Genomic DNA, 50,645 nt, shown 5'->3' with positions numbered 1-50,645 from the left:
ATACCATATATATAATAATAACTTTCCATAAGAATTAAATGAAAAGGGGATTTCTCCCCCTTAATTGAATTTTTAGTTTAATGCGCTTGCTCCTAATTTGGTGAACTCTGTACATAAATCAAATGCAGTTTGTGTCCTCGATAATGCCGTTCCAGTCATAATGGATTTAAATTTGCTTTCCTCATCCCTAAAGTTACGGACGTTTTGAAAGTAGCCCGTTACTGCATTGTAAGCTCCAAAAACAGTCCCTTTGGTGGTTTCAATCTGTTGGCTTGATGCAACTTGTGCATATTCATAGACTTGGTCGATTATGTTGTTATAATTGGTTGATAAAGCTTCGTTTTGACCTGAACGCAATTTTTCTAATACTTCCTTATTTGGTGCCATTGCCATTTGAATAAGTCGTTTTACATCTTTATCGCTAATGCGCACCCTTGACCATCTATTATAAATTGCTTCCATTTCAACCGATAGCATATTGGTAATGCCCAACATTTTGTGTGCTTGTTTCAACTTATCGTTTGCGCTTGCGGTGTGGCGTATCTTAATAAAATTAGTATGGTTTTTTAAAGCTGCGTTCAAAGTATTTTGGCAAACAACACGGATAGGCGTGAAAGATAGGCAGATACTGCCTAAACCATCATGTGAAGACGTTAGCATTAAATATTGCTCTATTAAATCTTCACGGCCTACACGGATATAATCGGGTAGTTTAGCGGTAATGAAAATTACTGAACCATTGCCGAGTGCGCCAGCGGTTTCATATTTGATACCATTCTGATCGCCAACGATACTATCAAAAAAACTAAATGCTTCTGTATTCTGTACTACTTCATAATCCTTGCCGACCTTATCGCCTAAAACTGTTTCATTATCTGTTCGGTAGGTAAAAAATGAATTATCAGAAATGATTTCTATACCACTGGGCAATACGTGTGTATTGGGACTTTTTGTAACTTCAAAATTAAGCCCTGCATATTCGATTGCTTCGGCACTTGTCGGATAATGTTCTATTAGTTGCCCTAGATTGTGCCATGCGGGTTGTTTTACAGACATAAAACTATATTTTCCTGTCTGCTCATTATAATTAAGATTGTGTGCCATGATTGATTTTTTTAAGGTTTCTAACTCTTGATACTAAGATTTCGGTTTCCAGTATATTAACATTCGCGGTATCGGTTAAACTAAGCTTTGATTGTGTTTCTATTTCATTAACAATCTCAGTAATACTGGTATGGTCGGCATGGACTGCCACGCGAACCATGATAAATAGTGTTTCGTATTTCATATTGATAAACTGTAATTGGCTTTAAACTCTCTAAACTGATTATAAAAGACGGTCGGGTTGCTATTCTCAAACTCTTCTGCATAACCTTCCCAATACATGCCGTCTAGAAATTCCATAAATGCTGCTAACATAATTGTAGTTTTAAATGTGAAAGAAGCGCCCCCGATAATTAGGGGCGCAAATGATTTAAAGATTTAAAGAAATTTGTCCCTCAACTTCTGCCAATTTATCGGTGCAAAGTGATTTAATACTATTGGACACTTGATTAATGATAAATGGATTTTTGGTGCTGAACGTGTTGCCGTTATCATCGGTAATTTTCAACTCGCAACGCTGAAAGTGGTTTAAACTGGTTTCTTCGGCTTCATCTTCTTGTTTAATCTCGAATGCTTCCAGTTCATCGATTGTACCGATTAATTTCTCCCTTTGATTTGACAGACGGTTTAGGTCTTTGATTTTTTTAAGGGTTTGCTCTAAATTCAATGCTGGTCTTTCCTGCGCAAACTGGAATTTTATTTCCTTTTTGGTCAGCTCTGCCTTTGGTGCTTCCTGTTCCTTAACGGTTGCAGGTATTTCCGTTTTTACTTGCTCTTGCGATTTAACCGTTTCGGGTTTTGGTTGTTCCTTTTCCTGCTCTGATTTGTTAGATACTGCATTTACAGGATTTCCTGCTACAAATCTTTGGTTTTTGTCTGTTTTAACGGTGTTTTGGTTTACCTGTCCGTTTTCTTTTACTTTAGTTTCCATTTTGAAAAAATTAAATTGTTTTACCCTGCTTACTACCTTTCGGCAGGAGCCATTTCTGGCTTTTTGTTAAGCAACCTCATCTGATTGAGCAGGGATGGCAGACAAGACTTTGCCGAAAAAAAAACCTCGTGAGCGCAGCGAGCAGGGAAGATTTTTTTCGAGCAAACCCGTAGGGCTTGGTCTTTTCTGACGATACTGCGAATCAGAACTTTCTGCGCAAACAGCCCAAACCAATCAAATCCAAGGGTGACAAAAGTTACCTGGTGTTAAGCAAGGGCAAGCAAGTGTGGCTGTAGGAACGGAGGTCACTCTTGCAAAATTCTGGAAAGCGGCTGAGTGGAAGAATGGAACAAAGCGGTTTGATCAGAGCACTTATCCGAAATCCGTTTGGTAGGTTAGTGCTACGTATACAATTTCAAAATCGTTGAAAATAATTGCAAAACAATTTGATTCTTATACAAAAAAAGCCTGCCGAAATTTTTTCGGCAGGCTTAGAAATTATATTACTGAATAACAGTTTAAATGGATATCTCGTTTTCTTGCTCCTTGCTTTTACTTTTTGACTTATCCTTACCATTATCTTTGCCCAAATCCTGATCCTTACGGTAATCCTCACGCTTAACAGGTTTACCGCTCAACTCAAAGAAATTTAGATTGGTGTATCTTGGCACTGCTTCAATCCTCAATTTCTTTTCTTCACCATCAAGTCCGATAACGCTGACCAAGGGTTTATTGCCGTTCTGAATGTCGGTAACGAGTTTTTCAGCTGTTTCCTTTTTATCAATTTCCTTGATCCCGTAGGTGGAAAGTTCTTTTTTCAAGTCAAAGCCATAACCTTCACCAAACTGTTTAATTGTATAGTTACCATATTTGTCCTTTGCCTGATCGAACTGGTAAACGCTCCATGCCTTGTACTGTACACCTGCACGACTAACCATATCATCTCGGTAAGCGGAACGCCCCTGTAGCATATTGGTGGCTTGTTCTACAGTATAACCTTTGCCGCGGTCAATGTAATGGGAGTTTTTCAGCACGGGGCTATAAAAAATTTGTTGAAACTCTTTTTTGACAAAATCTACCTTTCCATCTTTCATGGTGGCTAGGGTATCCCTGTATTGCAAGTCTTTATCGGTTACCTTGCCAGTTGCAAGCTCTGATGATTTGGCCTGTTCTCTGAAAAAGTCCATTGCCTGTGCAGCACTATCAAACTTTCGGATCAGGTTTTTACCCTTATCATCAGGTGTGATAACCATGTATTGGTGTTCCTTTTCCAAAGGCTTAGCCTTGCTATGTGCGATATCAAATTTGTTGAAGTAGTAATAATCTGATTGGCCAGACTTTTTCAGGTGTATGGTCAAATCCATCATGCCCTTATCAGCGGGAATTTGTCCACGAATGGCAAATTTTTCAATGCCCTGTTCCATCATGGACTCTGCGGCAGCAATCATTTTTTCAGGAACTTTTAGTCCCACTGCTTCTATTTTAAAATTTTCTAATGAGTTTCTGTTCATGTTCTTCTGATTGTTTAAATAATAATAATGTCCCGTTTCCACTATATCTGGTAGGTGGTTCGTTTTGGTCACTTCCAACATACTTTTTAGTAGTGGTTGCAACAGCTCCACGCACCAATCATCGTTGAGCTGGGCATGTAACTCAGCATCTTTGTGATGGATAAAGCAATAGATTTCATTGCCTCAGTAGACGTCCCTAACCCTTTCATAGCTCACAAATTCAAATCCATCGATATAAAGTTCCGACAAGAAATCCTAAGTGGAAACTAGATCATCTTTCCTAAATTATATTTGCTTATTGTTGCTTTGAGCGCTTGGTATTGTCACGAAGAAGTAGGGGGTAGCCTGCCTTTAAGTTCTGTTTGACCTTATTGACCTTTTTGGTGAATAAGCTCTTTGCAGCATCAATGCCAGCACCTGCAATTTGAGTGGTCAAATCAAAACCTGTTATTCCGATACTTCCAACGGCATCAGTGACACCACCTTTTAGCGCATCATTTAACATTGCTTCTGGCGCATTGATACCCTCCATTCCGTCCCTTTGATCGAATACGGTAATATTTACAGGAATGATGGAAGTACCTAAACGGATGTTTTTGACCTCTAAATTCAATCTTTGGTTGCTGAAACTGGCAAGTCCATAAATTAAGTGACCTTTTGGGATAATTTGTCCGTTAATAATCAGGGTGTCTTGCAAGCGAAGTTCTACAACCGAACCCTGCTTAGCTTTTTGGCTAATTGCGATAATAGCAGGTATAGCAGCAAATGTGCTGTCTGGCTTATCATTGTCTGATTTTTTGAACAATGTTTTTGCAAGCTCAGGATTTTGCAGGGCAAGCAATTTATCCATCATAGAACCGAGCTGTGCCATCTCAGGATCATCATTTCCATTTTGATGCATGTTTTTCATCAATGCTTCCAATCTGTCAACATCTTTGGTGATTGGCGTAGGGTTATTCCCTATTAGATTATTAGGTGAATAACGCTGTTGAATAACATCTGGAGTAGCCAAAACTTGGTTAATGGCGTTCAATTTCTCAGTAATTTTTTGGGTCTGTGCATTTTCCCTACGGTTAAAACCAAGATTTTCTGCGGCAGAACTTAGACCTGCTGTATCATTGTGTACTGAATCCTGTCTGGCCATATCATAGTAGGCCATTTTATCTGCAGGTTGCTCCTTAGCCAGTTGCGCCTGGGGAAGCTGGGTGTTGATGCCTGCAGATTTTACGCTTTCCATTTGCTCTGGTTGACCTCCGCCCAACACGTAGAATAGGATGGCAGACAGTATTACTGCGACAGGAAATAAGACCAGCATCATGGTTTGCTGATCAACTCTTTGTTTTTTCTGTTGTGTCATTTGTAATTTTTTATGATTAATAATTAATAGAATGCTTGAATCAGCAGGAACATAGAACAGCTTCCAAAAGCAGCACAGAATACGATCAATAATATCAGCCATGTTTTTGGTGACAATAGTGCCGTTTTTTTGTTCAGGTAATCGGCTGTATGACGTTGTGCATTTAATATTTTATTCGCAATCCTGCCTGCATAGTGTTCCTGCCGACTAGTTAAACTCTTGCTTTTTTTACTGAATAATCTCATGGTGAATTTTTAGGGTTTGTATCGTTGTTTACTAATGTCTCCCACCTAAGTATTAAAAAGCCATGTGGGTTGTTGTCGGTCTGGGTATTAAGTACCCTAATATTCCCTCGAGTAACCAGCTTTCGAAGTACAGTTGAACTAGAGCGGATCAGTTTTTGAGTAGCGTAGCATGTAAATGTATAGGGTGCTTCAGTTCCCAACTGAATGCTATCGATCTCAATCTCCTGAGAAATATTGGCCGAAATCAAATTGTTGTAATAGCCAGCTTCCCGAAGATTATCATAAGCCTGCTTTGCTGAATTATCTGCCAAATACAAAGCTTTGGTAACACCCGCAGTTATCGATTTTTCATCAGGATCAAGGGTAAAAAAATATTTGTGAAAAGTCCTGATATGGTCACGAAGCTCTACTGGCAAGTTCTGTTTTCTTTCAGAAGCGAAGGCTTCCAGTACTTTACCATTGTATAGAATCAGCATTCGGTTATCTGCCTTTCGCATCTCACTAAAGCACAAGAAAGTGATGGTGACAGTAAGCAAAAGGCAAGAGATTAGAAAGGCAATGCTGAATTTTTTGATGTGCTGAAAAGCAGTATCAATATTTTTTAGTTGTGTAAACATAAGCTAGCTTTTAATTTTGTCTTTGAAATAATCATTACTTGATGCTTCTGCCATTCCTTGTGATAGATTAGAACGGCTGTTGTCGAAACGATCTGCAACCATCCCAGTAGCTGATTTGCCAGCGGACATAGTCGAACTTGCACCACCCACAACCAGTGAATTGACTTTTTGAAGCATGGCATTTCCACCTCCTGCATGGACGATATAATTAGCAACATTCGGAACGGTAAAATAACCGACGATGCCTATCACCATAAAGACCAGATAAGCACTATCACTCGGACTGAAGAAGGTATCGCCAGCTTCACCGATTTGTGAAATATCTATTTTTAGCATATTTTCCTGAATTTTTCCGAGTATAGCTCCGAATATGTTCGCTACTGGCAACCACATAAATACGTTGATGTAGCGTGCAAGCCAAACAGTGAGGGTATGCTGAAAACCATCAAACACTGCAAAACCAAATACCAATGGCCCAAGTATGGCCATAACGATCAAATAAAAAGTACGGATAGTATTGATACAGAGGGCAGCAGCGGCAAACAAAACCTGTAAAACTTCACTCATCCATTGTTTGATGTTGTTGCGAAAATTGTACGACATGCGATCCATCTGAAATTTGATGTCGTTGCCTAAACCCTCGAACATGCCTTCTTCGGTACGTTCAGGGTCTTTAGGGTGAGTATAGCGATACCAGCGATCATCATCACCGTTACCGCTTTCACCCACATACATCTGCCATTGTTTGCTCTGTTTAACTGCGACTTCTTTCTGTTTCAGTAAGGCCGCTATCGCTTTTTCGCTGTTTTTTACCATATTGCCTGTTGCCGAAACCACTGGCTGCAATACACCGTTGAGAACGCCAATTACCATCGGGAAAAGCACGATTGCGAGTCCGAGCGCAAATGGGCGCAATAGCGGATAGAAATCAACTGGTTCGGCATTGGCAATATGTCGCCATACTCGGCTGGCGATATACCATAGCGCCCCAAAGCCAGCTAGGCCACGTGCTACACCGATGAGCTGACTGCAAAGTGGCAGCATCTCACGGTAAACATTATCCAGTACAGGTTGTAGCCCCTTGATATTTTGCGTGATGCCCTGCGCCAGCAGAATATTAGGCAAAAGCATAGCTAAGACTGTTACAAATACAGTCATTAAAAATGTTGTTTTCATAAATTTAATTGGGTTTAAAATAATTACCTAAACCATTGATTTCTGCTTTTTCATGCTGCCGCTGGACGTGCAGGATACTGTTCTTTTGATTGAAATCCCGCAGAAAAATGAGCTTGTCTTCTGTATCGGCAAAGATTTTATCAATGGCTCGCATCCGTTCATCATCACTCATCCGCAATTTATTTGCAGTGATTACCATTGCTAATTGGTCCAGATTATCTAAGCTTTCATCAAAGAGTTTACTGTAAACTTTGGACAGGTAATTAAGTTCGGAAACATTGAAGGTGCCGCCAGCTGCAACGCGTTTGAAGGCGGATTTATACTCCAATACTAGATCCTTTTGATAGCGGATAATTTCGGCGATCTTATAATACTTTCTCACTTCAGGACTAACTAACCAAAGACCGTTCAAGAACAAATCATGCAGTGAAAAATTGCCTTTGGCGATATTTCTTACGGAATTATAGCCAGTAGAAACGATGGTGTATCCCTTTTTCATATCTCTTAGGATGTTCTTCAGCTGTGATAGCTTTTCCACGTTCAAGGTCAACTGCTGTACTTCAGTACTTTGTCCAAAGGAATGCTGAAAACCCAAAATAAATAGCAAACAGGTCAACAACATCATTTTAATTGATTTCATAATACCTCCTTAAATTATCTATGGCATGTTGCTCCATTTCTTTTTGTCGGATCATAATTGCTGCATCACCACAGAACGATTGGGTAAAACTTGATTTGTCTAACATTCTTTCATGGATAGCGTTCAGTCGCTTTAGCCGCTCATCATCTTTCATTTCCAATTTGCCCGAAGTAATGACCAATAGCAGTTCCTCCAGATCGGTATAACATTCACTTATTACTCCATCTGCTAACCTGGAAATATAGGATAGCTCGTCTTCGCTAAAACCCTTATGGTTTTTGATTGTGCCAAAGGCTTTGATGATACTGACTTGTACCTTGATAATTTCAACCACCCTGACATCATTTCGTATGGTTGGACTGACCTTTTTAAGCCCTGTGATAAACGCATTATGTAAATCAAATTCACCACTTGTTATATCCCTGACCGTTTGTAGTCCAGAGCCCACAACCTCATAACCTTTCTTGGCATATCCTATGTAAACCTGTAATGCCGCAATTTGTTGAAGTAGGTATTTCTTCTGTGTTTTTTTCTGCGAAAACCATTCTGCAAAAGTCTGGGCATTAGCAGGGGCAATACATGTAAACATGGATACTGGAACCATTAATACGAATAGTGCATTTTTAATTAATTTCATATACCTCCTTTAGCTGTTTGGTTTCTAAAATGGACTTTGAACGTTGAATTGAAAGCACAATGTTCTGATCGTTAAATGCGCTCAGGTCAGAAAAATTCTGCTCGATCTTCATTGCTGCTTCGTTAATGAGTTCCAGCCGTTTGGCATCGCTCATTTGTGTTTTAAACGAGCTGATAACTACAAACACCTGGTCTAAATTCTTCACACTTTCCTTCAGGATGCCTTCGTAAATTTCTTCCATGCGCAGCAATTCGCTTGCGCTAAAATGCTTATCCTTTTTAAACAGTCCCGATGCCCATTTATATTCCTGAACAATAGCGGCCTGAGTACTCACCAGATCGCGAATACGTTTGTAGGTGCTAATCACTGATTTTACCCGCGTCAGGTCATCATAATAGCTGGAGTACAATTTTCTTTGGCGATCAGTCCATTCGGATATTTCGCCAAGCTTTAGTTTGTTAAGCTGGTTCTCGATTACTTTCTGTGCATTTTGCAACCAGATGGTTTGATTTTGGAGCCGCTGAACTTTAAGATCAATGGCTTTAACCACTTTTTTTATGCCTGCCTTAATTACTTCGGCAATGGCCAACTGCGCATTTGCCCCTGTGGGCAATGCGGTCAGCAGCACGGTTGCACTCAATGGAAGTACCACCATATAGGTCTTTATTATTTTACTCATATACTTTAATAAGTTCATATTCCTGTTATTTAATCCGTTTATACTTGCGCTTGCTTACGGTCATGATGTCTTTTTCAATGTCAAAAGTGATCAGCTTACCATTACGGCGCTCGGTCATTATCGTTGTCTGGGGATCATAAACAGCAGTCCACTCTTCAGTCTCATACTGTGGTGTTCCAGTATTGCCTTTATCATCAATCAGGCTAAATCGAGTTTTACGATGGATGTTGTAGTTTTCACCATTCACCTGCTCCACGATCAGTGTATCAATAGCAACACTAGCCTCGCTTCCCGCACTGTTCACATAAATTCCTGAAAAGCTTGGCGCTAAGCGGCTGCAACCATTGAATGCGATAAAGAGCACTACAATAAGCGCAAATAATAAATTGTTTTTCGATTGATTTTTGATTATTGTTTCCATAATTGATATTGTTTTAATAGTTAAAAAATCTTTTTTCCATTGAGAAGCTCCGCCGCAAGTACTGCGATGCCACGGGCAACGGAGCCGTACTTTGTGGCATATTCCTGGACCTTTTGCTTTTCAAGTTCTTCGGTGGTGTAGGCCAAATACTCAATCAAGCTAACTTCTGTTCGATAGACTTTTGAATGTCCCCCCAGAGAGATAAAAACCTCTTTATATTTGAGCTTGGGATCATTCGCCTTATTCATCGAAAGGATAAGTGACTTATCATGATCGGTCAGTCCCAGCAGTTCCTGCAGGGTATCAAACTTATTCTGGTACTTGCTTTGGTCTAAAAGGATCTTACAGTCTGAATTATTGATGATGGCCTGTTTCACAATTGGCGAAGAAATAATATCCTCTATCTCTTGGGTAACTACAATCGGCTCCCCAAAGAATTTTCTAAAGGTTTTATAGGCATACTGAATGTATTCAGCCATACCACCCTTGGAAATACTTTTCCATACCTCTTCTAGTAACAAAACCTTGCGAACCCCTTTAAGCTTGCGTAGCTTGGCAATGAACATTTCCATAATAATCAGTGTGACAACTGGAAATAAAATCGGATGTGACTTAATCGTATCAATTTCAAATACGATAAAGCGTTCATTTAACAGATCAATGTTTGTAGTGGCGTTCAGCAGGAAGTCAAACTCACCACCCTTGTAGTAGGGGTTAAGTACATACAAAAAGTTGTCTATATTGAAATCCTTAGGATTCACTTTCCCATTTTCCAAAACCTCTAAATATTCCTGCATCAGAAAATCATAAAAGGAATTGAAGCAGGGAAAAATTAACGGATGAACTGACAGGTGCTCATAATATAAGGTCAACGCATTACTTATCGCCACATATTCCGCTCTGGTATAGCTTTCGTTCTCATTCTTCCAAAGTGCTAAAAGCAAAGTCTTAATGCTCTCTTTCTTTTCGATATCCATTACATCACCCTCGCCAATACAAAAGGGATTAAAACAGATTGGATTTTCCTCGCTATAGGTAAAATAATAACCACCTAACAACTCGCAAAGACCTTTATAACTGTGCCCAATATCCACGATCACCACGTGTGCATCCTGTTCATAGTAAGAACGTACCAGATGATTAGTGAAAAAGCTTTTACCGCTGCCACTTGGGCCAATAATGAACTTATTTCGATTTGTTGTCCAGCCCAATCTACGTGGTTCGTCTGAAATATCCACATGAATTGGAACCCCTGTTTGGCGGTCACCGAGCCTGATCCCAAATGGCGACAGAGAACTGCGGTAGCTGGTTTCCATATTCAGAAAACAGCAAGCCTGCTCAGCAAAAGTGTCAAAGGTATCGTTCATCGGAAAATCACCTTCGTTACCCGGCATACAGGCAAACCACACCTGTGGTGCTCCGTCAGTTTCCTGTTTGCAGCCAGCGTCCATTTTAGCCATTGCCGAACCGACCCTGTTTTTCAGCTCACCAAGTTCGGCAGGGTTATCTGTCCAACAGAGTACGTTGAAATGCGCTTTCACTGGCAGCTTCTGTGTGGCAACTGCTTCGTTAAGAAAATCATTGCAGGCATCACGTGACACCGCATTTTCCCTTGAATAGGCAGATAAAGATTGCAGACGCAGTTTCTTAGCTTCCAGTTTCTTGATTGTCTTTTGTGGGTCGCCTGTAAAAATCAACTGGTTATAGATGTGGTTACAGTCCAAAAATAAGCCTAAGGGGGAAGCAAAGCCAATACTGTACTTGGTTCTGTCGGTGGAATAGGAATCGTAATCAATGCGGGTACCACAAAATGGGGGCAAATCTTCCGCATCCGAAAGTGTATACAGCTGGCAATGTTTATCACCAATACGGATTTCATCTTTTAAATGCACATCCCGAATAATTGGTTGTTGACCTTTACCGAGCAGAAACAAGTATTTTTCTATAATACCCGGATGGTTTGCAGTGCCTGCCAGTTCATCATCGCTTAACCTCATTAAACAAAATAGACCACTATCTGACAGAATACGCTGGAAAGAACCACAGGCCGACTGGAAGTTTTTGATGGCCAATTCATCTTTTCGTTTCACAGGCGCAATAGATTTTCGAAGAATATTGCTATAGGCTGATGAAGATAGTTTTCGGTTTAGTGGCAATAAGGTCAGAAAGAGATAACACTCATGGTCTAAATAGGGGCGCTCGTTAAAATGTTTCTCGGAGGCAAAGGCCAGTAGACTATCCGATGCCTTTTCAAAATCAGGCTTTACAGTTGCTTTAAAAAAATAATCTGCCTTATGGAACACTACACCAGCTGGCAATACCTTGATTGCTTTTACAAATGCCTGTTGTGCGGCATCAAATTGGGTGCTTGCCATTGTACCTGTTTCTGGTAGATCCAGCCTAAAACAAATGGTAAGGTCGCCTGACATGGATATAAGGCAATCGTTTTCAACTTTCCATATAGGTAGTATTTTTCCGATATCGATCATGAGCGAACCTGCCTTCCCAAATTGGTATGCACTATTCGCAAACCTGTAAATACTTTTCTGGATTTGAATTTTAGATATTTCGGCAATCCGCGTTTTGCAATAAACTTACCGAGACCATATACGCCGTATTTTTTGGATAAGTGGCTAACAGAGATAAAGAGTCCTAAACCCAATGCCAATACGAGCGGCAGAAGCACAAAAAGTGTTAGCCCTGAAATGTAGCAGATGGTAAAGCCAATTAACAATGCAACAAGCCCGATGGCTAGCCAGGCAATGTATTGCCCCTGTAACCCCTTAAAAATGATGGGTTTGCCGATACCTTTATTGATTTGATAGATTAAACTCATAGTAATGATTTTTTGTTTAAAAAACAGGTTGACGAAACAGTGGTGCCATTCTTGTGCAGGCTTTACCTTTCGCCAGCCTGTTTTCTTAATTCACGTTATATTCCAAAGAAGGACTGTAATACGGTAGTTACCACTACCAAAAAGATGCAGGAACCAAACCATGCAGCTGCCACTTTGCTCGTATCAGGTTCACCTGCATTCCACTTTTGAAAAACCTTAACAGCGCCGATTATGCCCAGAACTGCACCGATGGCATACATGAGGTTACAGCCAGCATCAAAGTAGCTCTTAACTTTATTGGTGGCTTCGTTTATCCCTGCCACGCCATCCTGCGCCAAAACAATGGAGCTGTATAATATATTACAGCAGAGTACAACCATTAGCATCAGCAGAAATTTTCCGAAGATGACACGGCGTTTACTTAATCCGCTGCCATTGAATTTTAATTGATTTTTAGTCATTAAATAATTTGAAAAGATGAATGAATGGGTTAATTGTCTGTAAGTGGAGCTTGTCTAATTCCACAGACCTTCCAACTCCTCGGCTGATAGGTGGAAAGGCACATGCTCACGGATAAATTGATTTAGCTCACTAGTGGCTGAATAATTGATAATTTGAGGATATTTGACTTTAACCATTTCAAACATGGCGAAGAAATCCTCTTTGTTTCCGTCCTTCTTCTCTAATATTGCACAAATCGCTTTTATCTCCTGCAGCACATCTGGAACTAAGCCAAGTTGGTGAGATTTATCAGCGATTTTGTCGGTGTTAGATTTATCCGCAAAACTAAAGTCTGCTGCTTCGACTAGCTGTACACCAGGCTCCAAAGTTGGCTGACCGATTAACGCATCAGACGGGTTTAGTTCATCGACCTGTTGTTGCCATCTGTGCGGTAAGGATATCGAAGAATTTTCAGCATCTCGTGGGCTTTTTCCCTTTCTGCGATAGTACAACCAAATACCGACATACCAGATGATCCCGAGAACCAGTGTGGCAAGTATGAAATGTTGCCACGAAAAAGATTGTAAAATCATAATTTTTTGCTTTAGTCCTGCCGCTACATTGCGACAGGATTTACAAAAGCAAAGGTTCAAAGGATGCGCATTGAGATATCTCTAGTAGAGCACTATATTTATTAACTCATTCATTATCAATTAAGTCGATGTTTATCTTTTTCGTCGTCTGAATTAAAATTGTCATCCTCGTCCATATAATTCAGTAGACCAGTTTTACAAAAATCCATAAAATGGGTTCGGCTCAACCGCTTTCTCCGCTTAATTTCCCGAAAGCGGTTGGCGGGAATACCTATCTCCACGCCGAAACTTGCTTCCAGCCAATTAAAGATTTCCTGTAAACCGGTTTTGCCTGAACCCAATTGGCCAGATAACCAAATCGCATAACCAAGTTCTACCAAATTAATGATCTCACCAGTCCAGTCCAAACATTTTTTAGGGCTGGTAATTGCAGAAAATTCTGGATTACGCTGATCAAGCTTCAACAACTCGGTCAATAGATGTTCCTGTAATTCTTCGTGTGCAATAAACATCGAAAAAATATAATCACCAGTGGTTGATACGGCCTTATCCAATTCGGGAATATCCTGTAAATAGGGTAGGGTTACTTCAGCACCCCTGATAAATAATACTTCATCCAGATCGGTGTAGCCCATACGGTAATAGTCATACAAAAAACGATGATCACGAAACCAGTTATCAAGCTCCTTTAGTTTTTCTAAATAGCAAGATTTTCTCAATTCTGGAACGGCAACAGGCAAGCTGCACTGGAATTTAAACAGTAAAGTATAATAAATCTTGATAGCCATGTAATCTGGCTTCTCAAACTTGTGATAGTAGATTTCGTCAAACTTATCCTTAAACGGAATTTTTCGCACTTGATCGTTTAATTCCTTGTGGAAAACAGCGATTAGACCAATCACTTCATTGAACTTTCCAATTAGGTTTAGCTCACGACCACTAATCAATTTTAACCTGTTTTTTAGGTCACGGAATAGCATTTTAAATGTGTTTTTACGCATAGTTAGGAATAATTAAATAAATCTTCCCTGCCTGTTAACTGGCAATAATTAGGTTACATTGGGAAAGGAATTAGTAAAATTTATTTTCATAAGCCTCTGGATATTGGGTAAAATTGATTGTCGTTTTTTAGAAATGCCAGTGACAAATGTGTGTCATAAATGCTAAAATCAACTACATAAAACAACCCATTCCATATACATTTTTAAAAGTATTTTTTGAAAAATCCAGCTCATACCATACAGAAAGGGGTTATTCTTTGAAAAAAATGACGACAATAAAGTTGGATTTAAAAATATTTTTTGTATTGACGTATGTTCATACGTCAATACTTATTCCAATATGTGGGAGTTTCGGGGATGGATTGGAAAGAGGAGACAAAACTAAAATTCGGAGAGCATCTTTTGGTGCTGCTTCAGGATTATGGTATTCGTAACAACACCAAGCCATCGTTGAGACAACTTGCCAATCGGGCAGGTCTGGAGTACAGTCAGGTTCAACGGATTTCCACAGGGCAGGTCGACCTGGCGTTGACCACTATAGTTTCTTTAGCAATCGGCTTGGATCTTAATCCCAAAGACTTACTGGATTTTTGACATAAAAATGGGCTGAACTAGAATGGCGCAGCCCCAGAAAACCAATTATTACATTTTTTTCAGGAAGCTGCTTCCAACTCCAATCTTCGCATAAGCTCAAGTCTACTGCTTACATCAGCTTTATCATGGATGTTCTGTACGTGTCTTGATACGGTGGAGGTCGCAATGAAAAGTTTCTCTCCAATTTCCTGTTTGCAATATCCCTGACGGATCAATCTGATTACTTCGATTTCACGAGCAGAAAAACGATAATTGTTAATATTAATTTCAAAAACTTCCTCTGAAATTATTCTTATATCCAATTTTTTTAACTCTTCAATTTGTATTCTTGAGCCTTTCACCGAATGAGCTATAAAAATTACAGTAATCAATATAAAACCTAAATTGGTGGCTAAAACTTCAATCCATTGTGTTACATGGAAATAGGCAAAGACTGTCATGCAAACCCATGGTGCTACAGCGCAACAAACAGCGATAACTTCAGTTTTACTTGTAATTAATTCATTGTTAGCTTGCTTTAAATGAAATTTTAAAGCTCTTAATATTGCCCATAAAATTACAATTGAATAAATAAAAGGAATAACTAATCCGTATGTTAAAGCATTATCAATATCCATGGTAAAAGCATAGTATATTACAAAGAATACGATGTACGGGAGAATTAAAAAAAGTGGAACGCCATAAATGGCATGGAAACGTAATAATCTTAATTTAAAAGCTTTATAAAAATAAAATGGAAAATAGGAAGCCATTAAAAAACCGCTACCATAAGCTATGATGTTTTGTAAACCTAATGGAATACATTTTATATCTGGATCGGGGAAAAGTCCGCCAGTGATGTTGTATATTAATAGTAAAAGGAGAAGAATCAAATACCAAAAACGAGGTTTATCAGTTGGCTTATTAAGGTAATAACCTAATTGTATCCCAAACATTACTAATTCCAGTATTACAAAAATTAATGTAACAATGTGCATATCTGAATTAAATACAAGCATAGGCTTCCTTTGTTATTTTAATACATTACGTTTTAGAAAATATAAGCTATAGGTAAATTCGAGCTGATCATAAATTTGAAAGCTAAATTGCTTATACCAAGATAGATTGTTAACTGTAGAGGTTTCAAGGTAAACAGGTAAATTCTTTTCTTCAGAATCTAAGATTACTTCTTGTAAAAGTTTGCTACCTATACCCAAATTCTGCGATGAAGGATTTACACCAAGAAACCAAAGGTAGGTCATAGGTTCCTTAGGCTGAATTTTTTTTATATTTTGTTCCCTGGAAATAGCTTTACCGATATTGGTTATTCCAATGCATTTAAATAATAGAAAAATATCCAGCATAATAGATTTAACAGTTGTTTTCCTTTTATCGGGATATAAAACAAGAGCACAGCCAAAACCATCATCTGATATATAGACGTCTCCAAATAGGCGACAGATTTCAAAGGAGTACTCCATTAGCGCTTTAATCCTTTTTGATTTTTCGTTACTGGCACCTGCTATATAATTTACACTTAAATTTGATTCAAAAGAATCAACTAAAATACTTACAACGAGTTCCTTTTTATCGTGTCCGACTTTCATCATATTCATTAAATATTTGGTTTTTGATACCCTCCGATAGCAAAAAATTCAATTTAGAACGAACTATTATAACGGGGGGTCATTTATTTTAGTATTTCAGAAAATGAAAATGAATGCGCTAACTCCCAAAAAAACTACATTGAAACAGCTTGATCTTGATCCTTTTTTTTAATTAAAGGTTTCTTGTTAACTCGTTTTGGTGTTGATTTTCTTGGTGCGTTCGGTTTAATGTTTCTTTTTTTATCTTTCTCTGCTTTGGAAATTTTGTCCTTTTCGATTTTCTCCAGTTTTTTTAATTCATCCGCAATAATAGTCGCCACATCTTTTTTTATTCTATTGTAATTCTCTTGCATATCCATGAGTGTTATTTTTCTAATTGTTGGTAAAGGCACGTAAGTGGCTTCCTCTTGTGCAATTACCTCATGATTATTCTGAATCTCACCATGAAACATTTTTAAGCTAATTTTCTCATTGGGACTATCAGCTACAATCCCTACAAACTCACCTGATGATAGCGTAGCAATCTTAGATGCAGGAATAGCAGATTCCATTTGTGTAGATTTAGAAATAGATGTATCGCTACTATTTATACTTACACTTTGCCTGTCTTGCATTATCTTGCCAAAGGTTTCCGATAATTTTTTGGCACTGTTGCCAGTAACCTGACCACTAATAATATTACCAGATATTCCCGCTATAATCTCTGCAAATTCAGTACCGTATTCTTTTTTTACTTGTTCAATTGATTGAATGCCCATCGTACAGGAAATTAAATTGCTTCTTCCGGTACTGATTGTTGATACAATTCCAGTAGCGACTAGCGTAGGAAACTCATCAAAGATCAGACTGCATTTTAACTTGTCTTTCTTGTTTACCAGTTTCAATAATCTGCTAACGTATAAAGATAAAACTGCACCGTAGGTTTCTATTTTTTGTGGGTTATTACCCATACAAACGATTTTAGGTGCTTTAGGGTCATTAATATCCAAAGTAAAATCGTTACCAGAAAGTACATAGTAAAGTTGTGGTGATGAGAGCCTAGCCAGTCCAATCTTTGCACTTGCAATCTGACCCTCCAATTGTGCTTTTGCTCCTTGTTGCCATGCCGAAATAAATGGATTGATTAAAACCCTTATTTCAGGTTCGGTTTCTAAAATCGCGAACAGGTGATCGTATTCCGTCATCATTAGTTCTATCACATGAGGTAGGGTGCAATATTTACCATCCTGATATTTGCGTAAATACCAAATGACTGCCGTTAAGAAGTTGATTGGACTTTCTACAAAAAAGTCACCACTTTTTTTAAGCCATTCCTTGTTCAGCCCTAGCATAATAGTGCGACTCGCTTCTGTAGCATCGGTAATATCAATCATATCTTTGGGGTCAATCGGGTTACATCGGTGTTTGGGGTTTTCTAGATCAATGACATAGAATTTCGGTTTTACCTTAAAATTTTTATGATATTTAAGGAGTTTATTATAGGCCAGTTTGGTTAAGTCGTCAAATTTAAAATCGTATAAAAACATAGAAAAGCCCTTTCGTAGATGCTGATCGATAATATGTCTAATCACAAAATAGGTTTTACCAGCTCCGGCAGAACCTGATACTAAAATACTTCTGTAGGGGTTTACACAATTGATCCATCCATCGCGTATTTTTCCCTTTAATTTGTATTTAGTGGGTAAGTTTATCGAATGTTCATTCTCCAATAGCCGCTCTTCTTGTGGAAAAGTTTCATTTTCGGTATTGAAAACATCCTTGTTCAGATTAAGCCTAAGTAGCCTTGATAGCCTTGTGCCGCCTGTTAAGATTAACAAATAGCCTATTACGGTGAGGCCGATATACAAGCCAGCCATTATACGGTAACCAGTATGCAGGTAAAGCGAAAGAAAGGCGATGCTGTAGCAAATCAACCCGCAAATAAGGTAGGCGACTATGCTCTGGCGATTGATTTTTTCATCCTTTTTACCTTTGGCACCAATTAGAGAAACAATCAAAAATAAAAAGGCTGCAAACTTGGGTTTGAGCAGACCATTGAACCAACTAATCTTTGTTAGGTTTGCAATTATGCGGTCTGTAATATCAGCTGTAAGGCCCCATTGCTGGAATGCGCCGTAGCAGGTGAGGTAAAAATGTATCGCCAATATAAAAACACTAATTAGGCGACTAAAATCTATGATCTTGCGTAGTCCTTGTGTATCTTCTCCAGTATTCATAATTATTGTTATTTGATTTTATTGGTATTTTTTTTATAATGTGAGCTGCTGATTTTGCTCGATTTTTTCTCCTTTTTTGCGTTTTTTTCTCTTTTTAGGTATGGCTATGCCACTTTCAGATTGTGCTTTGGCCAATGCAATGCCCAAGAAATTTGTAGGTTCAGGAACTTTTAAATAGCTTTTGGACGGATTATCCTGCTCAGGCTGAAAAACTTGTTTTGTGGTTTCCAGTTTTTGAGGGTTCAATTCCGCTTTTTCAAACCTCACAGACAAGGCTTTTGCACTATAAGCTTTGCCCAGGTCACTGCCATTAAATACGGTTTTATTTTGGTGGTCTATAAAGGTTACTCCATAAAGCAGCCCTTGGTCGCTTGTTCGGAATGTTATACTGATGTTTGATTTTACTAGTTCCTTTGTTAGCAATTCCTTGCTGAAATTCCCGTATTTGAAAAATAGTTTGTCTATTTCGTTTTTTAGCGATGCTTTAAAATGCTTACGTTTTTCTATGTTTCGTTTGTATTGTTTATCCAATTCATCCATCGTAGGTTTACAATAAATCTGGCTGGCTTTTACTGGGATTCCAATTGATTTGCCATTATCATCCATTATAGAATAAATTAAGCCTCTTTTATCGAACATCTGTGTATGCGCTGCACCACGGTCTGCTTTGATATTGAAATGTTCCAGTATGGTTTTATATTCTGCAAATGTTGCATAACGGTATTGGCGCATAACTCCGGTGACGATATTGCTGATGGCTTGTTTTGTGGGTTTTGTTCCATATATAACGGATCTTATACCTTTTCCCTGCTGCATTTCTCGTCCTTCAGCTTTAAGTAGTCCGTATTTCTTTTCCAGTTCTTTTCTCGCAGGTTCTGATAACTTATATCCGATACCGTGAATATCTATTCGTTCGCCGTTACGCTGGATATTGGTGGTTGCAATATGGATATGCGGGTGATTGGCATCATAATGCCTATATACCAAAAATGGCTGGTCACCAAATCCAATACGCTCCATGTAATCAGCGGCAATCTGTTGTAATTTCTGGCTGTCTAGCTTGTCGGAAGCATCGAAGTTTAGAGAAATGTGCAGCGCATTGGTCTTGACAGCTGCATTCAGCATGGTCAGATGCTCAAATCTTTTTAGCTTTTGTACCAAGTTCATCTTTTCAATATCGCCTGCAAAGCCACTGGCCAGAATAAGTGTAGCTTCGCCAAGTTCAACTTTATCCTCGTTGTAATGCAGGATTCCCCTGATGCTTTTTCCGCTTGCTATTTTGGCAACCATTTTTCTGCAAGTTTGGTAACGATAAGTAGCAATTGATCAACCTTGTTATCTACACCTTTGTACAAAGTAGCCGTCTTACTAACAAAGAATGCTCGTTCATTGGAATTTTCACTGATGTGGAAATGATGGGTCTGTTGGTTGATGTTAATGCCGATTGCTTTCAATTCTTTTCTTATCAATGCTAACTCTTCCATCGGTCCGTTTAAAGACGCTTCTCTATGAAACACATTAATTCGTTCACTTGATAGTATCTTTCTGGCCATTTCGCAAATGCTACGACAATCTGTTTGTTTTTGTAGCTTGGTCAAACGCTCATAAACTGCATCATTTACACGCACCCTGATCAGGTGTCGAAATTGTTCTTGCTCTGCTTTTTTAGGTCTTGACATTGGCGCTTATTCAAAAGTTGTAAGGCATCACGAGTTCCGAGTGAATGCCCCAGCCGTAAGGATGGCGAGATGTTTTTGTCTACAAAAATCCATCTTGCTGCGAACCCAGGTTTGCCAGAAAGCTACCCTCGAAGCTGCTGTTGAACCTCGGTTAAATGGTGAAATTAAATTTGATTGATCTATTAATGTGGGGCGGAAGTTTGCTAAACATTTTTTAAGTTTCGCAGTTCTTCCAACGGTAGGGATGCCCGTAAAAATTGCCGAATTTTCTGCCTCGGTTCGGTCTTGACCTTTTTCAACTTCATGTGAGGATTGCCCTTGTATTTTCGACCTTTTACATTTGGTGTTCCTATCTTACGGGTGTTGGCACTTCGCTCTTCCAGTGCTTCGAGTTGTTGTTCTTTCATGGCTTAAATTTTTGTTGGCTCAAAAGTCGTTAAGCTGGAAAGGGTGGGTACTCTAGTAGGGAAAAATACATGACATTACTTTTGCGTGGTATAAATGTTTTAACAAATCCGACAAGTATCTATCTTAGTATTTCTAAATTATACGCATGACAGAAAAATTGAAATTAGTTCCGGGACAAAAAGCATTTAACGCCTACTATAATAACGGCCTGCCTTTAACCGAGATAGCGCCGTTATCCAAAATCAACTTCTTTATTGGCGCTAATAATTCTGGGAAAAGTAGATTGTCAAGAGAGATTTTGAAAGAATTTTATCGTTATCCTGCTTTTGATCCAAAGAACGCTTTTGCAGCACTTCCTGAAGATGACAAATTTACATTTACCTTAAGAGAATATAAGAGCAAAGACATCGTTTCATTACTTTCCAACTACATACAGCAGTTGGTAGAGCTCGGTGCAACTCAAGTGACATCCGACTTGATACTTGACCTGTTCGAGGGGAATGAACTGATTGATGAGCTACAACTTCAAAATATTTATATGAAGTTCCATAAATTGAATGAAGATGTATCCGCATTGAAAAAAGATGAGTGGGGGTTAGATGAAAATGAAACTCTTTTAAAAAATAAACAAGATGTACTAAAGCTGATACAAAGTATCCTTCCAAGAATTGAGGATCTTTTACCTTTGCCAAATAACGTGCGTTTTAGGGTAAATTATATTCCTATTCTGAGAACATTACGATCTTTTATGGCAGGATCGCACCCAAGTCACGCTTACGCAATTGCCAAAAGGAGTGACTTTCCTAAGATTGAAGGACCGGTTATCGCTAACCGCATCTTTTGGGACTATTTTGCGGAAAATGCAAGAGCTGACAGTTCCCAGAATGGTAAAGAAATGTTATATGATGGGCAACTCCAAATCGATAATTTTTTTACCGGAGAAACCCTTTTTAAAAAAGTTCTCGAACTAAGAAACGATGTTGAGCATCAACGTAACATTCTCACAAAATTTGAGGATTTTCTAAGCAAGCAATTTTTCAATGGTCAAAAAGTTGCTTTGAATGCCATCAGTCCACAGGGTGTAGATGATATTTATGTGAAAATCGGAGATGAAAAGGAATACCCGATCTGTCAATTAGGAGATGGAATTCAGGCAATCATCCTATTAACTTTTCCCTTGTATTTTTATGGGAACAGAACAGGCCATATCCTTTTTTATGAAGAACCAGAACTGTATCTGCATCCTGGGATGCAGCGGATCTTTATTGAAGCTATACTTGCATTCCCAAATGTACAGGTATTCATCGCAACCCATTCCAATCATTTTTTAGATACTTCCGTAGATTACCCCAAAGAGATTTCTATTTTTTCGATGGAGAAGTTAATTACGGAGAACGGAGAGCCAAAATTCAACTTATTAAACCTATCCTCACCAGATATGGCACTATTAAATATGTTGGGTGTGCGAAATTCATCTGTTTTTTTATCCAACTGCTGTATCTGGGTAGAAGGCATTTCTGATCGGTTCTATATTAAACGCTATTTGCAGATGTACTTTGAAATGTATGAAGCTGAGGGTGAAAGAGTTTTTCAGGAAGACCTGCACTTTTCATTTATGGAGTTTGGCGGAAACAATATCGTTCATTACAGTTTCGATGAAGCTGAAACCAATGCTGAAAAAATCCTTGCCACAAAAGTTACCAATAAGATATTTTTGATACATGATAAAGATGCCGGGAAAGAAGATAGGCATAGTGTCCTGACCAAACAACTTGGTAAAAGCTATTATTGCTTGGATACCCTCGAAATAGAAAATCTATTGTCACCAAAGGTATTAATGTTAACACTGCAAGATTTCAAATTAAAAAATGCTAGCGACCTGGAATTTAATGACATTGAACAAGCTGACTATGCAGGTATTCCGTTTATTGAAGTGGTAGGAAAAATTACTGAACTGGATAAATTACGCAAGATATTTCCAGATGTCAAACCAGGTAATACGGCTAAACTCTCCAATAAGGCAGATTTTGCGCGAGTAGCCGTTGAGCATATGCATACATGGGCCGACCTTTCTGAGTCCGCTCAAAAGTTGACAATCGCCGTTTATAAGTTTATCAAGTCACATAACAATCGAACTATCTAAATACGGAGAGGTCTAAATCAGTAGCCAGCCCTTTTAATCAACCATTTTATCAGATTTATTGTCAAATTAATGCTCTATACCAAACAACAACTGGAAACCTTAACGGAAGAAGAGAAATCAATAGCTTCAAAACGATACTTATATAAGGTACACCACGGGGATGTCAAAAAGTTATTGCCACATGAATGTGAGTTTGTTAGCGCAATGCTACCGTATGTCTATACGGATAAAGACTTAACAATACCTAAGTATGATATTTACCAATTGAGCTATTGTGCAGATCCACTTTTTAAGCGGCTGGTATTAACATACTTGTACAATTTGGATTTTCTTAAACCTGTTTCTATAGGCTACCGTAATTTGGATGACGAAGAAATTGTAAGGGATCGAGCAAAATTTGATCAACTTCTTGCCGTTTGGGAGTTAAAGCTCGAGCCATCTTACAGTGATGCTTTTTTGCATGAAGTTAAAATCGAATACTACAGGAAAATCAAGATACTCGAAGATCAATTTCAAAACGGAATGTTTGGCGGAAGGCGTCTTCATGAAAGGGAAATATTGAAGCAAAAGCTATCGGCTTTTTATATTTACTCCGTCACTAGAAGCTTTTTTAGAAGTCATAAAAGTAATTATGTGGCATTCCAGGCAGCTGGATCAACATTTTCCGTTAATATATATAGCTATGTCCATATTGCATCCAGGCACTACATTCCAGATTTAAATGGGATTGGTTCCGAACGAAGTTTTAATAGCGAACTAATATGTATCAACCCGTTTAACTTGCCATATACCGTCAGAGATCTGATTGTGGACTATTTTGACAAGGCACTCGTCAGTTATTTACTGAATCAGGAGTACATGATTTTTAGCCAGGATACGGACTTCTATATTATTTGGTGGAAACATAAAAGATTGACAGAATTGAACTTCCAAATGGGCTATGAAATACGGACTCTATATAAAATAGAGGCAAAAAGGGATAAGGATAAGATCAATCACAATAACTTTTATCAGGTAGACGATAGAATAACATATTTTTACTAAGTAGATTTGATGATGGTTTTACTGGAGCTATTTAAAAAGACGAAGATAAATGTCGGATGCGCTACGATTGAAAGAGATTCTGCTGGGATGCTCGAGTATGAGTTTCAAATTGCACCCAAAACCTTTTTGAACTTTAGCAAGCAGGATTTTAAGACAAAGGATCAGAGAGGGAATACCAATGCGCTAACCAATGCAAAAAGGGCGATAGATTGTCAAACGGATAAAATTTTGAAGTGCTTCGGTTTTCCAATCGATAAGCCGTTTCCTCCTGCCACCAATAAATATATTCAAGCGATAAGCCCTGACCTCAGTAAAACAGACATTCAGTATAAATTGAAACTTTTGCAGGTTCTTGACCTTGCACCAGCAAGCATTATTGCAAATACAAGGACAATTAGGAATAAATTGGAACATTATTACGAAAGTTTTTCGGATAGCGATGTTGAAAATGCCATACAACTTGCTGACCTGTTCATCAACGCCACAGACAGTAAATTAAAGATGGTTTGGTCTTATCGAATTGAAGATGTAAATAGTACCGATAAAAAATGCGATAGTTGCATTGATGTATCTTTTGATGAAGACGAGTTTAAAATAAAGGTAAGCGGTTTCCACAAAGGCGAACATACGGAAATTGAATATACATTCAGAGACATAGAATTTTACCCATTGCTGAAACTGACGTATTCGTTTCATTACCCGCAGGATTTAGAAGATTACTTCATGGAACTTATGCAGATAATTAACCATCCAATTCCTCCAGAAAATATCCATCTGGAGAATATATAGATCGCAAATCACTTATTAAGTTTCTTCTTAGTCAGTTTTAGGATTTCCATCTTCGCCGATTGTATTCTTTTAATAATGTCTTCGATCTCTTCAGCGGTGAACCACTTATAGATAGGACTGTCCCGGTATTCCATTAGTCCTATTGCATTAACTAAATTCCAGTTTGTTTGTGGCCTGTATTGTTGGATAATGAGCGAATTGGTTTCTGATTGAATTTAAATAACTTAGTTCATCCAGTAACTTCTTATGAGGATTACCATTCTTCTTGGACGCTACAAAGCCTTCTTCAATAGCACGGTTTAGCAGTACCGTTTTTACAGAGGTCCTTTTGCTTTCGAAGGTCATCCTGTCAAAAACTATATTTTGCATTTTTCTTCGCTCAGCACCATCGGGAGAAAATTCCGCCGCTAGCAAAGCTTCAATGTTCTTTTCGAACATAGCAAAGTGCGCTATTATTTTACCTCTTACCGGATAAGTCCTTTCTTCGTAATCTGGTTCAAAGCAGTCTGGATCGAAATCTTTTAAGTCAGCCATGTTAAGAATTTATAAGGTCATTTTTAATTTGTCGATGCGTATCATACAAAAATTTTGTGTACATGTTCATTTCCAGATTGAACCTCTTGTTATCGTCAATGGTACGTACAACCTGGTTGTATTCTGCCATTGCCTCCTCTGTATTGAAATAGACAAGGGAATTATAGTCTTCAGGAGGGTAGCTCACGTACAAATGGAATCGCATATGTAAAGTTGGATACTCATATTGGAGTATATCGATGGTTTTTTGTTTGATAAGTTGAGCCAGTTTTTGATCCCTGTTGTCTTCCCTATGGTGATCCATATTATTTGAGATTATGTTTTTGATAACCATGGTCTAAATAATCTTATATTCATCTTTCTTCAAAGCGACATATAATGATTTTAAACCACGCCTAATACAATTGTTAACTTTAGTTATTACTCCGATGCCTGAATTTCTTTTACAATTTTTGTCAACACTGCCTCATCAAATTTCTTTTTGTCAGCAGCCGTTAGATTTGAAAACTCACTGAAATCTTGTGAGTTAACCCTTTTTAATTCCTCAATATTTTTCCAGTATTCATCAGCTTTATCAATAGGTCTAATTTCATTCTGTTTGACTTCAAAAAGATAATTGTCGATATGAATAGGGAAAAATACATTTTTCCAAGTTTCTTCCTGTTTTTTGCGTCCGGCACTCAGCTCAAATTGACAAGCTTTACTCTTCAATGAATGAGTGGAAGCGATGAAAAGAATAGTATCGTGTTCAAGAACATTCTTTTTCATAATGTCTTCAAGATACTGACCTCCTGGAGCATCTTTTTCCCATAGAAAGGTTTTTATACCATTTTTCTTCAACGCATCATTTAGTGTTGATGCGAATAGCCGATCCTTAAAACTGTAAGAAATAAAAAGTTTTTTGTAATTCGTCTCGGATGATATCTCCTTGATTTTTTCTTTATAATCCAGAGCGTGGATATTGAAGAAAGCTTTTAGTATGGTGCGATCTGTCAATACGCTTTTCAATATAGTTTGAAAATCCATAGTTGCATAAACTGGTCTAAGTTCCTTTTCCCCGATGATAAAGGTTTCATTTGACAGGGTGCAATCCACAAAAACTGAAAAATACATAGTACATTCAACAAAAGAACTATTTCGAAAATCCACATTGGTAAAGTAACTTTCAGAAATCGTACAATTACGGAAAACAACTTCTTGGGCAGCAGTTTCTAACGGTGTCCCTGGGGGATAATACGCTAAGGCCATAAACTGACTTTCTTCTATATCACACTCAGTAAACTCAACGTTGAATAGTTCCTCTGCTAATTTCAGTCCCCGAAAACTACAATTATCAAAAATTGAATTATCTAGATCACCTTCATCAATTTCCACATTTCTGAAATTACATTTGAGAAAGGATAACTCAGTCCAACCAAACTGACCATGTGAAAAACGGGAATTTTTGAATGTACAATCAGAAAAAAAGCACTTTTTAAAATACAAAAAGAATCCCCATACATTTTCAAATGTACACTCAATAAATTTGCAATTTTTAAAAATAAATCCCTGAAAGTCACCAGTGAAGTGGAAATTTTTAAAAGTATACGATTTAACACCCACTCCAGGCTCTTCAGTGTGACCCTTTTTTAAGGGTTGTGTGATAAGTTTTTTAGGTGCGACATCTGTGAAATAAAGTAAAACAGATTTTTGATCACGTTTCGGTGCGGCGGCTGTATCTTTCAATTTATTTGAGGTTAATGTAGTGGTCCTGAAAGGTGAATTTAATAATGATAATCGATATATCCATAGTATGTAGAAATCATAATAATCTAACAGTTTCAGTTATTGCCATAATTCTCTACTAGAGCATTGCCCGTTTTTGATTGACTGATACTTGTATTTTAAGTATCGCTTATGAGTAAAACAAAAGACTTCAAACACATCATTTCCATTGACGAAGCAATGGAGATTTTCAAGCGTAACGGACTGATATTTAACCGTGATCAGGTTCGTGAAATCTTGGAATTCATGGATAAAATCGCTAAATTAGTAGTGGAGGAATACGTGAAACGAGTATGAAAATAGCAGATTTATATATACGGGTAAGTACAGATGAGCAGTCCGATAAAGGGTACTCACAAAGGGATCAGGACGAACGGCTAAGAAAGTATTGCGACTATCATAATCTAAAGATTGGACAGGTGATTTATGAAGACCATTCTGCCAAGACTTTTAACCGGCCAGAGTGGAAAAAGCTGCTCATCAGGATAAAAAAACAGAAAGGTAACCAGACAGATATTATCCTGTTTACGAAATGGGACAGATTTAGCAGGAATACCAGTGATGCTTATCAGATGATCTCAACCCTTAAAAAACTAGGGATAGAGCCGCAAGCCATAGAACAGCCTTTGGATATGGCGATACCTGAAAGTAAGATTATGCTGGCTATTTATTTAGCTACACCTGAAGTGGATAATGACAGAAGGGCTTTAAACGTGATTAATGGTATGCGTAGGGCGAAAAAAGAAGGCCGTTTTATGGGTGTCGCACCTAAAGGATATGCAAACAAGATTACGGAAGACGGACGTAAATATATCGGATTGTATGAACCCGAAGCTAAAATTATGCGCTGGGCATTTGAAAAGTTGGCTGAAGGGGGATATAGCCAAGCTGAAATGTTGCGAACTGTGAATAAACAGGGATTAAAAACTAGTCGCAATAACTTTTGGTCAGCACTGAAAAATCCTGTTTACTGCGGTAAAATATATGTCCCTAAAAATAAGGATGAAGAAGGTTATTTTGTTCAGGGGCAACATGATCCATTGATTTCGGAAAGCCTATTCAACAGGGTACAGGAAGTTATTACACAAAAAAAGCCAGTGCATAAAACAAGTATTGCATCGTTGGACGAACTGCCGTTACGTGGTTTCCTAGCATGCCCTAGGTGTAACAAAACCTTAACTGGAAGTCCTTCAAAGGGCAGAACTAAATATTATTTCTATTACCATTGCAATTCAATCTGTGGTTATCGGATAAGTGCAACAATGCTTAATAAGGCGTTTTTAAAGGATATAGAAAAATATAAGCCCTTAGCGGGAATGGAGGACGTTTATGTTAGTTTTATCCACTATTACTACAAAGAAAGAATGTCTGGAAAGAATGATTTAAGGAAGCAGATATTGTCGCAGATTACTGTGCTAAATAAAAGAACAACTAAACTTAGAGAGCTGCTTTTAAATGAAGAATTGGAAGCGGGTGACTACAGGCTAATGAAGTTTGAGAATGAAGAAAAGATAAAAAACCTTGAAAATGACCTCATGGAATTGGCTACCGATCGTACAAATGTGCCTGAAACAGTAAAACAAATGATTAATGCCGCTTTAAAAATCGTTTATAAATATCCTGAACAGACAGTTTCTTTTCAAAGAAAATTTGTAAACGCCATTTATCCACAAAAATTGGTATTTGATAACGGCACTTATCGAACCACAAAAACCAATCCTGGAATTGCACTTATTGCGTTGATAAACAAAGAGTTGTGTAGAAACAAAAATGGGATAGAACTAGATTTTTCTAGTCTATCCCATCAAGTGATCCCGCTGGGATTCGAACCCAGGACCACTACATTAAAAGTGTAATGCTCTACCAGCTGAGCTACGGAATCAAAGTTTTTTTGTGAACTTTACTTTAAGCGTTTCCTTTTAAAGTGGTGCAAATATATAAGTACGTTAAGTAATCTGCAAATTATTCTTTTCGAAATCGCATACCATACTGATTGTTAGCCTAATTAATTATTCTTAGGCGATAAAATTGAGCAATAATTGGTTCAATTCGTCCTTATGAGTGATAAAAAGCCCATGTGGTGCGCCCTCAAATCGGTAGTAAGCTGCGTTCGGAAGTTGTAAAGATGTTAACTCGCTCGTTGCTTTAATTGGAACAATTTTGTCATCTTCTCCATGTACAATCATCACCGGTATAGTAATCGTGCTTAAATCAGTTCTAAAATCAGTCTCCGAGAAAGAACGAACGCATTGTGCTGTGGCACGCGGACTGGACACAATCGCAAGGTTCCACATCCAGTTCTGAATTTCCTGGCTCACCGGTTTATTTAATACACCTTCGCTAAAGAACTGCTTCCCAAATTCTGCAAGAAATGCTGGTCTGTCTTTGTGAATGTTCGCAACAATCTCATCAAACATTTCTCGAGGTACGCCTTCTTCATGGTCTTCAGTCTGTACCAATAAGGGAACAACCGTGCTCACCAAAACTGCTTTGGCAACTCTTCCTGAACCATAACGTCCAAGATACCTTACTACCTCTCCACCCCCCATAGAAAAGCCTATAAGAGTTACCTCAGTTAAGTTCAAAGCCATTAGGACTTCATGTAAATCATCCGCAAAAGTATCGTAATCGTAATTGCCCCAAGGCTTGTCCGACTGTCCGAAACCGCGTCTGTCATAACTGATACAACGGAAACCTGCTTCCACCAAGGCATTAACCTGGTATTCCCACATCTCATGTGATACCGGCCAACCATGGATCAACACTACGGGTTTCCCCGTTCCCAGGTCTTCAAAAAACAGATTTACTGAATTGCTGTTCTCAACGTTTTTTTTTATGTAAGGCATATTGCTTTGTTTTATGTTCTCTGTTTAACAGACGGCCACCTCAATTGTTTATTTCGGGAGGAATCCTTCGCTATAATTATAATATATCCCCATATTTGGATTCGATAACGAAAAGGTAAGATACAATAAAGAAACTTATAGGCATGAATAAAGCAATATTTTTAGATAGGGACGGCGTGTTAAATCATGAGATCTATGATTACATCACCAGAGTTGAAGATTTTGAAGTGCTAGAATACCAGATTCCTCCTTTGAAGAAATTGTATGATGAAGGCTATCTATTAATCGTGATCACTAATCAGGGTGGAATAGCACTGAATCGTTATACTGAGGAAGAATTGGCAGAAATGCACCAGATTCTGTTTGACAAGTTTGAAGCGCAGGGTGCAGTAATTACTAGCTTTTACCATTGTCCGCATCACCCAACTGTTGGCGGAGATTGCGCTTGTCGCAAACCTAAATCCGGAATGCTTCTGGAGGCTATCGTGACTTATGATATCGATGCTGAGTTGTCAATTATGATTGGTGATAAGCCGCGCGACGTCGATGCTGCAAACGGAGCAGGGGTAAGGGGCATTGAGATTGTTCCAGATGAACAGATTGATTATGATCTTGTTAAACGTGTGCTTGCCGGTACCGCTATGAAAACTTCTTCTGAAGGATTAAAAAAGCTGATAGGCTAGTTGTCCTTTAAGCTATTACAAGTATTTGGGCAAAAAAGAAGTGGTAACGATTATCTCATTGCCACTTCATAATTATTATAGTTTCGCTTACTGTTGAGTTATTGAAGCAGCAGCCTTTTTGTGATCAGCTAAAAATGTAGCCAATCCGCTATCAGTTAATGGGTGCTTTAATAATCCTAAGATAGCAGTCAATGGCCCGGTCATCACGTCTGCGCCTAATTTAGCACAAGCAATAATGTGTAACGGTCCACGGATAGAGGCCGCTAAGATTTGAGTAGGGTAGCCGTAGTTGTCAAAAATGGTACGGATATCTTCAACTAATGTTAGTCCTTCAGAACCTATATCATCTAAACGACCAAGGAACGGAGATACGTAAGTAGCACCTGCTTTTGCAGCCAATAGCGCCTGACCAGCAGAGAATATTAGCGTACAGTTGGTTTTGATTCCTTTTGACGAGAAGTATTTGATCGCTTTAATACCGTCTTTGATCATCGGAACTTTCACCACAATCTTTGCATCCAGTGCAGCTAATGCTTCACCTTCTTTAATGATCTCGTCATACGTTACGGCGATAACTTCTGCACTCACATTGTCGTCCACGATATCGCAGATTGCTTTGTAATGGGCAATAACTTTGTCTTCACCGCTGATTCCTTCTTTTGCCATTAAACTTGGGTTGGTGGTTACACCATCTAAAATACCAAGGTCTTGTGCTTCTTTGATTTGGTCTAGGTTCGCTGTATCAATGAAAAATTTCATGCTTATTTAATTTTAGAATTACTGATTAAGAATAGGGCTAAATTAGGTATTATGAATTTAAATTGCAGAACTGGTTGTCTATTTAATTTCACATTATAACTTGGCGTTATTGGCCTATTGCTTAGCTACTCTTTTCTCAGCCATAAGTCTGTCTACAACTTCTTTTAGTTTCTTAGGATCCTTAGCATATTTTTCCAGATCAATGATCTCTACTTTTCTAAAGTCTATCGGATGACTTTCACTTTGAAGTGAGATGGTGCCGCTTTTTAAAAGTGCGCCTTCTTCTGCACCCCCAACAGGATCACTTTGTGGTTTTTGATACCTCAACACTTCTTCGCCGTTTGCGTAATGCACAATTGTAGAATCACCTAATACAAGCACTTCTACACGTACCCATTGGTCTCCGCTGAAAGTAGGAGAGTTGGAGTCGATACAATGTGTTTTGATAATCCTTCCATTTTGAACGAACTGTGTTCCTGGTGTACAAATATTCGCAGTACTGCGTTTTCCATTACCCGATCCACCTAATAGTTGTACTTCAATAGAATTAGGGAAGTCTTGATCTTTACCCATGGTTTTTGGATCTTGTCCGTGGATCATGATTCCGCTGTTGCGAAATGCCCAGCCTTCACCACCTTTAACCTGATTTCCAGTGAAACGATATTCCACACCAATTAAATAATGAGAGAATTGTTTCTTATAGAAAAGGTGTCCGTATTGCTTATCAAAGTCCGTGTATTTATCATAGCGCACTTCCAGTTGTCCGTTTTCCACTCGGAAGGTATTGTTATAATTGTCGTTTAAATCGTGCTTTCTGATTTTGATGTCCCAGCCTTTAAGGTCCTTTCCATCGAACATCTGTACCCATTTCGGTAGAGGAGTGGCGGTTTTTGAGCTTCCTAAAAAGAGGAGCGGGGCAGTTAACAATACTGCTGCTTTAAATAATACGTTTAATTTCATATTGTGGTTATATATTCAACTAATTTAGGGAATATAAGACCAGATTTGCAATAAGGATGTGTTTGATTTATATTGGGGTTTATGAATTCCCATTTTTACTTATAGAAAAGTAAAAATGGGCAAGCACCTCTTATCGCATCGCTACAACTTTCTACCCTTGCTTCGTTCCCGCCCTGGGGGAGTTCAAAAGGAGCTGATCGTAAAAGACTTGCCCGGGACAAATGTAGCAATAGAATTGAATTCCCAAAAGAGTAAAGTGCATTTTTTTGCGGTATTGGGTAGATAGAGGTGTAACGCAGTGATTGGCAAGGAAATGATTTTATCCTTTTTCAAAACGTTTCTAAATAACAGAAATTACAATTTCACATTATTATAACCGTTATATTGTCATATTGTTAACAATGAAACCTCACGTTTCCAAACTACTGCATATTTTTTAAAAAACGTGCCATTATTATAATAGGTCGTTATTTTTTTATAACTTAGTGTTCCTAATACACTATACCAAATCAATTACTAAACGAGACTTATGGAACTAAACCAAGAGAACCAAGGGTTATATGACCAGCGTTTTGAGCACGACGCATGCGGCATAGGATTTGTTGCCCATATTAAAGGCAGAAAATCCCAGCAAATCATTTCTGACGCAATAACCATACTTGAAAATCTTGATCACCGAGGAGCCTGTGGAGCTGAAATCAATACTGGCGATGGTGCCGGTATCATGATTCAAATACCTCACGAATTCTTATACGACGAATGCCTTAAAATTGGCTTTAGTCTGGAAGAGTCAGGTAACTACGGCGTGGGTATGCTATTTTTACCTAAAGATGTAAGAGCAAGAGAAGAGTGCAGAGAGATCATCTATCGTGCTGCCGAAAAATTAAACCTGGAAGTACTAGGCTTTAGAAAGGTGCTTACCAATACTGAGGGTATCGGGAATATGGCCCTTTCTGTTGAACCTGAAATGGAGCAGGTTTTTATTGCCCGTCCTAACGCAATCGCCGCAGGTGCCGACTTCGAACGCAAGCTTTACGTATTCAAAAACTATCTATCAAAGACAATTAACAGTACTGTGAAGGGTATCAATGGCGAGTTTTACATCGCATCCTTCTCTTCCAGAACTATTGTATATAAGGGTCAGCTGACTTCTTTGCAAGTCAGAACTTACTTCACCGAGCTTAGCGACAAACGTGTAGTTTCGGCATTTGGCCTAATTCACTCTCGTTTCGCTACGAACACTTTCCCGTCCTGGAAACTGGCTCAGCCATTCCGGTACATCGCTCATAATGGGGAAATTAATACTTTACAGGGTAACTTAAACTGGTTCCGTGCAGGTGTCAAATCATTTGCATCCACATACTTTACCGCTGAAGAATTAAATATTTTACTTCCTGTTATCGATGAGACCAACTCTGATTCAGGATGTTTAGATAACGTTGTCGAATTGCTATTACACTCCGGTCGTTCATTGCCTCATGTTTTAATGATGTTGATTCCAGAAGCTTGGGATGGTAATGACGATATGGACGAACTTAAACAACATTTCTACAAGTTCCATGCTACTTTGATGGAGCCTTGGGATGGTCCGGCGGCGGTTTCCTTTACTGATGGAAATCTGATCGGTGCTACCTTAGATCGGAATGGGTTACGTCCTCAACGTTATGCAATTACTGAGGACGATATCGTAATAATGGCTTCTGAAGCTGGTGCTTTGGCATTAGATCAAAGTAAAATCATCGAAAAGGGCCGCTTGACACCTGGCAAAATGTTCATTGTGGATATGGAACAAGGCCGTATTATCTCAGATACTGAGATCAAACAACAAGTTTGTGGAAGCAGGCCTTACGGTGAGTGGATCAATAAGTATCAGATTAAACTAGAGGAACTTCCGGAGCCACGTGTGGTTTTTAGCGGACTTTCTGAAGAGTCTATTTTCCGCTATCAACAAGTGTTCGGTTACAGCAGAGAGGATATTGATCTTGTGCTTAAGCCAATGGCCGTTGAAGGTAAAGAGGCAATTGGTTCAATGGGTACCGATATTCCATTGGCTGTGCTTTCTCAAAAACCGCAACATCTTTCTTCTTATTTTAAACAATTGTTCGCGCAGGTAACCAACCCACCCATCGATCCGATCAGGGAGAAAGTGGTAATGAGTCTTGCCGGATTTATGGGCGCCAACGGCAACTTACTAGAGGAAACTGCAATGCAGTGCCATTGTGTAGGTATCAAACATCCGATATTAACAAATACAGAACTTGAGAAATTAAGAAGTATCGATACCGGGGTATTCCAATCTAAAACCTTGCAGACTTATTTCAGGGCCGATGGTAAAGTTGGTTCTATGGCTAAAGGTATTGAACGTTTATGTCGTTATGCTGTTGATGCTGTGGAAGACGGCTTCCAGGTAATCGTACTTTCCGATAGGGCATTAGATTCTGAGCATGCCGCAATCCCTTCATTATTGGCAGTTTCTGCTGTCCATCATCACCTGATCCGTAAGGGATATCGTGGAGCGGTAGGTATCGTAGTAGAAGCTGGTGATGTTTGGGAGGTTCATCACTTTGCAACCTTGATTGGCTTTGGTGCAACTGCTGTTAACCCTTATTTAGCTTTAGAAACCATCACCTCTTTTGAGAAGGAAGTGGATATCAAAGCAGCTAAACTGATCAGTAATTATATCTACTCTATTAATGGCGGACTATTAAAGATCTTCTCTAAAATGGGAATCTCTACTTTACAGTCTTATCATGGTGCACAGATTTTTGAGATTTTGGGGATCAATAAGTCGGTAGTAGACAAGTACTTCAGTGGTGCGGTTTCAAGAATAGGTGGATTAGGGTTAGATGAGATCGCTCGTGAGACGCTTATTAAACACAACAGAATCTTTAAATTGGCTACCCGTCCGGATACTATTCTTCCGACTGGTGGTAAATATCAGTGGAAACGTAAGGGTGAGCAGCATTTGTTCAATCCTCAGACGATTCACTTGTTGCAAAATGCAACCCGCAAAAATGATTACAGCACATACAAACAATATGCTAAACTGGTAAATGAGCAAACATTACAGGCTTATACTATTAGAGGTTTGTTTGAATTCAAATATAACCGTCCTGCCGTTCCGTTATCTGAAGTTGAGCCAATAGAGAACATTCTAAAGCGCTTTGCGACAGGAGCGATGTCCTTCGGTTCCATTTCTCATGAGGCCCATTCTACTTTAGCTATCGCTATGAACCGCATTGGTGGAAAGAGCAATACTGGTGAGGGTGGTGAAGATGAATTGCGTTATGATGTTTTGCCAAACGGCGATTCTATGCGTTCAGCTATTAAACAGATTGCGTCTGCACGTTTCGGGGTAACGAGTTACTACCTGACTAACGCGGATGAATTGCAAATTAAAATGGCACAGGGTGCTAAGCCCGGTGAGGGCGGACAGTTGCCGGGTCATAAAGTTGATGATTGGATCGCTAAGGTTCGTCATGCTACACCGGGAGTTGGTTTGATTTCGCCTCCGCCACATCATGACATTTATTCTATCGAAGATTTGGCTCAGCTGATCTTCGACTTAAAAAATGCCAACCGTGCAGCGAGAATTAACGTGAAACTGGTTTCTAAAGCTGGGGTAGGTACCATTGCCGCTGGTGTTGCTAAAGCACATGCAGATGTAATTCTGGTATCAGGTTTTGATGGGGGAACAGGTGCTTCACCTTTAACTTCAATCCAGCACGCAGGCTTACCATGGGAACTTGGCTTAGCTGAAGCGCATCAAACTTTGGTGAAAAACCGCTTGAGAAGTAGGGTTGTTTTGCAAACAGATGGTCAGCTTAAAACGGGTAAAGACATTGCAATTGCTACTTTGTTAGGAGCTGAAGAATGGGGTGTAGCAACTGCTGCATTAGTAACCGCGGGTTGTATTATGATGCGTAAGTGTCATCTAAATACTTGCCCTGTTGGGGTTGCTACTCAGGATCCAAACCTTCGTAAGTTGTTTACAGGAGAGGCTGATCATGTGGTGAATTTGTTCCACTTTCTTGCGGAGGAACTTCGTGAGACTATGGCTGAACTTGGTTTCCGTACCATTGAAGAGATGGTTGGTCAGTCGGACGCTTTAGGTGTTCGTGCTGTTGCGGAGGAAGATTGGAAACAGAAAGACCTTGATTTATCTGCCATTCTATTTAAAGCGCCAGACAATGGATTAAGCTTGTATCAAACTGAGGAGCAGGATCATGGATTAGCTGAGGTATTAGACCACGAGTTGATTAAAGCAGCACAGCCTGCATTGGCAAGTAAAGAGCCGATTTATGCGGAGTTTGCGGTTAAGAATACCAATCGTGCGATAGGCACTATGCTATCAAATGAAGTATCTAAAGTATATAAGGGTCAGGGACTTCCTGCCGACACCATAAACTTTAAGTTTAAGGGTTCTGCCGGTCAAAGTTTCGGTGCTTTTGCTGCAAAAGGAATCTCACTACAGCTGGAAGGTGAGGCGAATGACTACGTTGGTAAAGGATTATCCGGTGCCCGTTTGTCGATCTATCCTTTCGGGAATGTGAAATATGTTCCTGAGCAAAATATCATCATCGGAAACGTTGCTTTATATGGCGCTACTTCTGGTGAGTTGTTTGTTCGCGGACAAGCTGGTGAACGTTTTGCAGTGCGCAATTCTGGTGCAACTGCGGTTGTAGAAGGCTTAGGAGATCACGGTTGCGAGTATATGACTGGTGGTGAGGTATTAGTAATTGGAAGTACAGGGTCTAACTTTGCTGCAGGTATGAGTGGTGGTGTTGCCTGGATCTACGATTCAAAAGGCGACTTTGCCAGTAAGTGCAATAAGGAGATGGTGGATCTTGATCCTCTTGATGAACAGGATGAATTGAGAATTAATCATTTATTGAAGATGCATGTAAAACTGACTGATAGCAACTTAGCTAAGTTCTTGTTAAGTGATTGGGCAACTCAATCTTCACATTTCATAAAGATATTTCCGAAAGAATACAAAGCAGTTTTATTAAGTAAGGTAAACCAAATAACAATATCTTAAGCAATGGGAAAAGTAACTGGATTTTTAGAATATGAAAGAACTGCTCCTGCAAAAGAAGATGCAAAAGAGCGTTTAAAACACTATAACGAGTTCGTAAAAGATCTTGGAGACGAACAAATAAATCACGAAGCAGCAAGATGTATGGACTGCGGTGTACCTTTTTGCCAATCGGGTTGTCCGCTTGGTAACGTTATACCTGAATTCAACGATGCTGTATATTCTGGCGACTGGCATTTGGCTTCCACAATTCTGTTGAGCACGAATAATTTTCCTGAATTTACAGGCAGGATTTGTCCGGCGCCATGCGAGTCTGCATGTGTTTTAGGGATCAATAAATCTCCTGTTTCAATTGAAGAGATTGAGAAGCATATCATTGAGGTTGCTTTCGAGAAGGGATATATTAAAGCAGAGCAACCTTTAATCCGTACTGGTAAAAGAGTAGCAGTAATTGGCTCTGGTCCAGCGGGTATGGCTGCCGCAGTTCAACTAAATAAAGCAGGTCATGAGGTGGTTGTTTACGAACGTGACGATACCCCAGGTGGTCTCTTGAACTACGGCATCCCTGATTTTAAACTACAAAAGGATGTGGTTAGAAGGCGTATTGCGCTGATGGAGAAAGAGGGTGTATTATTCAAATGTAACTCAAACGTTGGTGTTAACGTAGAACTAAACACATTGTTGAGAGAGTTCCAGTCGATCGTTTTAGCTGGTGGTTCAACTATTCCGCGTGATCTTCCTGCTCCGGGCAGGGATGCAAATGGCGTTCATTTTGCGATGGATTTCCTTAAGCAACAGAACAAGCGTGTCAGGGGTTTCGATATTGGCGGAGAGCCATTAACTGCAACAGGGAAAGATGTGATTGTGATTGGTGGTGGTGATACCGGATCTGATTGTGTGGGTACTTCAAACCGTCAGGGTGCGAAATCGGTTATGCAATTTGAAATTATGCCGATGCCATCGTCTTTACGTACTCAAAATATGCCTTGGCCAACGTATCCGATGATACTTAAAGTGACTTCTTCACATGAAGAAGGTTGCGAAAGGGGCTGGGGGATTAATACTAAGGAGTTTATCAAAGACGAGCAGGGTAATCTTAAAGCAGTGAGAGTGGTTGATGTGGAATGGGAAATTGATCCATTCGGCAGGCCATCGAATTTTAAAGAAACGCCAGGCACAGAAAGAGATCTACCTTGTCAGCTGGTTTTATTGGCCATGGGCTTCTTACATCCTCAAAAGGAAGGATTGATTGAGAAGTTGGGAGTTGAGCTTGATGCCAGAGGTAATGTAAAAGCTGAAGAAGGTAAATTCCAGACCAATATTGCAAAGATATTTGCCGCCGGTGATATGCGCCGCGGACAATCTTTAGTAGTTTGGGCGATCTCTGAAGGTCGTGAAGCAGCACGTAAAGTTGACCAGTATTTAATGGGACACAGCAGTTTACCATCTAAAGATGGTATTCCATACGCATAAGGTTTTTTTAACTTATGCGGGTGTTCAACGTAACGTTGAACACCCGCATTTTGTTACTTCCGTATCAGATGGTTATAGGGAAACGTTTGTCGGACTTTTCTTGCCAATTGACAACATTTCGATAGTTTTTTCTAATCGATTGATCCTCGTTGATTCTTGTTTCGCTGTCAAGATCCATAACACGTATTCCTTTTGATGCGAATATGCTAATTCCTTAAAAAAGGCGGCGGCAAATGGGTGTTGTAAAAGCATCGTTGAGAAGTCCGCTGGAGGATAAACCTTCTTATTTTCTACATCAATGAACTCCGAAAACTCATTCGTTTTTATCTGCGTATTTCCAACCCCAGATGACTTAACATCTTCAATAGGTTTTATTCTCAATCCTGTCCAGGTGTCATCTATAGACGCCGAACCGCAAGGGCTTAGTCCATATTGATCCAGCTCGACCCATTTAGCCATTTTCAGGTCCGTGGGTATTCCAGAAGTTTTTTTAGGGTAGGCAATCCACACGACAACTTCAGATTTTATGCTGGAAGCCCATGACTCAAGCGCATCTTTTAGTTCTAAACTATTTTTAACAAATAGAAGTAGTGCGTCAAAAGATTCTGTTCGCTCATTTTCCAGTATAATAGTAGAGGTGTCTCCGAGAATTGATGCACCTTGTTCTGGAGGAATTCCTAGCACCACTTTAAAGCCTGGTTTAAGGTATAGTTTTTTTAGTAGTGCGTTTTCCATATCCAATTAGAGTTATTTAATCAAGTAATGAAGATCGATAATTAAAGGGGGGTTTCGTAGAGATACCAATATTAGAGCCTTAGCTTCGCGAAGAAATCCCAAAGTACAATTCCAGCAGCGATAGTGATGTTAAAGGAGTGTTTAGTTCCAAATTGAGGTATTTCTATACATTTGTCTATTTGTTTCATAACTTCTTCATCTACTCCATTTACCTCATTTCCAAGTATTAAAGCGTATTTCTTATTTTTATCAGGTGCAAAGGTATTGAGCATTGTACTCCCGGCAGCTTGTTCTATTGCCAGAATTTCGTAGCCCTGATCTATTAAAGATTCAACAGCGTTTAGCGTAGTTTCAAAGTATTTCCAGTCTACAGATTGTGTGGCACCTAACGCGGTTTTTTCAATTTCGCGGTGTGGCGGTTGGGCGGTGATGCCGCATAATGCGATACTTTCTATTGAAAACCCATCAGATGTTCTAAAAATCGAGCCAATGTTATGCATGCTTCGAACGTTATCTAGCACCATGACTACCGGAAGCTTTTCCTGAGTCTTGAATTCTTCGACAGAGACTCTGTTAAGCTGATCTAATTTTAGTTTTTCCAATGCTTTCAGTGTTTGGTATAAAATTCCCTCCTAAATTCCGGCGTATGCCAGAATTTAGGAGGGGGTAGTGTTTAAGGGCCGAGGGGCTGATACCTGCCTTGGCCGAGATGTAGAATTCAGGACTGATCGTTTTTAAATTGCGCTTGCTCCGTTGCCTATTTCGCTTAGGTAAATTGCTGCTGGGTATCCCACGCGTTCTACATAGTAATCTGTCAGCTCTTTCGCAAACTCTTCCTCTTTTCCTTTTTTTAATAATGCAATTGCACATCCACCAAAACCGGCTCCAGTCATCCGCGCGCCAATAACATGGTCATAATCTCTGCAAAAATCCACGACTGTATCTAGTTCAAGACCTGTAACCTCATATAAATCTTTCAGCGATTGATGTGAAGCATACATCAAACGACCAAAATCTTCTAAGCCCCCGTCATTTAACGCTTTTGCTGCCAGATTTACCCTATCGTTTTCCTTGATCACATGAGTTGCACGCTTTAACACCGTTTCATCTTCAATCAAGTGCTTATGCAATGTAAATTTCTCATAGTTGAGCTCGCAAAGGTTGTTGAGCTTAATTTCTTTATTTAGATCTGCCAGAGCTTTCTTACATTCAGCAACCCGCTCATTGTATTTAGATTCAGCCAGCTTACGCGGTTTATTCGTATTGATGATCGCAAGGTTGTAATCACCAAGTTCACAGTCAACAATCTTATATTTTAAGGTATCACAATTCAGCACAATGGCTTTATTTGCTTCCCCGAAAGCAACAGCGAACTGGTCCATAATACCACAATTGACACCAATGAACTCGTTCTCAACCTTTTGTGCAAGTAAAGGAATCTGTATCCGCTCAAGACCTAAATTAAAATAATCATTCAGCGCGTAAGCCATAATAACCTCGATAGATGCTGATGAAGACAAGCCTGAGCCAATTGGGATATTACCAAAGAACAGCATGTCCAAACCCGTAGAAATTTCATGATCTTTTAGTAATTCATTAAAAACTCCAAGGGGATAGTTATACCATTCTGAGCCTGTTTTAGTGTATTGCTTGTTCAATTCCATAGCCACTTCTTCCTCAAAGTTTAGGCTATTGAAGCGTAGCATTTTATCATTATTTGGGGCTATTAACAACCAGGTTCCTAAAGTAACCGCGCATGGCATAACCAATCCTCCATTATAATCAATGTGTTCTCCAATTAGATTCACTCTTCCAGGTGTGAAATAACTTGCCGTCGCTTCATGGGTGTATTTCTCAGAGAATTTTTGGGTTAATTCCGCTTTCATTGTAATTTTTTAAATTAATGTTTTAGTTTTAGATAAGTATTGATAGTATTGTTATCAATACAAGAATCGGTCTCTAATATACAATTATGTACCGAATCATGTAAGTTCATTCCATAAACTTTATAGTAAGCAGATGAAGACTAACTTAGTAAAAACCGGTAAAGTCATAGATGGAAAGGAAGTTCTAGGAATAGAACTGACTAACACTAAGGGCAGTTACGTGAAGATATACAACTACGGCGCTATTGTAAGCAAATTCATTGTTACTAATGTGCATGGCGACAAACAAGATATCGTACTTGGCTTCGATGATATAGAGCAATATGTAAGCGCAGAATACCTCGCAAATTATCCTTATTTAGGTGCTGTAATTGGCCGTTATGCGAATAGGGTAAAGGGTGGACAGTTTTGTATTGATGGTAAATCTTACCATCTTTTTACTACTCCTGATGGTAATTCTTTACATGGAGGAGCAGCCGGTTTTGATAAGAAAGTGTGGGAAGTGTTATCCACTATAGATCCAAGTGTTACATTACAATATATTAGTCCGGCCGGCGAGGAAGGTTATCCCGGAAATTTAACCGTACAGTTAACCTACAAATTATCTGACGATGATGAATTGATTATGGATATCAAAGCGTCTACAGATGCACCGACTGCAGTCAATTTTACCCATCATGGTTATTTTAATCTTGCTCCTGATGGAGGATCTGTAGCAAATCACGTCCACAGAATTCCCGCCAGCAACTACTTAGAACAAAACGATGATTATACTGTTACAGGGAAAATTTTACCTGTTGAAGGAACCATCTATGATTTTTTAGGTCCGAAACCCATAGGGCAGGACTGGGATCCTGCTGAAGGATATGACCAATCGTTCGTTTTAGACCAACATTCAGGAGAGATGACACTTGCCTCAGAAACTACTGAAGCTCAAAGTGGTTTAAAACTTTCTGTTTATACCACAGAACCCATAGCTCATTTTTACACGGCAAAATACACGGATGTGAAAAACGGTAAAGCTGGAAAACATTATGCGCCGTTTAGTGCATTCTGCGTAGAAACACAACATGCCCCTAATGCAATCAATATACCTGAGTTTCCAGGTACATTGCTAAGACCTAATGAGACCTATTCGCAATCTACAATTTTCAAGATAGAGCACCTCGGTTAGCTTGAACTGCACAGGTTAAATTCTCATCTCCAGACAAACCAAATGATAAGGTTGTGTGTTGTTAAAACATGATTAAATCTCCCAATAGAATTATTAAGACTTCAGTTTTACTATGCTGCATAGCATTACTTTTTTCCTGTAAAGGTGAATCTTCAAATCACTATGGTTCTGCAGTTGCTGACAGCATAGCAAACGTCGATAGCGTGAAGCCCGAAGCAGGACAAAATCCTATACCAGGTACTGATAGTATTTTTAATACGAACTCAGTGCCCGTTAGTGAAAAAGATTTAGGCAAATTCCCATACCTTAAGTTGCCGGAGTCTTACACATTCAACTACGAGAAAGAAATAAGTCTGTCAAATATTAAAGATATTGATAAAGAATATTTTGCAGTATATGGAAAATTGATACCAAAGGAAGGAAAGACCTTTAAAGCTACTCTTGAGAAAAACAGGACAGATGGAAAGCGATTTAATAGTTTAGAATTGCAAAGAAGCATAGATAAATCCATTGCAGATTTAGGTGGAATTAAGCTAAAAACAGTACCAATTACAAATAAAGAATGGGATCGAGTTGGACAAAAAGATCTCATTGAAAAAAAATACGGATATTCCATAAGTCTCAATAGTTTGGATGATATACAGACTTATTTCATTCGCACTAAAACTGAAGAAGTGTGGATTCAGGTATATCTTTTGAATGAGGAGAGTGGCAATATCACTGTCTTAGTGAAGGAAGTTGGACAATAACTAAAGGATTTTGTGCGCATAAGCAAATTTTAAGAGGCCAACTACCGATTGGGTGTTTGTCTTCCTAAAGATGTTTTTGCGATGGGTTTCTACTGTACGCTCACTAATAAAAAGCTTGTCTGATATTTGCTTGTTAATAAGCTCGTTACCAATTAGTTTGATGATTTAAATTTCCCGGTTGGTTAATCGCAATTGCACTTCCTTTTTAGTAAAATTGTTAAGTATTTCCTTTGTGACCTGTTGATCGAAATAGTTTCCTCCCTCTATCACTTTATCCAGAGCTGCCAACAGTTCCAGTCTCCCCGTATTTTTTTAAGATGTAGCCTGAAATGCCGGCATCAAGCATTTCTTTAATTACTTCGGCGGTACCAAACATTGATATTGCAATGATCTTGATAGAGGGATACGGCTTCTTAATCGACCTAGTAAGTTCAATTCCGCTAATTACCGGCATACTCACATCAGTAAGTAAAATATCTACATTTAGCTCTGGGAGCATACTTAAGACAAGGTCCGGCTCTCGACTGAAACCTACAACTTTATATTTTCTGATTCTGACAATAAAGATTGTATTCCATCGATAACTAACTGATGGTCATCAACAATAAATAGGCGTTTCTGAGTCATTTTCGAAGATACTTAGAAAGGATAATAAAAGTCAATTGCGATATTAATCAACAGGGAGCGTTAAACTTATCAAGCATCTTTCATCTTCACAATTTTCAAAATGGAATTTGACACTACTGCCGTACAATTGCTTATAGTTGTCGCCATATTCTTGTAGGTCTGCCAGTAAAACTGGGTTTGCACGAAGGCTGTAGTCCATTTCCAGTAATATACTTTGGTCTTCGATTAACAGAATCATGCTGAGTGTCACGGGTTGATTGGAGTGAACTTTACAAAATGGCTCCATGATATTTACGAGAGCCAATGGCGCTATTGATTTATCACCAGGATCTCCCTGTGTCTGAAGATTTATAGTTAGGTTGTTGTTGTACTTATTGAGATCAATGAAATGAATAAAGCTATATATGGCGCCCATTTCTTCTATCAATTTTGTGTATTGTTGACGGTTGCTGTATAGCCGGTACCTAAGAAGATCTGAGAAAGTGAGGATCGCTTCGGAAGTATTTTCAGCCATATCTGAAGCTGATTGCTTCAGTTGCGACAGAGATCTCATTAAGAAATCAGGACTAATATTAGTTTTGAGCATATCTAATTTAACCCGTTCAATCTCCTGCTGTTCTTTCTCCATCTCCATATCTGTATGTCCTTCTTCATTCTTTTCCATAAAGAAAAGCATCATTGAAAATATCAGAAAGTTGAGCAAATAGTTACCAAGGTTACTGGCATAGGAGATCATATAACTAGAATTAGCAGTCTGATGGGTACTTAAATGAACGAAATTCTTATTGTACATAACATCGATCGCTGGTATCATAAAGTAGCATGCAAGCACGATAGACCAGAACTTAAAATTCTTATTTCGTTTAAAAAAGTACGGGATGAGGTAAAGACAATAGGTATAAAAAAAGACTGCGATTAGCAGGTTGTCGAGAATGAAATGGTTAAATAATATGGCGGGAGTGATAGGTATCTTTACCGTTAGTAACGTTCCTGCAACTAATACCCATGTCCAATAAACTACATGTGCAATCCAGCGATACCTGGTAAAATATACCAGACGGTTTTTATTGTTAATCTCCAATTCTACAATATCAGCCATGCTTAAAGGTTAATAGAAAGGTCTACTTCAAACCTGTCTTTAAAGTTATTGATGGCCAAATCGTGGCGTTGGGGATATAAAATTTCCAGCCTGCGTTTGACATTTTTTAATCCTATACCACCTTTATATTCAGAGATAGATTGGCCAACAAGGTTGAATGGTTTGCTATTTTGCAGCTTGAAATGCACTAATTCTTCTGTAACATCTATTTCAAGGTTTATCCATGACTTTCCAAAACTAGTCTTGGTGCCATGTTTGAAGGCGTTTTCAAGAAAATTAATGAGTAACAATGGTGCAATCTTCTTATTACCGATTTCTCCGTTTATTTGCACCGTAACCTTAATTTGGTTCTCGTTGTGCCTCAATTTCTCAAGCGCGATATAACTATCAGTAAACGTGAATTCATTTGCTAAGGGTACAAGATCAGCCTTACACTCATATAGCATATAATACAAAAGAGACTCTAGTCTTTCTATAATTACCTTTGTTTGCGTTGATTTTTTCATGCTCAGTGCATAGATGTTGTTCAACGTATTAAAAAGAAAATGAGGATTTATCTGTGACTTTAAAAAGCTGCTTTCCAATGCAATTTTCTGTGTCTTGTATTGTTGTAGCTTCTTTAATCCCTTTTGCTGGTCATAGATATCAACAAAATAATAGAAGGCTATAAAGATCGATAGAAAAATAAGGTAGCTGGAATAGTATCTAATTAAGAGGCCTAAGAAGCTATTGTCTGCCTTGCCTGGGGGATTTGCTACCGGGCTGAAAATTGAGGTAAGTGTTAAGGTTTGCACAAGATACCAGAACAAAATTACACCTACCAGAGACATCCAGTAGTAATACTTATTAGATTTCTTCGAGAGTGGTACAACAAAAAAAAGGAAAGTGTAGGCAACAAAAAAAAAAACTATAAATCTGATAGAGAAACTTGCGATCACAATGCTATTGGGATAACCGAGCTTGAAGAAACGAATGCTATTGACATAACTGAAATAGAACGAGGCCAATAATCCCAGCCAGAAAATAAGATGGAGCATCCACCTGTTATTTTGAAATGCCCTGGAAGCTTGTTGTTTAAATATTGAGTTTGCCATCTGCGTTGCTGGCAAATTTATTCCATTAGTTTGATAATAACTAAGGATTTTAACTATTTGTAAAATTTAGAAATCGACATCAAATGTTTCAGAAGAGGGAAATGATGACAAATGTGGTCACAAGTGTAAAGACTATCTGCGTTCTTAATTATTTAAGGAACAGGGAAGAGATATATAAAATCTAGTACTGATCTACGACTGGTTTGCTGATTTTAATAAACCTCTTCCAACAATTTTGTCTTTTGCTGGAACCTAAAAAATAATAGTATTGAAGCGGTTAAAAGCCCAAAAGTCAGTCCGTACCAGATTCCATTGACCCCCATCTTTAAAACTATTCCTAACACATAAGCTAAAGGAATCCCGATGATCCAATATGCGATGAAGGTGATTATGGTAGGAACATTGACATCACCAACGCCTCTTAAGATACCTAAACCAACGACCTGGGTACCATCGAACAATTGGAAAAATCCTGCAATGATAAGTAGTTGAGCTGCAATACTTATGACTGCTTGATCCTCAGTATAGATATAGGGCAAAAGGTTGTTTGCGAAGATAAAGAAAATGGCGGTGACAGACATAAATACAATGATTACATGGTAACTTGCTATTGCTGATCTCCTAAGATCTAAAAAGTTGGCTTTGCCAAGATTGTTGCCAGTTTTTATGGTCGCTGCAGAGGCTATCCCACTGGCCATCATGTAGGTTACTGCAGCGAGGTTGATCGCTACTTGATGTGCTGCTTGTTCTACAGCTCCAATGGTTCCAATGAGAATAGCGGCTCCACTAAATGCGCTGATTTCGAACGCGTACTGAAGAGCAACCGGCGCGCCTATTTGCAATATTCGGTTTGAACGGATTTTATCAATAAAAGTGAATTTAAAATTTTGTATATACCTCTTAAAATGAACGGAACGCATTACGTAGGTAACCATAACAATTGCCATTAACGTTCGGTCAATCAGTGTACTTAGTCCTACTCCTTTGACTCCCATCGGAGCAATACCAAACATCCCTTTTACGAAAATTACACCAAAAATTACGTTAATAACATTACCCCATACAGAGATATACATCGCCTGTTTAGTAAAGCCCAATCCTTCTGTGAATTGCTTAAAGGTTTGAAAGATCATTAAGGGAATGATGGATAGCCCAAGATAGGCAAGATATGGTTTTGCATAGGCAACAACCTCTTGGGACTGACCGATGTGGTCAATTACCAAGAGAGAACCGAAATGAACTAGCGTATATAATATAATGGATGTTATAAAATTTATAATCAAGCTGTTAGATAGCAGTTTCCCACACTCGTCAAAGTTTTGTCGGCCATTCTCTCTAGCAACTAATGGAGTAAGGCCATAAGAAAGTCCCATTCCCAGTACCAGAATCAACATAAACACACTGTTCACCAAAGAAACGGCTGCAAGTTGAATGGTGCCGGCAAAGTGACCGACAATAACGCTGTCTGCCAGATGAACAAGAGTATGGCCAAGTTGAGAAACTACAATTGGCAAGGCAAGATGCAGGTTATCTTTGTAGTAAGGTTTGTATTTATTTAGAAAGGCAGTCAACATTAGGGCAAAAGTCGGGTTTTTTAACAAGAGTTGAGTTGAATATTTTTTCATCCTTGAGCAAGCTCTTACGGACTACTCAATAACAATAATGCTCCGCATCGTGAATATCGAACGTCATCCTGTATTTATTTTAGGTAGCAACGTAGTACTCTTCTTTTTCTGATGTTACTGGTTTAATAATTCCGCCAAGGATAAGGCTCACCAATACCTTTTGTGACTGACGGTAGGAGCTACGTGTGAGCTTGCTAAACTGCTTCAATGTTATTCTGCCTTCCTGAGTTAAGTGATCAAATAGTTTTTGTTCCTGATCGGTATAACAAATCACATTGTCTGTGTTTTCATTACCTCCTTTAATGACTTCTATAATGATTTTACTTGCAAGGATACTTTTATCGTTAACTCGATAGTAAACCCACCATTTTTTTTGCTCATCTAATGCGTAATGGGGCTTGCTATCACTTGCAGCTATCTTGACTACCAAAACCAGTTTATTATCCACATATATTTCTTCAAACTCGGGTTCTATAGCAGGCTTGCAAAACTGATGTGCAGATTTAGTAATCATGTACCGCTCCTCATCTTCAGATTTTACTCCTCTGATCGCACCGTTATCTGCTACGCCAATCAAAAGTTGTCCACCTTTGTTATTGGCAAATGCAACCAGGCTCTTCGCTATTTTTTCTACACTGGTGATCGTTTTCTTGAAATCTAACGTTGTTCCTTCGCCCTGCAGGATAAGTCTTTTGATGTTCAATACATTTCCTCCTGTTCGTTAATAAGCAATACGCGGTATTTCACCGAGATGCAGACTTCTAATATAGACTTCATTCATAACCGTAGCACAGAGTTCGCCAGAGGAGTTTGTAATCTCCATTGGATATGCTTTCACAAATTTTCCAACAGTATTTAACGCCAAAATAGCTTCAGTTAACATCTCGTCGCTTATAGTAACAGTAAAAAAGAGGTCAGTTCGTCCTGGTTTGAGGTATTGGATTGAAGCACTTTTCAACCATACTCTTACCTTGAAGCCTTCTCTCTGAAGAAGCTGATCAAATAAAAGGGCGTAAAAAGGGTCGGTAGCCGCGTAGATTGTACCACCGAAAATTGAACTATTATAATTTTTATTGAAAAGACTTTTATTGATCTTAACATCTACCCTTCGAAATCCCTTATGAAACTTCCTTACCCATATCCTCTGGAATAGAAAAGGAGGGTAGAAGCACAAGCCCCATTTTAGGGTTCTTTCAGAAACGATCATAACGCTAAATATCTAAAAGTTTATCGAAGTTAAAAATTTAAAATAATAAAACTAATCAGAGAATTTATCGTTTATATAGTGAAAACCTAAATATCAAAACCTTAATCATGAAAAAAAAAATTTTAAATTTAGCATCTGGACTGGCATTGCTGGCTATGATGTCAGCATGTAGTTCTACCGACAAAACTGCAAGTAGAAGCGATAGTTCAATGGTTGACACCTCTATGAACATGGCAGATACTTCTATGGCTGCTACAGGGCAGGGAGTACAAGTTGGTGGCGCGACGATGGTTTCTTCTAAAAACATCGTTGAGAATGCAATTGCTTCTAACGATCACACCACGTTAGTAGCTGCTGTCAAGGCTGCAGGTTTGGTGGAAACATTAAGCGGCGCTGGCCCATTCACTGTATTTGCTCCAACGAATGAAGCATTTGCAAAATTACCTGCTGGAACAGTCGATAATTTACTTAAACCAGAGATGAAAGCTGATTTGGCAAAAGTATTAACTTATCACGTTGTTGCTGGTAGTTATAAAGCTGCAGACCTAAAAAACGGTATGGAATTAACTACTGTTCAGGGTGGCAAAATTAAGTTGACCGAAAAAGACGGATCATGGTGGGTAAATGATTCGAAAATTACAGTTGCTGATGTGGTATCAAGCAACGGCGTAACATTCGTGATTGATGGAGTGTTGATGCCGAAATAGTATTCTCTTTTAATTAATTAATTTTTTAATAAAAGGTTCTTTCAAGATAACGAAAGAACCTTTTATTTTTATGATATTAGAAATTTAAAACTATTTATAAGCATTTATTTTGACGTGAAGGTAAACATAGGAAAAACCCCTATGTTATGAAAAAGTTCATCTTAAGTCTTGCTTTTGCTGCATCGATAATGATAGCAGTATCAGCATGCAGTTCAACGAAAAGTATTTCAGAAGGTGCAGACAGCACAATGACAGATACGACAGGTACGCCATTAGATTCAACTATAATGCAAGTTGATACTACAATAATATCAGTAGATACTACTATGGTTAAGCCGATGTAGTCATTCGGTTTAACAATTAAAGGCCTGAGCGAATAACAGTTAAATCTTCATTACTATTCCGTACGCTTTTTTTTGTATTTTCGACGGCCAAATAAAGTTTCATGTGTGCTGCTGAAAACAATAAAAAACTATTTTTTTTGATTCTTGTGGCCTCGCTGGGTTATTTTGTCGATATATACGACTTACTTTTATTCCTAATCATAAAGAATAAAAGCCTTTCTTCACTTAATGTACCAGCATATAAAATTACTGAAACCGGGTTATCATTAATGAACTGGCAAATGGCCGGGCTGTTAATAGGTGGTATCCTTTGGGGTATTTTGGGCGATAAAAAAGGACGACGTTCAGTTCTTTTCGGCTCCATAATTATGTATTCTATTGCCAACATAGCGAACGGTTTTGTTACGAGTATTCCCATGTATGCCGCTCTTAGGTTCATCGCGGGGATTGGACTTGCCGGAGAACTTGGTGCAGGAATAACTCTGGTAAGTGAGAGTATGAACAAGGAGAATAGGGGTTACGGTACGATGATGGTTGCAGGGATCGGTCTGTTAGGTGCAGTAGGCGCCTATATTGTCGGAAATCTTTTTGAATGGAGGACGGCGTTTTTTGTTGGAGGCGGTTTAGGGATAATACTTCTTTTATTAAGGTTTGGAGTCTTCGAATCCGGGATGTTTGAAAAGATGGCGAAGA

54 protein-coding genes, 1 tRNA gene and 1 other RNA gene (1 of these 56 only partly in view) are annotated in these 50,645 nt (G+C 38.8%); 14 read left to right on the top strand and 42 right to left on the bottom strand.

The features are described from left to right. Positions 1–72: 72 nt before the first annotated feature. From ACHFIZ_RS15215 to ACHFIZ_RS15130, 18 genes are all read right to left on the bottom strand, one after another. On the bottom strand, positions 73–1,104 hold the full coding sequence (locus ACHFIZ_RS15215; RefSeq protein ID WP_410887330.1) for a DUF932 domain-containing protein: 1,032 nt from the start codon (positions 1,102–1,104) through the stop codon (positions 73–75). Continuing rightward, the gene (locus ACHFIZ_RS15210; RefSeq protein ID WP_410887328.1) at positions 1,088–1,288 is read right to left on the bottom strand and encodes a hypothetical protein; all 201 of its coding nucleotides are present in this window, start codon (positions 1,286–1,288) and stop codon (positions 1,088–1,090) included. Before ACHFIZ_RS15210 ends, ACHFIZ_RS15215 begins: the two co-directional genes overlap by 17 nt. Continuing rightward, entirely contained in the window at positions 1,285–1,419 is a 135-nt protein-coding gene (locus tag ACHFIZ_RS15205; RefSeq protein ID WP_410887326.1) for a hypothetical protein, read from the bottom strand. The genes ACHFIZ_RS15210 and ACHFIZ_RS15205 overlap by 4 nt, the downstream gene beginning before the upstream one ends. Before the next feature lie 55 nt (positions 1,420–1,474). Beyond that, positions 1,475–2,035, bottom strand: a complete 561-nt coding sequence (locus ACHFIZ_RS15200) for a hypothetical protein (protein WP_410887324.1) — start codon at positions 2,033–2,035, stop codon at positions 1,475–1,477. A 518-nt stretch (positions 2,036–2,553) separates the two neighbouring features. After that, positions 2,554–3,546 carry a hypothetical protein gene (locus tag ACHFIZ_RS15195; protein WP_410887322.1) on the bottom strand — a complete coding sequence of 331 codons (993 nt, stop codon included), beginning with the start codon at positions 3,544–3,546 and terminating at the stop codon, positions 2,554–2,556. Positions 3,547–3,841: 295 nt separating this feature from the next. After that, positions 3,842–4,903 (bottom strand): conjugative transposon protein TraM, encoded by a 1,062-nt coding sequence (gene traM, locus ACHFIZ_RS15190; RefSeq protein WP_410887320.1) that lies wholly within the window; start codon positions 4,901–4,903, stop codon positions 3,842–3,844. 23 nt (positions 4,904–4,926) lie between these two features. Further along, a complete protein-coding gene (locus ACHFIZ_RS15185; protein WP_410887318.1) occupies positions 4,927–5,148 on the bottom strand; it encodes a hypothetical protein in 222 nt (73 codons plus the stop codon). Next, positions 5,145–5,765 carry a conjugative transposon protein TraK gene (traK, locus tag ACHFIZ_RS15180; protein ID WP_410887316.1) on the bottom strand — a complete coding sequence of 207 codons (621 nt, stop codon included), beginning with the start codon at positions 5,763–5,765 and terminating at the stop codon, positions 5,145–5,147. Before traK ends, ACHFIZ_RS15185 begins: the two co-directional genes overlap by 4 nt. Before the next feature lie 3 nt (positions 5,766–5,768). After that, the gene (gene traJ, locus ACHFIZ_RS15175) at positions 5,769–6,941 is read right to left on the bottom strand and encodes a conjugative transposon protein TraJ (RefSeq protein WP_410887314.1); all 1,173 of its coding nucleotides are present in this window, start codon (positions 6,939–6,941) and stop codon (positions 5,769–5,771) included. 4 nt (positions 6,942–6,945) lie between these two features. Next, positions 6,946–7,581, bottom strand: coding sequence for a TerB family tellurite resistance protein (locus tag ACHFIZ_RS15170; protein ID WP_410887312.1), 636 nt, complete (start codon positions 7,579–7,581; stop codon positions 6,946–6,948). Next, positions 7,568–8,218 carry a hypothetical protein gene (locus ACHFIZ_RS15165; protein WP_410887311.1) on the bottom strand — a complete coding sequence of 217 codons (651 nt, stop codon included), beginning with the start codon at positions 8,216–8,218 and terminating at the stop codon, positions 7,568–7,570. The genes ACHFIZ_RS15170 and ACHFIZ_RS15165 overlap by 14 nt, the downstream gene beginning before the upstream one ends. Next, positions 8,205–8,897: a conjugal transfer protein TraI gene (locus ACHFIZ_RS15160; RefSeq protein ID WP_410887309.1), complete on the bottom strand. Its 693-nt coding sequence runs from the start codon at positions 8,895–8,897 to the stop codon at positions 8,205–8,207. The genes ACHFIZ_RS15165 and ACHFIZ_RS15160 overlap by 14 nt, the downstream gene beginning before the upstream one ends. A 25-nt stretch (positions 8,898–8,922) precedes the next feature. After that, positions 8,923–9,318 carry a hypothetical protein gene (locus ACHFIZ_RS15155; protein ID WP_410887307.1) on the bottom strand — a complete coding sequence of 132 codons (396 nt, stop codon included), beginning with the start codon at positions 9,316–9,318 and terminating at the stop codon, positions 8,923–8,925. Between the two features lie 20 nt (positions 9,319–9,338). Further along, a complete protein-coding gene (locus ACHFIZ_RS15150) occupies positions 9,339–11,807 on the bottom strand; it encodes a TraG family conjugative transposon ATPase (RefSeq protein WP_410887305.1) in 2,469 nt (822 codons plus the stop codon). Beyond that, positions 11,804–12,154: a DUF4133 domain-containing protein gene (locus tag ACHFIZ_RS15145; protein WP_410887303.1), complete on the bottom strand. Its 351-nt coding sequence runs from the start codon at positions 12,152–12,154 to the stop codon at positions 11,804–11,806. The genes ACHFIZ_RS15150 and ACHFIZ_RS15145 overlap by 4 nt, the downstream gene beginning before the upstream one ends. 95 nt (positions 12,155–12,249) lie before the next feature. Next, positions 12,250–12,540 (bottom strand): DUF4134 domain-containing protein, encoded by a 291-nt coding sequence (locus ACHFIZ_RS15140; RefSeq protein ID WP_410887345.1) that lies wholly within the window; start codon positions 12,538–12,540, stop codon positions 12,250–12,252. 129 nt (positions 12,541–12,669) lie between these two features. Next, a complete protein-coding gene (locus tag ACHFIZ_RS15135) occupies positions 12,670–13,188 on the bottom strand; it encodes a hypothetical protein (protein WP_410887301.1) in 519 nt (172 codons plus the stop codon). A 116-nt stretch (positions 13,189–13,304) separates the two neighbouring features. After that, positions 13,305–14,189, bottom strand: coding sequence for an RteC domain-containing protein (locus ACHFIZ_RS15130; protein ID WP_410887299.1), 885 nt, complete (start codon positions 14,187–14,189; stop codon positions 13,305–13,307). Between the two features lie 312 nt (positions 14,190–14,501). Between ACHFIZ_RS15130 and ACHFIZ_RS15125 the strand changes: the two genes are divergently transcribed. Beyond that, positions 14,502–14,783 (top strand): helix-turn-helix domain-containing protein, encoded by a 282-nt coding sequence (locus ACHFIZ_RS15125; RefSeq protein WP_410887297.1) that lies wholly within the window; start codon positions 14,502–14,504, stop codon positions 14,781–14,783. Positions 14,784–14,842: 59 nt separating this feature from the next. On the opposite strand, the gene ACHFIZ_RS15120 is transcribed toward ACHFIZ_RS15125, so the two are convergent. From ACHFIZ_RS15120 to ACHFIZ_RS15095, 6 genes are all read right to left on the bottom strand, one after another. Further along, entirely contained in the window at positions 14,843–15,781 is a 939-nt protein-coding gene (locus tag ACHFIZ_RS15120) for a response regulator transcription factor (protein WP_410887295.1), read from the bottom strand. A gap of 12 nt (positions 15,782–15,793) precedes the next feature. Beyond that, positions 15,794–16,378 (bottom strand): GNAT family N-acetyltransferase, encoded by a 585-nt coding sequence (locus ACHFIZ_RS15115; protein ID WP_410887293.1) that lies wholly within the window; start codon positions 16,376–16,378, stop codon positions 15,794–15,796. 125 nt (positions 16,379–16,503) lie between these two features. Next, entirely contained in the window at positions 16,504–18,585 is a 2,082-nt protein-coding gene (gene mobC / locus ACHFIZ_RS15110; RefSeq protein ID WP_410887291.1) for a conjugal transfer protein MobC, read from the bottom strand. A gap of 33 nt (positions 18,586–18,618) precedes the next feature. Next, a complete protein-coding gene (locus ACHFIZ_RS15105) occupies positions 18,619–19,875 on the bottom strand; it encodes a relaxase/mobilization nuclease domain-containing protein (protein ID WP_410887289.1) in 1,257 nt (418 codons plus the stop codon). Further along, on the bottom strand, positions 19,860–20,264 hold the full coding sequence (locus tag ACHFIZ_RS15100) for a mobilization protein (RefSeq protein WP_410887287.1): 405 nt from the start codon (positions 20,262–20,264) through the stop codon (positions 19,860–19,862). The genes ACHFIZ_RS15105 and ACHFIZ_RS15100 overlap by 16 nt, the downstream gene beginning before the upstream one ends. Positions 20,265–20,467: 203 nt before the next feature. Continuing rightward, entirely contained in the window at positions 20,468–20,671 is a 204-nt protein-coding gene (locus ACHFIZ_RS15095; protein WP_410887285.1) for a hypothetical protein, read from the bottom strand. A 146-nt stretch (positions 20,672–20,817) separates the two neighbouring features. On the opposite strand from ACHFIZ_RS15095, the gene ACHFIZ_RS15090 reads away from it, so the two are divergent. From ACHFIZ_RS15090 to ACHFIZ_RS15080, 3 genes are all read left to right on the top strand, one after another. Then, positions 20,818–22,815 (top strand): AAA family ATPase, encoded by a 1,998-nt coding sequence (locus ACHFIZ_RS15090; protein ID WP_410887283.1) that lies wholly within the window; start codon positions 20,818–20,820, stop codon positions 22,813–22,815. Between the two features lie 69 nt (positions 22,816–22,884). Then, positions 22,885–23,859, top strand: coding sequence for a hypothetical protein (locus ACHFIZ_RS15085; RefSeq protein ID WP_410887281.1), 975 nt, complete (start codon positions 22,885–22,887; stop codon positions 23,857–23,859). 9 nt (positions 23,860–23,868) lie between these two features. Continuing rightward, positions 23,869–24,648, top strand: coding sequence for a hypothetical protein (locus ACHFIZ_RS15080; protein ID WP_410887279.1), 780 nt, complete (start codon positions 23,869–23,871; stop codon positions 24,646–24,648). Between the two features lie 147 nt (positions 24,649–24,795). Here the strand turns inward: ACHFIZ_RS15080 and ACHFIZ_RS15075 are convergent, their stop codons facing one another. The 3 genes from ACHFIZ_RS15075 to ACHFIZ_RS15065 form a co-directional block, all read right to left on the bottom strand. Next, on the bottom strand, positions 24,796–25,182 hold the full coding sequence (locus ACHFIZ_RS15075) for a hypothetical protein (RefSeq protein WP_410887277.1): 387 nt from the start codon (positions 25,180–25,182) through the stop codon (positions 24,796–24,798). A 1-nt stretch (position 25,183) separates the two neighbouring features. Then, entirely contained in the window at positions 25,184–25,486 is a 303-nt protein-coding gene (locus ACHFIZ_RS15070) for a hypothetical protein (protein WP_410887275.1), read from the bottom strand. Positions 25,487–25,602: 116 nt separating this feature from the next. Then, a complete protein-coding gene (locus tag ACHFIZ_RS15065) occupies positions 25,603–26,907 on the bottom strand; it encodes a toll/interleukin-1 receptor domain-containing protein (protein WP_410887273.1) in 1,305 nt (434 codons plus the stop codon). A gap of 171 nt (positions 26,908–27,078) precedes the next feature. On the opposite strand from ACHFIZ_RS15065, the gene ACHFIZ_RS15060 reads away from it, so the two are divergent. Both ACHFIZ_RS15060 and ACHFIZ_RS15055 read left to right on the top strand, forming a co-directional pair. Beyond that, positions 27,079–27,243: a hypothetical protein gene (locus tag ACHFIZ_RS15060; RefSeq protein ID WP_410887271.1), complete on the top strand. Its 165-nt coding sequence runs from the start codon at positions 27,079–27,081 to the stop codon at positions 27,241–27,243. Continuing rightward, complete coding sequence (locus tag ACHFIZ_RS15055; RefSeq protein ID WP_410887344.1) at positions 27,240–28,802, top strand: recombinase family protein; 1,563 nt, start codon at positions 27,240–27,242, stop codon at positions 28,800–28,802. The genes ACHFIZ_RS15060 and ACHFIZ_RS15055 overlap by 4 nt, the downstream gene beginning before the upstream one ends. Here the strand turns inward: ACHFIZ_RS15055 and ACHFIZ_RS15050 are convergent. Beyond that, positions 28,756–28,828 (bottom strand) — tRNA-Lys (locus tag ACHFIZ_RS15050). The two genes, ACHFIZ_RS15055 and ACHFIZ_RS15050, sit on opposite strands and share 47 nt — an antisense overlap. 133 nt (positions 28,829–28,961) lie before the next feature. After that, complete coding sequence (locus ACHFIZ_RS15045) at positions 28,962–29,792, bottom strand: alpha/beta fold hydrolase (protein WP_410887269.1); 831 nt, start codon at positions 29,790–29,792, stop codon at positions 28,962–28,964. 143 nt (positions 29,793–29,935) lie between these two features. Between ACHFIZ_RS15045 and ACHFIZ_RS15040 the strand changes: the two genes are divergently transcribed. Next, complete coding sequence (locus ACHFIZ_RS15040) at positions 29,936–30,475, top strand: D-glycero-alpha-D-manno-heptose-1,7-bisphosphate 7-phosphatase (protein WP_410887267.1); 540 nt, start codon at positions 29,936–29,938, stop codon at positions 30,473–30,475. 87 nt (positions 30,476–30,562) lie between these two features. On the opposite strand, the gene fsa is transcribed toward ACHFIZ_RS15040, so the two are convergent. From fsa to ffs, 3 genes are all read right to left on the bottom strand, one after another. Further along, complete coding sequence (gene fsa, locus ACHFIZ_RS15035; protein ID WP_410887266.1) at positions 30,563–31,234, bottom strand: fructose-6-phosphate aldolase; 672 nt, start codon at positions 31,232–31,234, stop codon at positions 30,563–30,565. A 114-nt stretch (positions 31,235–31,348) separates the two neighbouring features. Further along, positions 31,349–32,194 (bottom strand): DUF1080 domain-containing protein, encoded by an 846-nt coding sequence (locus ACHFIZ_RS15030; protein ID WP_410887264.1) that lies wholly within the window; start codon positions 32,192–32,194, stop codon positions 31,349–31,351. Between the two features lie 114 nt (positions 32,195–32,308). Further along, positions 32,309–32,408: signal recognition particle sRNA small type (ffs, locus tag ACHFIZ_RS15025), an RNA gene on the bottom strand. Positions 32,409–32,723: 315 nt separating this feature from the next. Between ffs and gltB the strand changes: the two genes are divergently transcribed. Both gltB and ACHFIZ_RS15015 read left to right on the top strand, forming a co-directional pair. Further along, a complete protein-coding gene (gene gltB / locus ACHFIZ_RS15020) occupies positions 32,724–37,235 on the top strand; it encodes a glutamate synthase large subunit (RefSeq protein ID WP_410887262.1) in 4,512 nt (1,503 codons plus the stop codon). 3 nt (positions 37,236–37,238) lie between these two features. Continuing rightward, positions 37,239–38,705 carry a glutamate synthase subunit beta gene (locus ACHFIZ_RS15015; RefSeq protein ID WP_410887260.1) on the top strand — a complete coding sequence of 489 codons (1,467 nt, stop codon included), beginning with the start codon at positions 37,239–37,241 and terminating at the stop codon, positions 38,703–38,705. A 72-nt stretch (positions 38,706–38,777) separates the two neighbouring features. Here the strand turns inward: ACHFIZ_RS15015 and ACHFIZ_RS15010 are convergent, their stop codons facing one another. From ACHFIZ_RS15010 to ACHFIZ_RS15000, 3 genes are all read right to left on the bottom strand, one after another. Further along, positions 38,778–39,440 carry a YdeI/OmpD-associated family protein gene (locus ACHFIZ_RS15010; RefSeq protein ID WP_410887258.1) on the bottom strand — a complete coding sequence of 221 codons (663 nt, stop codon included), beginning with the start codon at positions 39,438–39,440 and terminating at the stop codon, positions 38,778–38,780. Positions 39,441–39,511: 71 nt separating this feature from the next. Continuing rightward, positions 39,512–40,042 carry an RNA methyltransferase gene (locus tag ACHFIZ_RS15005; protein WP_410887256.1) on the bottom strand — a complete coding sequence of 177 codons (531 nt, stop codon included), beginning with the start codon at positions 40,040–40,042 and terminating at the stop codon, positions 39,512–39,514. Positions 40,043–40,174: 132 nt separating this feature from the next. After that, positions 40,175–41,326, bottom strand: coding sequence for a galactokinase (locus tag ACHFIZ_RS15000; RefSeq protein ID WP_410887254.1), 1,152 nt, complete (start codon positions 41,324–41,326; stop codon positions 40,175–40,177). A gap of 133 nt (positions 41,327–41,459) precedes the next feature. On the opposite strand from ACHFIZ_RS15000, the gene ACHFIZ_RS14995 reads away from it, so the two are divergent. Both ACHFIZ_RS14995 and ACHFIZ_RS14990 read left to right on the top strand, forming a co-directional pair. Further along, complete coding sequence (locus tag ACHFIZ_RS14995; RefSeq protein ID WP_410887253.1) at positions 41,460–42,500, top strand: aldose epimerase family protein; 1,041 nt, start codon at positions 41,460–41,462, stop codon at positions 42,498–42,500. A 68-nt stretch (positions 42,501–42,568) separates the two neighbouring features. Further along, a complete protein-coding gene (locus ACHFIZ_RS14990) occupies positions 42,569–43,249 on the top strand; it encodes a hypothetical protein (RefSeq protein ID WP_410887251.1) in 681 nt (226 codons plus the stop codon). On the opposite strand, the gene ACHFIZ_RS14985 is transcribed toward ACHFIZ_RS14990, so the two are convergent. The 7 genes from ACHFIZ_RS14985 to ACHFIZ_RS14955 all read right to left on the bottom strand — a co-directional run bounded on the left by ACHFIZ_RS14985 (position 43,250) and on the right by ACHFIZ_RS14955 (position 48,901). Continuing rightward, complete coding sequence (locus ACHFIZ_RS14985) at positions 43,250–43,402, bottom strand: response regulator transcription factor (RefSeq protein ID WP_410887342.1); 153 nt, start codon at positions 43,400–43,402, stop codon at positions 43,250–43,252. 118 nt (positions 43,403–43,520) lie between these two features. Next, a complete protein-coding gene (locus tag ACHFIZ_RS14980) occupies positions 43,521–43,802 on the bottom strand; it encodes a response regulator transcription factor (protein ID WP_410887340.1) in 282 nt (93 codons plus the stop codon). Between the two features lie 117 nt (positions 43,803–43,919). After that, positions 43,920–44,975 (bottom strand): histidine kinase, encoded by a 1,056-nt coding sequence (locus tag ACHFIZ_RS14975; protein ID WP_410887249.1) that lies wholly within the window; start codon positions 44,973–44,975, stop codon positions 43,920–43,922. A gap of 2 nt (positions 44,976–44,977) precedes the next feature. After that, a complete protein-coding gene (locus tag ACHFIZ_RS14970; protein WP_410887247.1) occupies positions 44,978–46,069 on the bottom strand; it encodes a sensor histidine kinase in 1,092 nt (363 codons plus the stop codon). 212 nt (positions 46,070–46,281) lie between these two features. Further along, positions 46,282–47,643 carry an MATE family efflux transporter gene (locus tag ACHFIZ_RS14965; protein WP_410887338.1) on the bottom strand — a complete coding sequence of 454 codons (1,362 nt, stop codon included), beginning with the start codon at positions 47,641–47,643 and terminating at the stop codon, positions 46,282–46,284. 130 nt (positions 47,644–47,773) lie between these two features. Beyond that, positions 47,774–48,397, bottom strand: a complete 624-nt coding sequence (locus tag ACHFIZ_RS14960; protein WP_410887245.1) for a helix-turn-helix domain-containing protein — start codon at positions 48,395–48,397, stop codon at positions 47,774–47,776. A gap of 18 nt (positions 48,398–48,415) precedes the next feature. Continuing rightward, on the bottom strand, positions 48,416–48,901 hold the full coding sequence (locus tag ACHFIZ_RS14955) for a DUF4442 domain-containing protein (RefSeq protein WP_410887243.1): 486 nt from the start codon (positions 48,899–48,901) through the stop codon (positions 48,416–48,418). A gap of 224 nt (positions 48,902–49,125) precedes the next feature. On the opposite strand from ACHFIZ_RS14955, the gene ACHFIZ_RS14950 reads away from it, so the two are divergent. The 3 genes from ACHFIZ_RS14950 to ACHFIZ_RS14940 all read left to right on the top strand — a co-directional run. Further along, positions 49,126–49,608, top strand: a complete 483-nt coding sequence (locus tag ACHFIZ_RS14950) for a fasciclin domain-containing protein (RefSeq protein ID WP_410887336.1) — start codon at positions 49,126–49,128, stop codon at positions 49,606–49,608. A gap of 146 nt (positions 49,609–49,754) precedes the next feature. Then, positions 49,755–49,952: a coproporphyrinogen III oxidase gene (locus ACHFIZ_RS14945; protein ID WP_410887241.1), complete on the top strand. Its 198-nt coding sequence runs from the start codon at positions 49,755–49,757 to the stop codon at positions 49,950–49,952. Positions 49,953–50,053: 101 nt separating this feature from the next. Next, positions 50,054–50,645: the beginning of an MFS transporter gene (locus ACHFIZ_RS14940; protein ID WP_410887239.1), read on the top strand. 632 nt of this gene lie beyond the right edge of the window; the window shows 592 of its 1,224 coding nt (coding positions 1–592); the start codon lies at positions 50,054–50,056; its stop codon lies off the right edge, out of view.

The organism is Pedobacter sp. JCM 36344 (genome assembly GCF_046546555.1).
GTDB lineage: Bacteria > Bacteroidota > Bacteroidia > Sphingobacteriales > Sphingobacteriaceae > Pedobacter.
Note: the sequence above shows the minus strand (reverse complement) of the source record. Positions and strands in the feature narration are given on the sequence as shown.

Excerpts from the sequence above, each read along its gene's own strand:
- ACHFIZ_RS15215 (WP_410887330.1), bottom strand. The coding sequence starts at position 1,104 with ATGGCACACAATCTTAATTATAATGAGCAGACAGGAAAATATAGTTTT.
- ACHFIZ_RS15210 (WP_410887328.1), bottom strand. The coding sequence starts at position 1,288 with ATGAAATACGAAACACTATTTATCATGGTTCGCGTGGCAGTCCATGCC.
- ACHFIZ_RS15205 (WP_410887326.1), bottom strand. The coding sequence starts at position 1,419 with ATGTTAGCAGCATTTATGGAATTTCTAGACGGCATGTATTGGGAAGGT.
- ACHFIZ_RS15200 (WP_410887324.1), bottom strand. The coding sequence starts at position 2,035 with ATGGAAACTAAAGTAAAAGAAAACGGACAGGTAAACCAAAACACCGTT.
- ACHFIZ_RS15195 (WP_410887322.1), bottom strand. The coding sequence starts at position 3,546 with ATGAACAGAAACTCATTAGAAAATTTTAAAATAGAAGCAGTGGGACTA.
- traM (WP_410887320.1), bottom strand. The coding sequence starts at position 4,903 with ATGACACAACAGAAAAAACAAAGAGTTGATCAGCAAACCATGATGCTG.
- ACHFIZ_RS15185 (WP_410887318.1), bottom strand. The coding sequence starts at position 5,148 with ATGAGATTATTCAGTAAAAAAAGCAAGAGTTTAACTAGTCGGCAGGAA.
- traK (WP_410887316.1), bottom strand. The coding sequence starts at position 5,765 with ATGTTTACACAACTAAAAAATATTGATACTGCTTTTCAGCACATCAAA.
- traJ (WP_410887314.1), bottom strand. The coding sequence starts at position 6,941 with ATGAAAACAACATTTTTAATGACTGTATTTGTAACAGTCTTAGCTATG.
- ACHFIZ_RS15170 (WP_410887312.1), bottom strand. The coding sequence starts at position 7,581 with ATGAAATCAATTAAAATGATGTTGTTGACCTGTTTGCTATTTATTTTG.
- ACHFIZ_RS15165 (WP_410887311.1), bottom strand. The coding sequence starts at position 8,218 with ATGAAATTAATTAAAAATGCACTATTCGTATTAATGGTTCCAGTATCC.
- ACHFIZ_RS15160 (WP_410887309.1), bottom strand. The coding sequence starts at position 8,897 with ATGAGTAAAATAATAAAGACCTATATGGTGGTACTTCCATTGAGTGCA.
- ACHFIZ_RS15155 (WP_410887307.1), bottom strand. The coding sequence starts at position 9,318 with ATGGAAACAATAATCAAAAATCAATCGAAAAACAATTTATTATTTGCG.
- ACHFIZ_RS15150 (WP_410887305.1), bottom strand. The coding sequence starts at position 11,807 with ATGATCGATATCGGAAAAATACTACCTATATGGAAAGTTGAAAACGAT.
- ACHFIZ_RS15145 (WP_410887303.1), bottom strand. The coding sequence starts at position 12,154 with ATGAGTTTAATCTATCAAATCAATAAAGGTATCGGCAAACCCATCATT.
- ACHFIZ_RS15140 (WP_410887345.1), bottom strand. The coding sequence starts at position 12,540 with ATGCTAATGGTTGTACTCTGCTGTAATATATTATACAGCTCCATTGTT.
- ACHFIZ_RS15135 (WP_410887301.1), bottom strand. The coding sequence starts at position 13,188 with ATGATTTTACAATCTTTTTCGTGGCAACATTTCATACTTGCCACACTG.
- ACHFIZ_RS15130 (WP_410887299.1), bottom strand. The coding sequence starts at position 14,189 with ATGCGTAAAAACACATTTAAAATGCTATTCCGTGACCTAAAAAACAGG.
- ACHFIZ_RS15125 (WP_410887297.1), top strand. The coding sequence starts at position 14,502 with ATGTTCATACGTCAATACTTATTCCAATATGTGGGAGTTTCGGGGATG.
- ACHFIZ_RS15120 (WP_410887295.1), bottom strand. The coding sequence starts at position 15,781 with ATGCTTGTATTTAATTCAGATATGCACATTGTTACATTAATTTTTGTA.
- ACHFIZ_RS15115 (WP_410887293.1), bottom strand. The coding sequence starts at position 16,378 with ATGAATATGATGAAAGTCGGACACGATAAAAAGGAACTCGTTGTAAGT.
- mobC (WP_410887291.1), bottom strand. The coding sequence starts at position 18,585 with ATGAATACTGGAGAAGATACACAAGGACTACGCAAGATCATAGATTTT.
- ACHFIZ_RS15105 (WP_410887289.1), bottom strand. The coding sequence starts at position 19,875 with ATGGTTGCCAAAATAGCAAGCGGAAAAAGCATCAGGGGAATCCTGCAT.
- ACHFIZ_RS15100 (WP_410887287.1), bottom strand. The coding sequence starts at position 20,264 with ATGTCAAGACCTAAAAAAGCAGAGCAAGAACAATTTCGACACCTGATC.
- ACHFIZ_RS15095 (WP_410887285.1), bottom strand. The coding sequence starts at position 20,671 with ATGAAAGAACAACAACTCGAAGCACTGGAAGAGCGAAGTGCCAACACC.
- ACHFIZ_RS15090 (WP_410887283.1), top strand. The coding sequence starts at position 20,818 with ATGACAGAAAAATTGAAATTAGTTCCGGGACAAAAAGCATTTAACGCC.
- ACHFIZ_RS15085 (WP_410887281.1), top strand. The coding sequence starts at position 22,885 with ATGCTCTATACCAAACAACAACTGGAAACCTTAACGGAAGAAGAGAAA.
- ACHFIZ_RS15080 (WP_410887279.1), top strand. The coding sequence starts at position 23,869 with ATGATGGTTTTACTGGAGCTATTTAAAAAGACGAAGATAAATGTCGGA.
- ACHFIZ_RS15075 (WP_410887277.1), bottom strand. The coding sequence starts at position 25,182 with ATGGCTGACTTAAAAGATTTCGATCCAGACTGCTTTGAACCAGATTAC.
- ACHFIZ_RS15070 (WP_410887275.1), bottom strand. The coding sequence starts at position 25,486 with ATGGATCACCATAGGGAAGACAACAGGGATCAAAAACTGGCTCAACTT.
- ACHFIZ_RS15060 (WP_410887271.1), top strand. The coding sequence starts at position 27,079 with ATGAGTAAAACAAAAGACTTCAAACACATCATTTCCATTGACGAAGCA.
- ACHFIZ_RS15055 (WP_410887344.1), top strand. The coding sequence starts at position 27,240 with ATGAAAATAGCAGATTTATATATACGGGTAAGTACAGATGAGCAGTCC.
- ACHFIZ_RS15045 (WP_410887269.1), bottom strand. The coding sequence starts at position 29,792 with ATGCCTTACATAAAAAAAAACGTTGAGAACAGCAATTCAGTAAATCTG.
- ACHFIZ_RS15040 (WP_410887267.1), top strand. The coding sequence starts at position 29,936 with ATGAATAAAGCAATATTTTTAGATAGGGACGGCGTGTTAAATCATGAG.
- fsa (WP_410887266.1), bottom strand. The coding sequence starts at position 31,234 with ATGAAATTTTTCATTGATACAGCGAACCTAGACCAAATCAAAGAAGCA.
- ACHFIZ_RS15030 (WP_410887264.1), bottom strand. The coding sequence starts at position 32,194 with ATGAAATTAAACGTATTATTTAAAGCAGCAGTATTGTTAACTGCCCCG.
- gltB (WP_410887262.1), top strand. The coding sequence starts at position 32,724 with ATGGAACTAAACCAAGAGAACCAAGGGTTATATGACCAGCGTTTTGAG.
- ACHFIZ_RS15015 (WP_410887260.1), top strand. The coding sequence starts at position 37,239 with ATGGGAAAAGTAACTGGATTTTTAGAATATGAAAGAACTGCTCCTGCA.
- ACHFIZ_RS15010 (WP_410887258.1), bottom strand. The coding sequence starts at position 39,440 with ATGGAAAACGCACTACTAAAAAAACTATACCTTAAACCAGGCTTTAAA.
- ACHFIZ_RS15000 (WP_410887254.1), bottom strand. The coding sequence starts at position 41,326 with ATGAAAGCGGAATTAACCCAAAAATTCTCTGAGAAATACACCCATGAA.
- ACHFIZ_RS14995 (WP_410887253.1), top strand. The coding sequence starts at position 41,460 with ATGAAGACTAACTTAGTAAAAACCGGTAAAGTCATAGATGGAAAGGAA.
- ACHFIZ_RS14990 (WP_410887251.1), top strand. The coding sequence starts at position 42,569 with ATGATTAAATCTCCCAATAGAATTATTAAGACTTCAGTTTTACTATGC.
- ACHFIZ_RS14975 (WP_410887249.1), bottom strand. The coding sequence starts at position 44,975 with ATGGCTGATATTGTAGAATTGGAGATTAACAATAAAAACCGTCTGGTA.
- ACHFIZ_RS14970 (WP_410887247.1), bottom strand. The coding sequence starts at position 46,069 with ATGGCAAACTCAATATTTAAACAACAAGCTTCCAGGGCATTTCAAAAT.
- ACHFIZ_RS14965 (WP_410887338.1), bottom strand. The coding sequence starts at position 47,643 with ATGTTGACTGCCTTTCTAAATAAATACAAACCTTACTACAAAGATAAC.
- ACHFIZ_RS14955 (WP_410887243.1), bottom strand. The coding sequence starts at position 48,901 with ATGATCGTTTCTGAAAGAACCCTAAAATGGGGCTTGTGCTTCTACCCT.
- ACHFIZ_RS14950 (WP_410887336.1), top strand. The coding sequence starts at position 49,126 with ATGAACATGGCAGATACTTCTATGGCTGCTACAGGGCAGGGAGTACAA.
- ACHFIZ_RS14945 (WP_410887241.1), top strand. The coding sequence starts at position 49,755 with ATGAAAAAGTTCATCTTAAGTCTTGCTTTTGCTGCATCGATAATGATA.